The following is a 56215-nucleotide window of genomic DNA, read 5'->3' as shown; positions in this document are numbered from 1 at the left end:
AACCGGCGACTGGCGCGCCGCGGCGGGGGCCTTCCATTCCCGCACTCAGGTCCATGCGCAGAAATATCTGGCGCGCTTCGACACGCTGCGGCAGATGCTGCGCGAGCGCGGCTTCCAGGGCCTGACCGACGGGCCCGAGACCTACAACAGCTTCGCCGCGATCACCTCGGGGCAGCGCAAACAGGTGCGTGAAAGGGTGATGCTGCTGGGCGCCCCCCTGGGCACCGGCGTCACCGGCACGCCCGGCTCGCTGGCCGCCATCGGCCAGGGGCGCGGCGCCACGCTGACCCGGGCGCGGGGGCCGCTGCTTCTGGCCTCGCGCGGGCCGCTGGCCGGGCGCGCGGACGAGCTGGACCCCCAGGCGGCCGCCGGGCCCGATCCGCCCGAGCCGCCGCCCGGCTGGGATTGACAAACGCGCCGCATCGGCCTTTCTGCCGGTTGTTTTCCCATCCCGCGCCGGGGGCGCAGGCCACATGACCCCAGCCGCCCGCATCGCCGCGGCCATCCAGATCCTCGACCGCATCCTGGCGGGCGACCCGGCCGAGCCGGCGCTGCTGCGCTGGTCCCGCGCCAGCCGCTTCGCCGGCTCGGGCGACCGCGCCGCGGTGCGCGACCTGGTCTTCGACAGCCTGCGCCGGCTGCGCTCGCGCGCGGCGCTGGGCGGGGCCATGACCGGGCGCGGGCTGATGCTGGGCCTGTGCCGCGACGAGGGCATCGAGCCCTCCACGATCTTCACCGGCGAGGGCCATGCCCCGCCGCCGCTTGCGCCGGCCGAACAGGCGGTAACGGCGCCCGGCAGGGTGGGCGAGCGGCTGGACCTGCCCGACTGGCTGCTGCCACTGTGGCAGCAATCGCTGGGCGATGAGGCCGAGCCGGTGGCGCTGGCCCTGCGCGACCGCGCCCCGGTCTGGCTGCGCGTCAACCTGCGCCGCACCACCCCCGAGGCTGCCGCGGCCGCCCTGGACCGCGACGGCATCGCCGTGGCGCCGCATGCCGCGCTTGCCTCGGCCCTGCGCGTGACCCAGGGCGCCCGCCGGCTTGCCAGTTCGGCCGCCTATCGCGACGGGCTGGTCGAGTTGCAGGATCTGTCGCCGCAGCTTGCCTGCGCGCTGCTGCCGGCGCAGGGCAGCCTGCTCGACCTTTGCGCGGGCGGCGGCGGCAAGGCGCTGGCGCTGGCCGCGCGCGGGGCGGGGCTGGTCGTGGCGCATGACATCGACCCCGGCCGGATGGCCGACCTGCCCAACCGGGCCGAGCGCGCGGGCGTGCGTATCCGGCTGGCCGCGCCGGGCGGCGTCTCGGGCCGGTTCGATCTGGTCGTGGCCGACGTGCCCTGTTCCGGCAGCGGCACCTGGCGGCGCACGCCCGATGCGAAATGGCGCCTGACCGCTGCCGACCTTGCCCGCCTGCAGCAGACCCAGGCGCAGATCCTGGATCAGGCCGCAGGATTCGTCGCGCCGGGCGGGCACCTGGCCTATATGACCTGTTCGCTGCTTAATGCCGAAAATGCGGATCAGGCCGGGGCTTTCCTGTCCCGCAACGCCCATTTCAGCCTGCTCGAGCAACGGCGGTATTCACCGCTGACGGCCTCGGACGGATTTTTCCTGGCGCTGATGCGCCGGTGTTAACCGCCTGTTAACCCGCATGCGCTACTCCGAGCGGAAACGACTGGTGGCGAGGCGGCTGATGATTTCCGAACGGGCAGAGATCCTGCGCTCGGCGCAGATCCTGGTGCCTTTCCTGGTGCTGCCGGTCCTGGCCGGCGCGCTGTGGCTGGCGCTGTCGAACGGCCCGGCGCCGGGCGGCACGACGCTGCTGGCGGCGGGGGCGGCGGCGCTGGCCTGGTATCTGCTGGGCGGTGCGATCTCGGCCCGGCACCTGCATCGCGGGCTGGCGGTGCGGCGCGAGCTGGCGCGGGCCATGCCGGCCGTGCTGGCCCATGACCTGCCCGCGCTTGCCGTCGATCCGCAGGGGCTGATTCTGGCGCAGAACGCGCCGGCGCTGGACCGCCTGGGCGATCTGGTCGGCCGCCCCGTCACCGATCTGCTGCGCCGCCGGCACGCCGATCCGCAGGCGCAATGGCACGCCTTGGGCATCCGCCTGGCCCGCAGCGGCCGCGGGTGCAGCGACCTGGGCGAGCTCGGCCATTTCGCCATCGCGCGCGAGGCGGGCGGGCTGGTGCAGCTGTGGCTGGCAACAGAGCCCGAACCGGCGGCGCTGATCCCGGCCGAGCCGCCCCGCGCGACCGGCGACGATTTCGACCTGCTGCCGGTGGCGCTGCTGATGCTGGACCCCTCGGCCCGGATCCTGCGCGCCAATGCCGCCGCCTGCCAGCTGCTGGGCAGCGACATCGCCGGGCAGGGGCTGGCCGCGCTGCTGGACGGCCTGGGCCGCGAACTGGGCGACTGGGTCGGCGACATCTGCGCCGGCCGCACGCTCGGCGGTTCCGAGGTGCTGCATGTCAGGGCCGAGGGGCCCGAGCGTTTCGTCCAGGTCACGGTGGCGCGCGGGCAGGGCGATCACGCCACGGCGGTGCTGTCGGACGCCAGCGCGCTGAAGACGCTCGAGGCGCAGTTCGTGCAAAGCCAGAAGATGCAGGCCATCGGCCAGCTTGCCGGCGGAATCGCGCATGATTTCAATAACCTGCTGACGGCGATCACCGGTCATTGCGACCTGCTGATGCTGCGCCACGACAAGGCCGACCCGGATTACGCCGACCTGGACCAGATCAGCCAGAACGCCAATCGCGCAGCCGCGCTGGTGCGCCAGCTCTTGGCCTTTTCGCGCAAGCAGACGCTCAAGCCGCAGATCATGGACCTGCGCGACACGCTCTCGGACCTGACGCATCTGTTGAACCGGCTGGTGGGCGAGCGGATCGTGCTGACCTTCGACCACGACCCCTCGCTGCGCATGATCCGCGCCGACCGCCGCCAGCTGGAACAGGTCATCATGAACCTTGTGGTGAATGCCCGCGACGCCATGCCCGAGGGCGGCGACATCACCGTCAGCACCGACAATGTCCGACTGGACAGCCCCTCGGGCGTCGGGCGCGCCACGCTGCCGGCGGGGGATTACGTGCGGGTGCAGGTGCGCGACCAGGGCTGCGGCATCGCGCCGGACGACCTGGCCAAGATCTTCGAGCCCTTCTTCACCACCAAGCGCCTGGGCGAGGGCACCGGGCTTGGCCTCTCGACCGCCTATGGCATCGTCAAGCAGACCGGCGGCTATATCTTCTGCGACAGCGCGCCGGGCGAAGGCAGCTGCTTCTCGCTGTTCTTCCCGGCGCATGACCGCGCCGCCGTCGAGGAGCCGGCGCCCGAGCCCGCGGCGCCGATGCGCGCCCGACGCGAGGTCGAGGCCACGGTGCTGCTGGTCGAGGACGAGGCCCCGGTCCGCGCCTTTGCCAGCCGCGCCCTGAAGTTGCAGGGTTTCAACGTGCTGGAAGCGGCCTGCGCCGAGGATGCGCTGTCGCTGCTTTCCGACCAGCGGCTGCTGGTCGATGTCTTCGTGACCGACGTGGTGATGCCGGGAATGGACGGGCCGTCCTGGGTCAGGACCGCGCTGCGCGACCGGCCCGATACCAGGGTGATCTTCATGTCGGGCTATGCCGAGGATATCTTCTCGGAGGGCAGCCCGGTGCCGGACGCCGCCTTCCTGGCCAAGCCGTTCTCGCTGTCGGACCTGACCGCGCTGGTCACGCGCCAGCTGGAAGCGGCGCATTGAGCATCCGGCCTACAGCGACTGGTAAAGCTGGAAGTCGCGCTGCATCAGCCGGCGCAACTCGGACTCGTGCCCGGGGCTCAGGCTGACGTCCACGGCCGGCGGCACGTTGACGCGCGGCAGGCTGATGGCGCAGTCGAGGCTGTCCTCGAGAAAATGGGTGAAGCTTTCGATGTCCTCGTAGCGAAAGATCCGGTCGACCCGATCCTGGCCCGCGGTCAGGAAATCCGCCTGGTTGCCGACGCGGGCCACGGCGGCGCCCTGCGGGTCGACATAGGCGCGGGCGAAATCGGCGAAATCCAGGCCGGTCATCGCGTGTTCGGCGTCCTCGCTGTCGTCGCGCAGGCGAAAGCGATACCAGCTGCGCAGCCAGTCCAGCGGCTCGCGCATCAGCGCGATGGTGGTGAAATGGTCGCCGGTGACCGAATGCAGCCAGGGCGCGATATGGCTGCGGTAATGGCCAAGGTCGGTGTGCTTCAGCTCGGCCGGGCGGCGGACGGCGAGGCTGGCCAGCGGCTCGAGCGCGGTTTCGATCGCGGTCGAGCCGGCCTTCGGCGTCGCGAGAAACACCAGGCGGCGTTCCCAGAAGATCAGCATGTCCACATCTTTCAGCCAGGGGCGGAACAGCGGCGGGATAGTGCTTCGCCCGGCGCGTGTAAACCGTTTCTTAATCTTTCCGGCGCAGGCTGGCGGTCGGCAGGGCTGATTCGTCAAGCAGGACTTGCTTTTTCGCCCGGATGGGCACAAATAGGAACAACTCGTGAACAAATCACGGGCGGGCATCGATTGCCCCGGCGGTCGGGGTGTGAAATAAGCATGAGGACGGCATGGCAGGGGCAACACTTTTCGACATGAACGACAAGCGATCGGCAGACAAGCAGAAGGCTCTGGACAGCGCGCTGGCCCAGATCGAACGGCAGTTCGGCAAGGGCTCGATCATGAAGCTGGGCGCCGACAATCCGGTGGCCGAGATCGAGGCGACCTCGACCGGCTCGCTGGGGCTCGACATCGCGCTGGGCATCGGCGGTTTGCCCAAGGGCCGCATCATCGAGATCTTCGGCCCCGAAAGCTCGGGCAAGACCACGCTGACGCTGCATGTGGTCGCCGAAGAGCAGAAGAAGGGCGGCGTCTGCGCCTTTGTCGATGCAGAACACGCGCTGGATCCGCAATATGCCAAGAAGCTGGGCGTGAACCTGGACGAGCTGCTGATCAGCCAGCCCGATACCGGCGAACAGGCGCTGGAGATCGTCGATACGCTGGTGCGCTCGGGTGCGGTGAACCTGGTGGTTGTCGACTCGGTCGCGGCGCTGACGCCCAAGTCCGAGATCGAGGGCGACATGGGCGACATGCAGATGGGCAGCCAGGCCCGGCTGATGAGCCAGGCCATGCGCAAGCTGACCGCCAGCATCGGACGCAGCAACTGCATGGTGATCTTCATCAACCAGATCCGCATGAAGATCGGCGTGATGTTCGGCAATCCCGAGACCACGACCGGCGGCAATGCGCTGAAATTCTATGCCTCGGTGCGGCTCGACATCCGCCGCACCGGCTCGATCAAGGATCGCGACGAGGTGGTGGGCAACGCCACCCGCGTCAAGGTGGTCAAGAACAAGGTCGCGCCGCCCTTCCGCCAGGTCGAATTCGACATCATGTATGGTGAGGGCATCTCGAAGGTCGGCGAGTTGATCGACCTGGGCATCAAGGCCGGCGTGGTCGAGAAATCGGGCAGCTGGTATTCCTATGGCGACGAGCGCATCGGCCAGGGTCGCGAGAATGCCAAGCAATACCTGCGCGACAATCCCGAGGCGGCCTATGCCATCGAGGACAAGATCCGCGCCAGCCACGGCCTGGATTTCGGTGCGACCGACGAAGCGGACGACTCGCTGACCGAGGAGTGAACCCGGGTCGACAGGCCCGACGGGATGCGCGGCATGGCCGCTATCCCCGGGGGCTTTGCCCCCACGCCTCCCGTGCCCCTCGATGGGGCGCGGGAGGCGTCCCCCCAGGATATTTCTCCAAGAAAGAAGCCGCGTCTGCCCATGCGGGATTGCTGGACAGCCGCCATGGCTGGGGCTAGACCGGGCGGCAAACCGGCCCTGGCCGGGGGAACCGCATTGCGATGAAGGCCTGCCATGCCCAGCTTGAATGACATCCGTTCGACTTTCCTGAACTTCTTCGAACGCAACGGCCATCGGATCGTCGAGTCGAGTCCGCTGGTGCCCAGGAACGATCCCACCCTGATGTTCACCAACTCGGGCATGGTGCAGTTCAAGAACCTGTTCACCGGGGTCGAGACCCGCGACTACAACCGGGCCACCACGGCGCAGAAATGCGTCCGCGCCGGCGGCAAGCACAACGACCTCGACAATGTCGGCTATACCGCGCGGCACCATACCTTCTTCGAGATGCTGGGGAATTTCAGCTTCGGCGACTATTTCAAGTCGGACGCCATCCCCTTTGCCTGGGAACTGCTGACCAAGGATTTCGGCATCCCGAAGGACAAGCTGCTGGTCACCGTCTATCACACCGACGACGAGGCCGCGACCATCTGGAAGAAGGTCGCGGGCCTGACCGACGACCGCATCATCCGCATCCCGACCGACGACAATTTCTGGCGCATGGGCCCGACCGGCCCCTGCGGCCCCTGCACCGAGATCTTCTACGACCACGGCGACCAGATCTGGGGCGGCCCGCCCGGCTCGGCCGACGAGGATGGCGACCGCTTCATCGAGATCTGGAATCTGGTCTTCATGCAGAACGAGCAGTTCGAGGACGGCTCGATGCGCGCGCTCGACATGCAATCGATCGACACCGGCATGGGGCTGGAGCGGATCGGCGCGCTTCTGCAAGGCAAGCACGACAATTATGACACCGACCTGATGCGCAGCCTGATCGAGGCCAGCGCGCATGCGACCAGCGCCGACCCGGACGGCCCCGGCAAGGTGCATCACCGCGTCATCGCCGATCACCTGCGCTCGACCAGCTTCCTGATCGCCGACGGGGTGATGCCCTCGAACGAGGGGCGCGGCTATGTGCTGCGCCGGATCATGCGCCGCGCCATGCGCCACGCGCATATGCTGGGCGCCAAGGATCCGGTCATGCACCGCCTGGTGCCGGCGCTGGTGCGCCAGATGGGCACCGCCTATCCCGAACTCGGCCGCGCCCAGGCGCTGATCGAGGAGACGTTGCGGCTCGAGGAGACGCGCTTCAAGCAGACCCTCGACCGCGGCTTGCGGCTGCTCGACGACGAGCTGTCGCGCCTGCCCGAGGGCGCGAACCTGCCGGGCGAGGCGGCCTTCAAGCTTTACGACACCTATGGCTTCCCGCTGGACCTGACCCAGGACGCGCTGCGCGAAAAGGGCCGCAGCGTCGATACCGCCGGCTTCGACGCCGCCATGGCCGAGCAGAAGGCCAAGGCGCGCGCCGCCTGGGCCGGCTCGGGCGAGACCAAGGACGCCGCGATCTGGTTCGACATCGCCGAAGAGCATGGCGCCACCGAATTCCTCGGCTATGACACCGAGATCAGCGAGGGCCAGATTCTGGCGCTGGTGCAGGACGGCGCCGCGGTCGAGCAGGCGGGCGAGGGCCAGCAGGTGCAGATCGTCGTCAACCAGACGCCCTTTTATGGGGAATCCGGCGGCCAGGTCGGCGATACCGGGCTCATCAAGACCGAGACCGGCGCCGCCCGCGTCACCGATACGAAAAAGGCCAATGGCGTCTTCATCCATGTCGCCGAGGTGACGCTGGGCACCATCGGCCGCGGCCAGGGCGCGCAGCTTTCGGTCGACCACGACCGGCGCTCGGCCATCCGCGCCAACCACTCGGCCACCCACCTGTTGCACGAGGCGCTGCGTCGCGCCTTGGGCGAGCATGTCGCGCAGCGCGGCAGCCTGAACGCGCCCGACCGGCTGCGCTTCGACTTCAGCCACGGCAAGGCGCTGACCGCCGAGGAGATCGCCCAGGTCGAACGCGAGGTGAACGACTTCATCCGCCAGAACACTCCGGTCGAGACCCGGATCATGACCCCCGACGACGCCCGCGCCCTGGGCGCCCAGGCGCTGTTCGGCGAGAAATACGGCGACGAGGTGCGCGTCGTGTCCATGGGCGAGCTCGAGGGCTCGGGCAAGGGCAGCGGCGGCCAGACCTATTCGCTGGAGCTGTGCGGCGGCACCCATGTCGGGCGCACCGGCGACATCGGCATGTTCGCCCTGACCACCGAGACCGCCTCGGCCGCCGGCATCCGCCGCATCGAGGCGCTGACCGGGCAGGCGGCGATGGACGAATTGCGCCGCGTGGACGCCGAGCTTTCGGAAATCGCCGGCATTCTCAAGGCGCAATCGGGCGATGTGGTGAACAAGGTCCGCGCGCTGGCCGAGGAACGCAAGGCCCTGGCCAATGAGATCGCGCAGCTGAAGCGCCAGCTGGCCATGGGCGGCGGCGCCGAGGATAAACCCAAGGACATCAATGGCATCAGGCTGATCGCCCGCCGCGTCGATGGCGTTTCCGGCAAGGAACTCGGCCCGCTGGTCGATGAGATGAAGGCGCGTCTCGGCTCGGGCGCCGTGGTGGTGCTGGCCGAGGCGGATGGCAAGGCGACGGTGGCCGCGGGCGTCACCCCGGACCTGGCCGGCCGGCTCAGCGCGGTCGAGCTGGTGCAGGCCGCGACCGTCGCCCTGGGCGGCAAGGGCGGCGGCGGCCGCCCCGACCGCGCGCAGGGCGGCGCCCCCAGCCTCGCGGCCGCGGACCAGGCCATCGCCGCCGTGGAAGCCCTGATCGGAGAGAAGGCATGACCGCGCTCTGGATTGCCCATGTGACCGTGACCGACCCCGAAGCCTATGGCGAATATGCCCGGCTGGCCGGCCCGGCCATCGCCGCGCATGGCGGGGTCTTCCTAGCCCGCGGCTCGCGCTTCGTGCAACTGGAGGGGACCGAGCGGCCGCGCAATGTCGTCGCCCGCTTTCCCAGCGTCGAGGCCGCGGTGGCCTGCTACCAGTCGGCGGAATACCAGGCGGCGCTGGAGCATGCCCGGAATGCGGCAGAGCGCGAGCTTGTGATCGTCGAGGAAAATCCCGCCTGACGGTTTTTGGTGATTCGTTAGGATTTCCGTGCTAGGCCTTGGAAAAGCACGGAAACGGGGGCAGGGAATGTGTCGCTGGGCAGCCTATGTCGGCAGTCCGATCTATCTCGAGGATGTCATCTGCCGTCCCGGTCATTCGCTGGTGCGGCAAAGCCACGGCGCCATGCGCTGCCATACGCCGGTCAATGCCGATGGTTTCGGCCTGGCCTGGTATGGCGACCGGCCCGAGCCCGGCCTTTATCGCGACATCATGCCGGCCTGGTCGGACAGCAACCTGAAAAGCCTGACCGCGACGCTGAAATCGCATCTGTTCCTGGCGCATGTCCGCGCCTCGACCGGCACCGCGACCAGCCGCAACAATTGCCATCCCTTCGTCGTCGGCCGCTGGAGCTTCATGCACAACGGCCAGTTCGGCGGCTATGACGGCTATCGCCGCCATGCCGAGGCGCTGATTCCCGACGAATTCTATCCGCATCGCAAGGGCGCCACCGACAGCGAGGTGCTGTTCCTGATGGCCCTGGGCGAGGGGCTCGACAGCGATCCCGCCGGCGCCATGGCCCGCGCCACCGCGAAATTCGAGGCCTTGGCCCGCCAGCGCGGCGATGCGCCGCATGTGCGGCTGACGGCGGCCTTCTCGGACGGCGAGCGGCTCTATGCGCTGCGCTATGCCAGCGACGATCAGGCGCCGACGCTCTATCACCGCTGGTCGGACAGCCGCAACGGCCGCGCCGTGGTTTCCGAACCCTTGGAAAGCGACGAGGCCGAATGGCAGGAAATCCCGCAGAAGAGCTTCTGCGTCTTCCAGGGCGAGCAGGTGGCGATCACCCCTTTCCTGCCCAGCCCCGTCAGCGCCGCCGCCTGACGACGCCGGTATTTTCACCGTTTTTCAAATACCCGACCCGGCGGCGCAAGCGGCCGGACGGCGTCCCGGCACCTGACCGGCGCAAGAGCCGGCGCGCGTCGTTCCAGCACCGCGGCGCCGGACGCGGCGGGATACGGCCCATCGCCCCGGTCCGCAAAGCCAGGGCGCGATCGGGGGCCGGCCCCGTAACCGGCGCCGACCGCTGCGGCTCGCAGGCAGGGGCGCGATCGGACCCGCCATCGGGGGCGCCCACCGCTCTGGCCCGCAAGGCAGGGGTGCGGCCCGGCCGACCCCCGCGGATCGGATCAGAACCAGATCCGGTCGGCAAAGACGTGATGCACGATCCGGTCGCGGCTCAGGCCCAACTCGGCCAGTTGCGCATCGGATTTCGCTTGCAGCGCCGCGATCTCGGCACGGCGCGACAGCCGGGCGAAATCGGCCTCGCCGCCCCTGCGGAACGCCGCCAGCAGGCGGTCGAACAGCGCCGGCAGGCGAGGCGAGCAGAAATCGGTCGTGATAGCCATGGGAAACCCCTTCGGTCTTGGCGAATGGTTTCCTCCCCTGCGGCGACGGATAGCGGTGCCGCGAACCCGTGACCATGTCCAGTTTTGCAAGGCAGCGTTGCGGCCGAGCACGTGCTGCGCCGGGCAATTCGCCATCGGTGCGCCCCTTCGCAGCTCTCGGGGATCGGCGTCGATCCGTGTCGGTCAGCGCCAGGCTGGCCCACGCGCAGCGGAACGGCACGCTCGCACAGCCGGAATCCGGCCTGGCCCGAAACGAGGGCCACGCGTTTGCCTGCCTTGTTCTGCGTCGGGATCGCGCCGTTCGGAGCGCCCATCTGCGCCTCGATCATGCCGCCGAACAAGGCGGGACGCAGGGCAGACACGCATGCTTGCCGAGCCGATCTCATGCGCGGCGCCATGGGTGATGTATTTCGCGACATGGCGCCGGGGCGGAGCGCATCGTTCGCCCCGGTTTCCTCGGCCAGCGGCCCGCGCCGCATCGTTATCTTATGCGCGGTGCCGCGGGCATGACCGTCGCCCGCTCTCCGGATGACAGGCGTGGCCGTCCCGCCCTCGATCGCGGCCAGCGCCGATCTCGCCAAGCCCGATTCGCTCAAGCGCGCGGGCCATGCATCCGGGCATGGCCGGCGCGGCCGATGGTCGGGGCCGTTCAATCCTCCAGGAAAAGCGGATCGGTCGGCACCTGCAGGGCGGTCGCAAGCGCGTTGGTCTGGCTTGCCATGGCGATCACGGCCAGCAGTTCGGAATGCATCTCGGGCGTCATGCCTTTGGCGCGGGCGGCGGCGCTGTGCGAATGCACGCAATAGCCGCAGCCATTCGCCGCCGAGACGGCGACATAGATCAGCTCCTTGACCAGCGGGTCCAGCGCGCCTGGCGCCATGACGGCCTGGAGCCGCTCCCAAGTGGCGCGCAGCGCGGCCGGGTCATGCGCCAGGACCCGCCAGAAGTTGTTGACGTGATCGGTGCCGCGCGCGGCGCGGATGGCGTCGAAGACCGCCCGCGATTCCGCGGGCGCCTCCTCGTCGGTCAGCAGGGGAACCGTCGCCATCACAGCACCGCCATGACGCGGGCCGGGCCGCCGGTGCCGCGCGCGTGCTTGGGCGCGCCGACGAAGATGGTGGCGCCGGTCGCCGGCAGCTGCTCGACCTGGGCCAGGTTCTCGATGCCATAGCGGCCGCCCGGCAGCCAGGAATTATGCACCGCGAAATCCGCCGAGCTGCCGGGGTCGAGCGACAGCGTGTCGCTGGCGATGGCGGCCACGTCCAGGCTGGCCAGAAGGTCGGTCGCCGATTTGCCGAAGCCCGGAAAGGCGAACTTGCCGTCCGGCGTGTTGCGGAACTCCGGCGTCGCCACCTTGGCGCCCCAGCCCGAATTCATCGCCACGCAGGCGCCCTTTGGGATCTCGCCGTTCCGGCTGATCCAGGCCTCGACATCCTCGGCCTCGAGCGCGGCATTGGCGTCCTCCCTGGCCTTGGCGGCGATGTCGATGACGCAAAGCGGGCAGATCAGGCTTTCCGGCGCCAGCTCCGCCACCGAGATGCCGTCTTTCGAGAAATGCAGCGGCGCGTCGATATGGGTGCCGGAATGTTCGAAGAAGGTGATCTTCCACAGCTGATAGCCCGACTTGTCGAAATTCACCGCCTCTTCATAGGCGATGCCCGGCACGCCGTCGAAGGTCGGGAACCGCTCGTCGAAGACATAGGTCAGGTCCAGCACCTTGCCGCTGGCCTGGGCCAGTGCCGGCCGGGCACTCAGCGGCCCGGCGGCGATGGCGGCCGCGCCGCTGGCCGCCAGGCCGGCGAACAGGCTGCGCCGGCTCATCATGGCGTGTTTGACGCTTTCGATCACGCAGGCATTGCACATGGTCCGTCTCTCCGAATGGCGCCGGGACCGTCCCGGTCGATGCGATGCTCCCATGACTCGCGCGCCGAGGCCAAAGATTTTCCGCGCCCGCCGCCGCGCCAGGCCGGGCGCATGGCGCAAACGGGCCGCAGGACGGAATGCGCTTTCCCCGCGCGGCTGGGGCCATTATACATCCCGCGGCATTCATGACCGCGGAAGGGAACCAATATGGCCAATGTGGTGGTCGTCGGCGCGCAATGGGGCGACGAAGGCAAGGGCAAGATCGTCGACTGGCTGTCGGAACGCGCCGATGTGATCGCGCGCTTCCAGGGCGGCCATAACGCCGGCCACACGCTGGTCATCGGGAACACGGTCTACAAGCTGTCGCTCCTGCCCTCGGGCATCGTGCGCAAGGGCAAGATGGCGGTGATCGGCAATGGCGTGGTGCTGGACCCCTGGGCGCTGTTCGCCGAGATCGACAAGCTGACCGCCCAAGGCGTCGAGATCGGCCCGGAAAACCTGATGATCGCGGAAAACACCCCGCTGATCCTGCCGCTGCACCAGGACCTCGACCAGCTGCGCGAGGAAGCGGCGGGCGCCTCCAAGATCGGCACCACCGGCCGCGGCATCGGCCCGGCCTATGAGGACAAGGTCGGCCGCCGCACCATCCGCGTCGCCGACCTCGGCGACGAGGAAACGCTGGATTCGCGCCTCGACCGCCTGCTGGCGCATCACGACGCGCTGCGCCAGGGCCTGGGCGCCACGCCCATCGACCGCGCCGAGCTGCGCGCGAAGCTCTTGGAGATCGCGCCGAAGCTGCTGCAATTCGCGCAGCCGGCCTGGAAGGTGATGAACGACTATCGCCGCGCCGGCAAACGCATCCTGTTCGAGGGCGCGCAGGGCTCGCTGCTCGACATCGACTTCGGCACCTATCCCTATGTGACCTCCTCGACCACCATGTCGGGCATGGCCGCGACCGGCACCGGCATGGGCCCCTCGGCCATCGGTTTCGTCTTGGGCATCGTCAAGGCCTATACGACCCGCGTCGGCTCGGGCCCGTTCCCGACCGAGCTCGACGACGCCGACGGCCAGCGCCTGGGCGAGCGCGGCCACGAATTCGGCACCGTCACCGGCCGCAAGCGCCGCTGCGGCTGGTTCGACGCCGTGCTGGTGCGCCAGACCTGCGCGATTTCCGGCGTGAACGGCATCGCACTGACCAAGCTCGACGTGCTCGACGGGTTCGAGACGCTGAAGATCTGCACGGGCTACGAGATCGACGGCGAGCATTTCGACCACCTGCCGACCGCTGCCGCGCTGCAGGACAAGGTGCGCCCGGTCTACGAAGAGATGCCCGGCTGGCAGCAATCGACGCAAGGCGCGCGGTCCTGGGCCGATCTGCCGGCCGAGGCGATCAAATATGTCCGCCGCATCGAGGAGCTGATCCAGTGCCCGGTGGCGCTGCTCTCGACCAGCCCCGAACGCGACGACACCATCCTCGTCACCGATCCCTTCGCGGATTGAGATGGACGTGAAAGCCCGCAAACGCTGGTCCCTGCTGATCCTGCTGATCGGCCTGCCGCTTTACATCGTGGTGGCCGTGACGCTGGTGAACTGGATGGACCGGGCCTGGGGCCGGCAGCCGATCCTCGTCGAGGTGCTGGTCTATGTCGCCCTGGGCATCCTCTGGGCGCTGCCTTTCCGCCGGGTGTTCCGCGGCATCGGCAAGGAAGAATGATCCTCGACAGCCCCCGGGCGGTCACGCTGATCGGCGGCGCGCCGGTCAGCCGCGCCGACCTCGACGCGGCGCTGGCGCTCGCCCCGACCGTCGCCGCCGCCGACCGCGGCGCCGATACCGCGCTGGGCTTCGGCCTGGTGCCGCGGGCGGTCTGGGGCGATTTCGACTCGATCTCGGACCGCGCCCGGCAGGTGATCCCGGCCGGGAACCTGCACCGCATCGCCGAACAGGACAGCACCGATTTCGAGAAATGCCTGACCCGCATCCGCGCGCCCCTGGTGATCGGCATCGGCTTTTCCGGCGCGCGGCACGACCATTTCCTGGCCACGCTCTCGGTGCTGGCCCGCCGCATCGGCCCGCCCACGATCCTGATCGCCGGCGATGACGCGATCACCCTGGCGCCGCCGAAAATCAGCCTCGACCTGGCGCCCGGCACCCGGCTGTCGCTCTTTCCCATGGGCCCGGCGACCGGCCGCTCGACCGGGCTGCACTGGCCGATCGACGGCCTGGGTTTCGCTCCGCAGGGCCGCATCGGCACCTCGAACCGCGCCACCGGCCCGGTCACGCTCCAACTCGACGGCCCGATGCTGCTGATCCTGCCGCGCGCGGAACTGCCGCGCCTGGCCGCGGCGCTCTAGGCTTCTTTGCTCCCCAAATACCCATGCAGCCGCGCCGTCAGCGCCCGCGGATCCGCGGGTCCATCGCGTCGCGCAAGCCGTCGCCGATATAGTTCACCGACAGCACCGTCAGCGAGATGAAGGCTCCGGGCAGGATCACCCGCCAGGGATACATCTGCATCTGGTCCACCGCGTCGAACAGAAGCCGGCCCCAGGTCGGGAAATCCGGCGGGAAACCCAGTCCCAGGAAGCTCAGCGCGCTTTCGGTGATGATGGCGGTGGCGATGCCCAGCGTCGCCGCCACCATGATCGGCGAGACCACGTTCGGCAGCACATGGCGCAGGATCATGCGCGGCGCCGGCGTGCCGATGGATTTCGCCGCCAGGATGAACTCGCGCTCCTTCAGCCCCAGCACGTCGCCGCGCACGATGCGCGCGGTCTGCATCCAGGAGGTGGCGCCGATGGCGCCGACGATCAGCAGGAACGTCCCGCCCGCCGGCCCCAGCGCCTTGCCCAAGGGCTCGCGGAACAGGGTCACCATCAGCAGAAGCAGCGGCAGCAGCGGCAGCGCCAGGAACAGCTCGGTCAGCCGCATCAAGGGTGCGTCCAGCCGGCGGAAATAGCCCGACAGCACCCCGACCAGGCTGCCAAGGCTCAGCGCGATCGCCATGGCCACCAGCCCGACCGCGATCGAGACCTGCCCGCCCGCCATCATCCGCGCCAGCAGGTCGCGGCCCAGCTGGTCGGTGCCGAAGGGATGGGCCAGCGTGAAGCCCTGGTTGCGGGCGCGGTAATCGACGAAGGTCGGGTCGATCCGCCACAGAACCGGCCCCAGGCTCACGAACAGCACGATGGCCGCGAAGATCACCAGCGCCAGCATGGCGCCGCGGTGGCTGCGGAACTGGCGCCAGACGTCGCGTCCCTGGCTGCGCATCGGCGCGCCCTCGACCGGGGCATCGGGCGGCAGCGCCTCGGCGCCCGGAACGGCGGCGGGGGCGGCCGCTTCCGGGGCCAGCTTCGGGTCAGTCATAGCGGATCCTCGGGTCCAAGACGCCATAGAGCAGGTCGGCGATCAGGGTGAAAGTGACGATCAGCGCCGCGAAGATGAAGGTCAGCGTCATCACCATCGGGATGTCATTGGCGTTGATCGCCAGGATCAGCAGCTGCCCCAGCCCGTTCACCTTGAACACCTGCTCGGTGATGATGGCGCCGCCGAAGACCGCCGGCAGCCCCAGCGCGATCACCGTGACCACCGGGATCAGCGAGTTCCTCAGCACATGCTTCAGCACCACGACCCGCTCGCTCAAGCCCTTGGCGCGGGCGGTGCGCACGTAATCCTGCCGCAGGTTGTCCAGCATGGATGCGCGCATGAAGCGGCTGATCTGCGCCGCGTTATACAGCGCCAGCACCGTGACCGGCATCACCATCTGCCGCACCTGGGCCAGGAAACTGTCCCAATCCGTCACCCGCAAGGTGGTGTCATAGATCGAGGGAAACCATTGCAGCTTGATGCCGAAGACGATGATCAGCACCACCCCGGTGAAGAAGGTCGGCAGCGAGAAGCCGACCATCGAGACGAAGGTGCCGATCTGGTCGAACCAGGAATATTGCCTGTAGGCCGAGACGATGCCGATCGGGACAGCGATCATCACCCCCAGCAGATAGGACAGCCCGACCACCGTCAGCGTCTGCGGCAGCCGCTGCGCGATGACGTCGAAGACCGGGCTGCGGCTCTGGAAGCTGATGATGCGCTGCATGCCGGCGCTGAACTCCGTGCCGAAGGCGCGGTCGAACCAGTAAAGCGGCTCGACCCAGAAGAACTGCTTCAGCCACAAGGCATAGCGGATATACCAGGCCTGCCCCAGGCCCAGCGCCTCGCGCATGCGCTCCTTGACCTCGGGCGGCACGGTCAGCGGCACGTCGCCCAGGGGATCGCCGGGCGAGGCTTCCAAGAGCAGGAAGATCACCAGCGAGATGAACAGCAGCGTCGGGATCGCCAGCAGCAGCCGGCGCAGGGCGAAACTCAGCATGGCGATCCCCCGGTTCTCACTCGGCGCGGCTCCAGTCGGCGACGTTCCACAGCTGGCCCTCCCAGCCGTTCGGCGCGACGCCCGCCAGGCTGTTCGCATGGGCCGAAACCATGCCGCGATGGATCAGCGGCAGCAGGAAGTTGCCCTCGGCGGTCAGCGTGTCGGTCAGGCGCTTCGCGATCTCCTGGCGCTTTTCCGGCTCGGCGCTGCGATGCAGATCGGCGATGCCGGCGTCATAGGCCGCGTCGCAGAAGCGCACGGAATTGTTGCCCTGCCACTGGTTTTCCGCCGAGGGGATGCGCGAACAGACGAACTTGTTCAGAAAGGACGCCGGGTCGGGGATATAGAAGGCATCGGTGAACATCTGCGCATCGGCGTTGAAACGCTGCTGCGAATCCGGGTTGCCGGGATCGCCGCCGAAGAACGAGCCGCCGTCCACCGCCTTCAGCTCGGTTTCGACGCCGATCTCGGACCACCATTGCTTGACCAGCGCCTGCACGTCCTGCCTGACCGGGTTCACCGTGGTCTGGAACAGCAGCGCCAGCCGGCGGCCGTCCTTTTCCCGCACCCCGTCCGCGCCGGGCACCCAGCCGGCCTCGTCCAGCAGCTTCTTCGCGCCCTCGATGTCCTGCGCCAGGCAGTCGTCGCGGCCCGAGGCATAGGCGGCCGGCACCGGCACGATGGTGCAGACAGGCTTGCCGGCCGGGCCATAGGTCAGCTCGGCCAGCACCGGGCGGTCGATGGCCATGGAGAGCGCCTTGCGCACCGCCGGATCGCCCAGGACCGGATGCGGATGCGCGGCGGTGGACCGCTCGCCCTCCGGCAGCTCGGGGCTGGGATCGGTCTGGTTCAGCTCGATCCGCTCGACCATCGCGCCAAAGCTGGCGACCAGCTTGCCCTTGCCCTGTGCCTCCATCGCCGCCACCGCCTCGGGCGGCAGTTGCAGGTTCCAGGCGAAATCGTATTCGCCCGATTCCAGCACCGCCCGCGCCGCCGCCATGGCATCGCCGCCGCCCTTGACCGTCACCCGGTCGAAGGCCGGTTTCGCGGCATCGCGATATTCCGGGTTGATCTCGAACACCGCCACGTCGCCGGGCCGGAACTCGGTCACGCGATAGGGGCCGGTGCCGATGGGGCCGAAATTCTGCGCCGTGCAGCTGGCGCCCGCCGCGCCGCGGCAAGCCTGAAACTGCGCCTTTTGCAGCACCGGCGTGCGCCCGCCGACGAAAGCCTGCAAGGGCGCATAGCGCGGCGCGTCGAAATTCAGCCGCACCCTCTGCGCATCCAGCACCTCGGCCGAACGGATGCCCTCGAACTCGGCCAGCACCGCGCAGCCAAAGGCGGGGTCCATGCAATATTCGGCGGTAAAGGCCACGTCCTCGGCGGTGACGGGCGAGCCGTCGGACCAGACCAGCCCCGGCTTCAGCCTCCAGGTGACCGAGGTGAAATCCGGCGCGATGCCGCCGTTCTCGACGCTGGGGATCTCGGCCGCCAGCACCGGCAGCAGGCTGCCGTCATCGGCGACCAGCGCCAAGGGCTCGACCACCATCGAGGCCGGGTCTACGTCCTTGGCCCCGGTCGAGAGATAGGGGTTCAGCACCGTGGCGGCCTGCCAGTAGAGCACCTTCAATTCGCCGTCGCCGCCGCGTTCGGCCAGCGCGGGGGTGGCAAGGCTCAGCGCCAGGGGCAAGGCGATCATGCGGGAAATCATCGTTTTCTTCCAGACTGTTGACGGGGCGGCCCACGCGGGGCCGGGCCGCCAGCATGGCCTATTGCTTGACGCGATACCAGTCCGCGACATTCCACAGCTCGCTGTCCCAGGCGTTCAGCTTGACGCCGCCCAGGCTGTTCGACACGGCCGAGGCGGTGCCGCGATAGACCAGCGGGATCACCGCGTTGCTGTCGCGGGTCAGCATCTCGTTCAGCTTGCGGCCCATGGCGCCGCGCTCGGCCGGATCGACGATCTGCGTCATCTCGCCGATCATCCTGTCGAACTCCGGGTCGCAGAAGCGGCTGGTATTCTCGCCCTGCCACTGGTTTTCCGGGCCGGGGATCTTGTCGCAGGTCTGCCGCGCCAGATAGGGCTCGGGGTTGTTGCCCTCGAAGTTGTTGGCATACATCTCGACGTCGGCATAGAACTTCTGGAAGGTGTCGGGCGAGCCCGCGTCGCCGCCGAAGAACACCGAAGGATCGACCGTCTTCAGCTCGGTCTCGACGCCGATCTCGGACCACCATTGCTTGATCAGCGCCTGGAAATCCTGCCGCACCGCATTGACCGAGGACTGGAACACCAGCGTCAGCCGCTTGCCGTCCTTTTCGCGGATGCCGCCTGCGCCGGGCACCCAGCCGGCCTGATCCAGCAGCGCCTTGGCGCCCTCGATGTCCTGGGTCAGGCATTCGGTATTCTCCGAGGCCCAGGCCGCCGGCGCCGGCACCAGGTTGCAGGTGGGCCTGCCGGCCGGGCCATAGCCGATCTCGGTCAGCAGCTGGCGGTCGATGGCCATGGACAGCGCCTTGCGCACATTGGCATCGGTCAGGATCGGATGCGGATGCTTGGCGGTCGAGCGTTCGCCCTCGGGCAGGTCGGAACTCGGGTCGGTCAGGTTTACATGGATGCGCTCGACCAGGGAACCGAAGGCCGCCAGGTTCTTGCCCTTGCCGGCCGCCTCCATGCCGGCGATGACCTCGGGCGCCAGCTGGGTGTTCCAGGCATAGTCGAACTCGCCCGTCTCCAGCACGGAACGCGCCGCCGCCGCCGAATCGCCGCCGCCCTTGGCCACCAGCCGGGCGAAGGCGGGCTTCGTCGCATCGCGATATTCCGGGTTCGCGTCGAAGGTGATGGTGTCGTTGGTGCGGAACTCGGCCACCTTGAACGGGCCGGTGCCCTGCGGGTTGAAGTTCTGCTCGGTGCAGGTCGGGGCCTTCTCGCCGGTGCAATTCTCGAACTGCGCCTTTTGCAGCACCGGCGACTGCGCCCCCACGAAGGCCGAGAACGGATCGGGCCGCGGCGAGACGAAGCTGATCTTCACCGTCAGCTCGTCCACCGCCTCGACCGTCTCGACGCCCTCGAACTTGGCCAGCTGCGCGCAGCCGCCGTTCGGGTCCATGCAATAGGCGGCGGTGAAGGCCACGTCCGCGGCGGTGAAGGGGCTGCCGTCGGCCCATTTCACCCCCGGCTTCAACGTCCAGGTGACGCTTTTCAGGTCCTGGGCGATGCCGCCGTTTTCCAGGCTGGGGATCTCGGCCGCCAGCCGCGGCTCGATGGTGCCCTCGGTGGTGAAGCTCGCCAGCGGTTCCAGCGCGATGGAGCTGGCGATGATGTCCTTGGTCCCGGCCGACATATAGGGGTTCATCGTCGAGGGCGCCTGCCACATGATGACGTTCACCTGCCCGTCGGCGCCGCGTTCGGCCAGGGCGGCGGGGGCGGTCAGGGCCATGGCCGCGGCCCCCAGCATCAGGCATTTCAGTCGCATCGCACACTCCTTGCTCGCATGGATTGCCGGGCGGGCAGGGGGCGTCGCGCCATGCCTGCCAAGGGTTCGCCGATTTTCAGACGGGTTTTCCTTCAAAAGCAAGGCGCATCTTTTGCGGTTGCAATGCGGGGGCGCGGCATTAGCCTGAACGCCTCGGGGCATCGACAGGGGAAACCATGCTGGACGCAAAGCCGCTCGTCTCGATCGAAGGCCTGCGCGTGGATTTCCAGACCCACGACGGCCCGGTCACCGGCGTCGACGACCTGTCCTTCGACATCCGCCCCGGCGAATGCGTCTGCGTGGTGGGCGAATCCGGCTCGGGCAAGTCGGTCAGCGCGCTGTCGCTGATGCGCCTGGTGGAATTCGGCGGCGGCGAGATCGCCCGGGGCCGGCTGCTGTTCCAGCGCGAAAGCGGCGCTCTCGACCTTGCCCGCGCCGCGCCCGCCGCCATGCGCGACATCCGCGGCAACCAGATCGCGATGATCTTCCAAGAGCCGATGACCGCGCTGAACCCGGTCTTCACCATCGGCGACCAGCTCTCCGAGGGCCTGATCGCCCACCGCGGCCTGTCGCGCCGCGACGCCATGGCCCGCGCGCTGGACCTGCTGGCCGAGGTCCGCATCCCCGAGCCCGAGCGCCGCCTGCGGCAATACCCGCACGAGCTCTCCGGCGGCATGCGCCAGCGCGTGGTCATCGCCATGGCCATGGCCTGCCGTCCGAAACTGCTGATCTGCGACGAGCCGACCACCGCGCTCGACGTCACCATCCAGGCCGAGATCCTGGCCCTGATCGACCGGCTGAAGCGCGAGACCGGCATGGCGGTGCTGTTCATCACCCATGACATGGCCGTGGTCGCGCAGATGGCCGACCGCGTCGTCGTCATGTTCCGCGGCAACAAGGTCGAGGAAGGCCCCGTCGCGCAGATCTTCGAGCAGCCGCGCGCGCCCTATACCCGGGCGCTGCTCGCCGCCGTGCCGCGCCTGGGCGAGATGGCCGGCCGCGACGCGCCCGAGCCGATGCGCCTGATGCGCGGCGCGGACGCCCCCGCCCCGGTCGTCCCCCGCGCGCCCGAGCCGCTGCTTAGCGTCGAACACCTCTCGACCCGCTTCCCGGTCAAGGGCGGCATCCTGCGCCGCACCGTCGCCCGGGTCCATGCCGTCGAGGACGTCAGCTTCACCCTCAACGCCGGCGAAACCCTGTCCCTGGTCGGCGAATCCGGCTGCGGCAAGTCCACCACCGGCCGCTCGATCCTGCGCCTGATCGAGCCGACCTCGGGCCGCATCACCCTGGGCGGCCGCGACATCCTGGCGCTTGGCGCCTCGGACCTGCGCCAGGCGCGGCGCGACATGCAGATGATCTTCCAGGACCCCTTCGCCAGCCTCGACCCGCAGATGCGGCTGCTGGACCAGATCGAGGAGCCCATGCTGAACTACGGCATCGGCACCCGCGCCGAGCGCCGCGACCGCATCGCCCGGCTCTTCGACCGGGTCGAGCTGCCGCGCAGCTTCATGCGCCGCTATCCGCATGAGATGTCGGGCGGCCAGCGCCAGCGCATCGCCATCGCCCGCGCCCTGGCGCTGAACCCGAAACTGCTGGTCGCCGACGAGGCGGTTTCGGCCCTCGACGTCTCGGTCCAGGCGCAGGTGCTGAACCTGTTGATGGAGCTGCAACGCGAGCTCGGCATCGCCATGCTGTTCATCAGCCACGACATGGCGGTGGTCGAGCGCGTCAGCCACCGCGTCGCCGTCATGTATCTGGGCCGCATCGTCGAGATCGGCAGCCGCCGCCAGGTCTTCGAGAACCCGCAGCACAGCTATACCCGCCAACTGATGGCGGCGGTGCCCATCGCCGACCCGCGCCGCAAGACCATCGGCGACGAGCTGCGCTTCCGCCCGATCCCCTCGCCGATCCACCCGATGGGCCATGTCCCGCCGCCCTCGACCTATGCCGAGGTGGCGCCGGGGCATCGGGTGCTGGTGGACCCTGCAACGCATGGTTGAGCCGCGCTGTTGCGGAATTGACACAAGCCGCCCGGATGGAACGCCGCGGCGCGGCGGCGCTTGATTACGGCCCCCTGGAACTGGAAAAGCGGGCCATCAGCCAGCCTTGGGCCAGCGAGCATCCGAAATTCGATGGGATGGTCCGCCATGAGCTTTCGCCCCACTCTTTCCCTGGCCGCGCGGGCGCGGCTGTCCACGGCGCTGGGCGCCAGCCTGCTGATCCTGGCCGCCCCGGCCATGGCGCAGGACGATGCCGCCGGCACCGACCAGACCGTTACCCTGGACGAGGTGACGATCACCGCCGCCCCCGGCACGCAGACCGAGGGCACCGACAGCTGGACCACCGAATGGATGCGTTCCGCCACCGGGCTGGTGCTGAGCCAGAAGGAAACCCCGCAGTCCACCAGCGTCATCACCGACGCGCAGATGAAGGACCGCAACATCACCACCATCGCCGAGACGATGGACGCGGCGACCGGCATCACCGTGCAGGCCTATGAAAGCGACCGCATCAACTATTATTCGCGCGGTTTCCCGATTGATGCCTATCAATATGACAGCGCCCCGGTGCCGCGCGACGTGGTCTATCAGTTCGGCGACAACAACCCCGACATGGCACTGTATGACCATGTCGAGATCGTGCGCGGCGCCACTGGCCTGATGTCGGGCGCGGGCGAGCCGGGCGCCTCGATCAACTTCATCCGCAAGCGCCCCACCGAGGACTTCCAGAGCGAGGCCGCCGTCTCGCTGGCCGATCCCAAGGGCGCGCGGGTGGAGGCGGACGTGTCCGGGCCACTGAACGCCTCGGGCACGGTCCGGGGCCGGCTCGTCGGCGTGGTCGACAAGCGGGACGGTTTCCTCGACAACTACACCAAGGACAAATATGTTCTGTTCGGCGCGGTCGAGGTCGACATCGACGAAAACACCGTGTTGTCGACCGGCATCAGCTATCAAAAGACCAATGCCGATGGCGTGACCTGGGCCGGGCTGCCGTCCTTCTATGCCGACGGCGGGCTGATCGACTGGCCCGATGGCTCGACCATGGGCACCGACTGGACCTATGTCGATACCGCGCGGACCGATGCCTTCGCCTCGCTGGAGCACGTGTTCCACAACGGCTGGACCGGCCGGCTGGTGCTCAGCCATATCCGCACCGATTCCGACATGCAGCTGTCCTGGGCCAATGGCGCGCCGGAACGCGACGGCAGCGGCCTGTCGTTGCTATCGGCGGCGAAATACGACGGGCGTTCGGATGTCTCGACGCTGAACGCCATGGTCAACGGCGATTTCCAGGCGATGGGCCGCGACCATCAGTTCGTGCTGGGCGCGATGATGTCCTACGCCTCGGCGACGAATGATTCCTACAGCGCGCTGACCGGCACCGGCACGCCGATCGGGAACGTCTTCGACTGGGACGGCGGTCCGGCCGAGCCGGTGTGGTCTGACGGTCCGACCAGCGTGGGCAAGACCACCGCGCGCCAATACGGCCTCTATGGCACCCTGCAGTTCCATGCCACCGACGAACTGGCGCTGATCGGCGGCGCCCGCGCCAGCTGGTGGAGCGGCAGCGACGCCACCGATGGCGTGACGACGGTGGACTACAGCTATGACGCGGTGATCACCCCCTATGTCGGGGCGACCTATGACTTGACCCCGGTCTGGACTGCCTATGGCAGCATCACCAGCATCTTCAAGCCGCAGCTGGCGCAGGACGTCGACGGCAATTATCTGGACCCGGCCTATGGCTGGAACTACGAGCTGGGGATCAAGGGCGACCCGCTGGACGGCAGGCTCTATGTCTCGGCCGCGATCTTCCAGACCGACCAGAAGGATGTTGCCGAATACCTGTATTACGACCTTGAGGAGGACCGCTCGGTCTATCGCAGCATCGACGGCACCAAGACGCGCGGCTTCGAAGTCGAGGCGGCGGGGGCGATCAACGACCGCTGGAACGTCTCGGCCGGCTATACCTATCGCACCTCCAAGGATCAGGACGGCAACAAGCTCTATGCCGACCAGCCCCAGCACACGCTGAAGCTGGCGACCGACTACCGGTTGGCGGCGTTGCAGGACAGGCTGACCCTGGGCGGGGCGATGCGCTGGCAAAGCGGCACCGACAGCATGGACTTCACCTCCGAGCTGGAACAGCCGAATGTGCACCAGGGCAGCTATGCGGTGTTCGACCTGAACGCCAGATACGACCTCGACGACAGGACCGAGCTGTCGCTCAGCGTGAACAATATCTTCGACAAGAAATATTACGCCACGACCGGCTTCTACGACACCGTGGTCTATGGCGACGGGCGTTCGGCCGAGCTGACGCTGCGCGCCAGGTTCTGATCCGGCGGTGCACGCCCGGTGTACGCGCGGTGTACGCCTGCGGCACGCGAATCACGGCGAAAACCCCGGCAATTGCCGGGGTTTCTGCATTCCGGGCCCGGCGCGGTGCACCGCGCAACGCGCGCAGCCGTTGCGCGGCCTTGCGGCGCGGGGCGAAAGGCGTAACCTTCGGCGCGAAGGAGAGTGTCCCATGCCCGTCAAGAACCGCTTTGCCGAACTGCTGCCCGAGATCACCGCCTGGCGCCGCGACTTTCACGAAAACCCCGAGCTGGACTATGACGTCCACCGCACCGCCGGCCGCGTCGCCGAGCTCTTGCGCGCCTTCGGCGTGGACGAGGTGACCGAGGGCATCGGCCGCACCGGCGTCGTGGGCGTCATCAAGGGCCGTTCGGACAGCCAGGGCAGGGTGATCGGCTTGCGCGCCGACATGGACGCGCTGCCGATCGCCGAAAAGACCGGCGTGGAATATGCCTCGAAAAATCCGGGGGTTATGCATGCTTGCGGCCATGACGGCCATACCGCCATGCTGCTGGGCGCGGCAAAATACCTGGCCGAGACGCGCAATTTCGACGGTCGTGCCGTGGTCATCTTCCAGCCCGCCGAAGAGGGCGGCGGCGGCGGGCGCGCCATGGTCGAGGACGGGCTGGTCGAGCGCTGGGGCATCCAGGAGTTCTATGGCATGCACAACATGCCCGGCTATCCGGTCGGCAGCTTCGCCATCCGCGAAGGCGCCATGATGGCCGCCACCGACCAGTTCGACATCGTGGTGACCGGCAAGGGCGGCCATGCCGCCAAGCCGCATGAGGCCATCGACACCACGCTGGTCGCGGCGCAGATCATCGTGGCGTTGCAATCGGTGGTCTCGCGCAACGTCGACCCGCTGAAAAGCGGCGTGATCTCGGTCTGCGTGGTGCAGACCGACTCGACCGCCCATAACGTCATCCCCCAGGTCGTGACGCTGAAAGGCACCGCCCGCAGCCTGGCCCCCGAGGTGCGCGACCAGCTCGAGGAAGGCATCGCCCGCATCGCCACCAACACCGCCGCCGCCTTTGGCGCCCGGGCGGAGGTGCAATATGAGCGCGGCTATCCGGTGACGATGAACGACCCGCAAGCCACGGTTTACGCGGCAGAAGTCGCGCGCGCGGTCGCGGGTGACGTGAATACCGAGATGGCGCCGCTGATGGCGGGCGAGGATTTCAGCTACATGCTGAACGCGCGGCCCGGCGCCTATATCTTCGTCGGCAACGGCGATACGGCGATGGTGCATCACCCGGCCTATAATTTCGACGACAATGCGATTCCGGCCGGGTCGAGCTGGTATGCCGGCATGGTCGAGGCGCGGATGCCGCTGCCGGCGTGAGCCTTGGCGCCGGGGGCTGTCTGCCCCCGGACCCCCGAGGATATTTCGGCAAGAAAGAAGCAAGGGGCCGTGCGACCCCCCGTCCGTCAGAAATGGATGGCGCGGCCGTAGGCCGAGAGCACGGATTCGTGCATCATCTCGGACAGGGTCGGGTGCGGGAACACCGTCTCCATCAGCTCGGCCTCGGTGGTTTCCAGCGTGCGGCCGACGACATAGCCCTGGACCAGTTCGGTGACTTCGGCGCCGACCATATGGGCGCCCAGCAACTCGCCGGTCCTGGCGTCGAAGACGGTCTTGATCAGGCCTTCGGGTTCGCCGAGCGCGATGGCCTTGCCGTTGCCGATGAAGGGGAAGCGGCCGACCTTGATCTCGTAGCCGGCGGCCTTGGCCTTTTCCTCGGTCAGGCCGACCGAGGCGACCTGCGGGTTGCAATAGGTGCAGCCGGGAATCGCGTTCGGCTTGATCGGGTGCGGGTGCTGGCCGGCGATCAGTTCCGCGACCATGACGCCTTCGTGGCTGGCCTTGTGGGCGAGCCAGGGGGCGCCGGCCACGTCGCCGATGGCATAGAGCCCCTCGACGCCGGTGCGGCAGTATTCGTCGGTCACGACATGGGTGCGGTCGATCCTGGCGCCCAGCTTTTCAAGGCCGAGGTTTTCCACGTTGCCGACGATGCCGACGGCCGAGATCACCGTGTCGAAGTCCTGGGTCTCGGTCTTGCCGTCCCGCTCGATATGGGCGGTGACCTTGCCGGGGGCGCGGTCGAGCTTCTTGACCGTGGCCTTTTCCAGGATCTTCATGCCCTGCTTGACGAATTGCTTCTTGGCCAGGACCGAGATTTCCGCATCCTCGACCGGCAGCACGCGGTCCATGACCTCGACCACCGTGGTGTCGGCGCCCAGGGTGTTGAAGAAGCTGGCGAATTCTATGCCGATGGCGCCCGAGCCGATCACCAGCAGCTTTTTCGGCATCCGCGGCGGTTGCAGCGCGTGCTTGTAGTTCCAGACCAGGTCGCCGTCCGCTTCCAGCCCCGGCAGGTTGCGGGCGCGGGCGCCGGTGGCCAGCACGATGGCCTTGCCGGTGACCTCCTCGGCCCCCTTGTCGGTCTTGACCGCCAGCTTGCCGGGGGCGGTCAGCGTGGCCTCGCCCATGATGACGGTGACCTTGTTCTTTTTCAGCAGGTGGCCGACGCCGCTGGCGAGCTGTTTCGCCACGCCGCGCGAACGCTGCACCACGGCGCCAAGGTCATAGCCGATCTTGTCCGCGGAGAGGCCGAATTCCTTGGCGCGGTGCATCAGGTGGAACACCTCGGCCGAGCGCAACAGCGCCTTGGTCGGGATGCAGCCCCAGTTCAGGCAGATGCCGCCCAGATGCTCGCGTTCGATCACCGCGACCTTCAGGCCCAGCTGCGCGCCGCGGATGGCGCAGACATAGCCGCCCGGGCCGGAACCGATCACCACCATGTCGAAGCTTTGCGCCATGGAATTCCCCCTCTGGAAAAAGATAGTTCAGCGTTAAACCATTTTTCAGGCATCCACAAGCGACAGCTTGCCGGAGACCAGCGCACCATAGCCCCCGGCCTGCATCACGCGGGTTTCCGCCGCAGTCGGGCTGCGGCCCAAGGCGGCGTTGCGCCAGGGGAAGCGGCCGAATTTCGCGATCGTGTCGCGGTGGATCTGCGCGTGGCGCAGGCTTTCGCCCGGCATGAACTCCTGGAACAGCGCCACGGCGCGGTCCTGGTCGGCCAGATCCTCGGAATGCTCGAAGGGCATGAAGAAGAACTGCCGCGCCGGCAGGTCGATGCGCTGGGGGAAGCCGCGGTCGAGCGCGGCGCGGGCCAGCTCGCGCGCCAGCGGGTCGGTCGCGAAGGCGCGGGCGTCCTCGCGGAACAGGTTGCGCGGGAACTGGTCGGTCAGGATAAGCGCGGCCAGCGCGGCCTCGGGCGTTGCGGCCCAGGTGGGGGCCAGTTCGGCGGCGCGTTCCCATGTCGGCAGGAAGCGCTGGCGGATGGTCGCGTCCAGCGGGTCCGAGCGGACATACCAGCCGGTTTCGCCGACCTCATCGAGCCAGAAGCGGTTGATCGCCTGCGGGGTGACGGTTTCGGTCATGCTCGGCCCTCCGTTTCCGAAGGATGGTTGCAGAGCCGGCCGGCCGCCGCAACCCCGTCAGTCCGAGCGCGGGCCGTCGTCGGGTCCGGCGGTCTCCAGCGCCGCCTCGACCGCGATGGGGGTGGCCGAGGGGGCGATGACCGCAAAGCTCTGGTCCAGCATGGGCGCTGGGCGGCGGGTGCGGCGATAGAAGGTGTAAAGCGCCAGCAGCGCCAGCAGGGCGCCGATATAGATCCAGAACCCGTCCGGGCCCAGCCAGGACATCAGCCAGCCGGTGATCAGCGGCCCGGCCATGGCGCCCAGCCCGTTGATGAACAGCAGCCCGGCCGAGGCCGCCGCCATGTCGCTGTTGTCGAGAAAGTCGTTGGTATAGGCCAGCAGCAGCGAATAGACCGGGTTGGCGACGCCGCCGACCACGGCCGCCGCCAGCAGCAGGCCCCAGATGCCGGGTTGCACCAGCACCGTCGCGCCCGCCACCGCCGCACCCAGCAGCGCCAGGCCCAGGACGATCAGCCGCCGGTCGCCGTGGTCCGAAAACCAGCCCACCGGATATTGCAGCAAGAGGCCGCCCGCATAGATCGCCGCGACGAAGGCCGAGATCTCGCGCACCGACAGGCCCTTCATCGAGCCCCAGACCGAGGCCATGCCGAACAGCGCCGAGAACACCCCGCCCATCAGGAACATGCCGATGCAGCCCAGCGGCGAGGCGGCGAAGAGGTCGCGGAAGCTCATCCGCTTCAGCGTGGCGAATTGCGGCGCCGGCTGGCGCGACAGCAGGATCGGCAGGAAGGACAGGCTGACCAGCACCGAGGGGATGACGAACAGCAGGTAGCCCGCCGGGTCGGCCGTGTTCATCAGCAGCTGCGCCGTGATGATGCCCAGCATCTGCATGATCATATAGGCCGAAAGCGCCTGGCCGCGCGTCTCGTTGCTGGTCGAGGCATTGAGCCAGCTTTCCGCGGTGATGTAGACGCCCGAGAAGCAGAAGCCGATCAGAAGCCGCATCGCCGCCCAGGCCAGCCATTCGGGCGCGGCGGCGTAAAGGATCAGCACCGAGGAGATCAGCGAGCCGAGCGCCGCGAAGACCCGGACGTGGCCGACGCTGCGGATCATCTGCGGCACCACGCGCGAACCCAGCAGGAAGCCGCCGAAATAGGCCGCCATCACCACCGACATCTGCGTGGTCGAGATGCCCTCGATCTTGCCGCGCACGCCCAGCAGGGTGCCCTGCATGCCATTGCCGACCATCAGCAGAAGGATGCCCAGCAAGAGCGGCCAGGTGGTGCGCAGAACGGTCAGCATCATTCCCTCGACGGTATCAGAAGCGAGGCATCGCCATAGCTGAAGAAGCGATAGCCCGATTCGACGGCATGGCGATAGATGGCGCGGATGCGGTCCTGGCCCATCAGGGCCGAGACCAGCATCAGCAGCGTCGATTTCGGCAGGTGGAAATTCGTCATCAGCGCATCCGTCACCCGGAAGCGATAGCCCGGATAGATGAAGATTTCGGTCACGTCCCGGAACGGCTCGACCCGGCCCTCGGGCGTGGCCGCCGATTCGATCAGGCGCAGCGCCGTGGTGCCGACCGGGATCACCCTGCCGCCGGCGGCGCGGGTGGCATTGATCGCGGCGGCGGCCTCGGGGGTGACCTCGCCCCATTCGCCGTGCATCTTGTGGGTGGTCACGTCCTCGACCTTGACCGGCAGGAAGGTGCCGGCGCCGACATGCAGCGTGACATGCGCGAAACGCACGCCGCGCGCGCGCAGCGCCGCCAGCAGCGGCTCGTCGAAATGCAGGCTGGCGGTGGGGGCGGCGACGGCGCCGGAATGGCGCGCCCAGACGGTCTGGTAATCGGTCCGGTCGGCCTCGTCCGGGGCGCGCAGCGCGGCGATATAGGGCGGCAGCGGCATGGCGCCGACCTGGGCCAGCGCCGCGTCGAAGGCCTCGCCCGTGGCGTCGAAGCGCAGCCGCAGCCCGGCGTCGCCGATCTCGGCCACCTCGGCCGACAGCGCGTCCGAGAAGCGGATCACCTCGCCCTGCTTCAGCTTGCGCAGGGGCTTCGCCAGGGCATTCCAGCCATCGGCGGCGGGTTCCAGCAGCGTGATCTCGATCTTGGCCACCGCATCGCCCTGCGGCGTGGCGCGCCGGCGGGTGCCGGTCAGCCGCGCCGGGATGACCTTGGTGTCGTTCAGCACCAGAAGGTCGCCCGGCCCCAGCAGCGCGGCCAGGTCGGCCACATGCAGGTCGCGGATCGTCCCGCCTTCGGCCAGCAGCAGCCGCGCCGAGGACCGCGGCCGCGCGGGGCGCGTCGCGATCAGCCCCTCGGGCAGGTGGAAGTCGAAATCCTCAAGTCTCATGCCCGGGTTCTGTCCCTGCCGCGCCGGGGCGTCAAGCCGCCCGCGCCGCGATGAAGCCAAAGTGAAAAACTCGGACTTTACTTCGCCGAGCGAATCTGTCAGATATGGCGCAATCAAGGTGAGCTCATGATCGTCTGCCATTGCACCCAGATTTCCGACCACGACATCAAGGCGGCTGTCGACTGGATGCGGGCCTCGGACCCCGAGACGATCATCACCCCCGGCAAGATCTATCACGCGCTTGGCAAGCGCGCGGATTGTGGCGGCTGTATGCCCTTGTTTCTGGACACCATGCGCGGATGCGATAATCTGGCCGTGCCCCCCATCCTGCGGGGGCTGAAAGCCACGCGCAAAGGGGAAAGCCATGAAGGGCGACGCCAAGGTCATCGAGTATCTCAACGCAGCGCTTCGGTCTGAGCTTACCGCGGTCAGCCAGTATTGGCTGCATTATCGGCTGCAACAGGATTGGGGTTTCGGCAAGATTGCCGACAAGTCGCGCGCCGAATCCATCGAGGAAATGAACCACGCCGATCGGTTGATCGAGCGAATCATCTTCCTGGAAGGCCATCCCAACCTGCAGAAGCTGGACCCGCTGCGGATCGGCCAGAACCTCAAGGAGACCCTCGAGTCGGATCTGGCGGCCGAGCATGACGCCCGCACGCTCTATATCGAGGCGCGTGAATACTGCTCCAACGTCGGCGATTATGTCAGCAAGAACCTGTTCGATGATTTGCTGACCGACGAGGAAGGCCATATCGACTTCCTCGAGACCCAGCTGGATCTCTACGCCTCCATCGGCGAACAGAACTATGGCCTGCTGAACGCCAAGTCGGCCGACCAGGCCGAGTGACGGCACGAGACTCTCGCGCTTCAGGGGGCCCTCGCGGCCCCCTTTAATGTTTCAGCCCAGCCAATCCGTCGCCAGCGCCGGCAGCTCGTCGAAATGGCGCAGCATCGCCTCGGGCGCCAGCCGCGACAGGCCCTCGCCCTCGGGACCGAAGGCGACCAGCGCCACCCGCACCCCGGCAGCCGAAGCGGTCTTGCGGTCGGTCTCGGTATCGCCGACCAGGAAAGAGCGTGCGACAACGCCGCCCGCGCCCTCGACGGCGGCGCGATAGGGCCGGGGGTCGGGCTTGCGCACCGGCAGCGTGTCGGCGCCGATCATGGCGGCGAAACGCTCGCGGATGCCCAGCTCGCGCAGCAGCACCTCGGCCAGGGCAGAGGGCTTGTTGGTGCAGACCGCCAGCCGGTGGCCGGCGTCGGCCAGCCGGTCCAGCGCCGCCTCGGTGCCGGGGTAAAGCCGGGTATGGGTGGCGATGGCCGCGCCGTAATGGCCCAGCAGGCGCGGATAGTCCTCCTCCTCGGCGCCCGGGGGCAGCAGCGTATCGGCGGGAAGCCGCCCATAGCCGGCGCGGAGCATGGCCCGGCCGCCGTGAAACGCGATCAGCGCATCCGCAACCGGATCCAGCAGGTCGCCCAGCCCGCGGGTTTGAAAACAGGCGTTTGCCGCCGCGATCAGGTCGGCCGAGGTGTCGGCCAGCGTGCCGTCCAGGTCGAAGACCACCGTTCCCGCCATGTTGTAACCTTCCGTCAAGATGTTTGATCCGCCGGGGCCTTTCCCGATCCCCGTCCTCTAGGTAGAACGCCCGGCAAGGACAAGAAACAGGCAAGAGGGCAGTATGACCGAGAAACCCGTCGCGCTGATCGTGCTGGCCGCCGGACAGGGCAGCCGCATGCAGTCGGACCTGCCCAAGGTGCTGCACCGCCTGGGCGGCGTGCCGCTGGTCGGTCATGCCCTGGCCGCAGGCCGCAGCCTGGCGCCCGAAACCGTGGTGGTCGTCGCCGGCCACGGCGCCGCGCTGGTGCAGAAGGCGGTCGCGAAGCTGGACCCCGAGGCGCAGATCGCCCTGCAAGAGGAACAGCTGGGCACCGCCCATGCCGTCCGCCAGGCCCTGCCGCTGCTCGAAGGCTTCGAGGGTCGGGTGCTGGTGCTTTACGGCGACACGCCCTTCATCGCCGAGGAAACGCTCGGCATGTTGGCGACCCACCCCTCGGACGTGATCGTGCTGGGCTTCGAGGCCGCCGATCCCGGCCGCTATGGCCGGCTGGTCACCGGCCCGGACGGTTTGGAGCGCATTGTCGAATACAAGGACGCCGACGAGGCCACGCGGGCGATCCGGCTGGTGAACTCGGGCGTGCTGGCCGCCGATGCGGCGACGCTGCGCGAGATCCTGCCGCAGATCGGCAACCGCAACGCGGCGGGCGAATATTACCTGACCGACTTGGCCGGCCTGGCGCGCGCCGCCGGGCTGCGCGTCGATGTCGTCACCTGCGACGAAGCCGAAACGCTGGGCATCAACACCCGCGCCGAACTGGCCGCCGCCGAGGCGGCCTTCCAGGCCCGCGCCCGCGCGCAGGCGCTGGAGGACGGGGTGACGCTGTCGGATCCGGCGACGGTCTGGTTCGCGCTTGACACCTGCATCGGCCGCGACGCGGTGATCGGGCAGAACGTGGTCTTCGGCCCCGGCGTGACCGTCGAAAGCGGCGCCGAGATCCTGCCCTTCTGCCATCTTGAAGGCTGCCATGTCAGCGCCGGCGCCACCGTCGGCCCCTTTGCCCGGCTGCGGCCCGGGGCGGAACTGGGCGGCGACGTGCATGTCGGCAATTTCGTCGAGATCAAGAATTCGGTGCTGGACGAAGGCGTCAAGGTCGGCCACCTGACCTATCTCGGCGACGCCCATATCGGCGAGGCGACCAATATCGGCGCCGGCACCATCACCTGCAATTACGACGGCGTCGGCAAGCACCGGACCGAGATCGGCGCCCATGCCTTCATCGGCTCGGACACCATGCTGGTGGCGCCGGTCCGGGTGGGGGCGCGGGCGATGACCGGCTCGGGCTCGGTCATCACCGAGGACGTGCCGGACGATGCACTGGCGCTGGGCCGCGCGAAACAGGTGACCAAGCCTGGCCTCGCCACCCGGCTGATGCAGGCCCTGCGCCAGAAAAAGGGGAGCTGAGCCATGTGCGGCATCATCGGAATCCTGGGCCAGCACGAGGTCTCGCCGCAGCTGGTCGAGGCGCTGAAGCGGCTGGAATATCGCGGCTATGACAGCGCCGGGGTGGCGACGGTGGACGACGCCGGCCGGCTGGATCGGCGCCGGGCGGTGGGCAAGCTGGTGAACCTCTCGGACCGGCTGGTGCATGAGCCGCTGACCGGCCATGCCGGCATCGGACACACCCGCTGGGCCACGCATGGCGCCGCGACCGAGGTCAACGCCCATCCCCATCGCCGCGGTCCGGTCGCCGTGGTCCATAACGGCATCATCGAGAACTTCCGCGAGCTGCGCGACGAGGTGATCGCGCTGGGCCTGCAACCGGAATCGCAGACCGACACCGAAACCGTGGCGCTGCTGACCGCCTGGCACATGGCGCAGGGCATGGATGCGGCCGAGGCGGCGCGCGCGACGCTGGCCCGCCTGCACGGCGCCTTTGCCCTGGCCTTCCTGTTCGAGGGCGAGCCCGACCTGATGATCGCCGCCCGCAAGGGCAGCCCGCTGGCCGTGGGCCATGGCGAGGGCGAGATGTTCCTGGGCTCGGACGCCATCGCGCTGGCGCCTTTTACCGACCGCATCACCTATCTCGAGGACGGCGACCACGCCATCATCCGCCGCTCGGGCGCCGAGATCTTCGACGCCGCGGGCCGCCCGGCCAATCGCGAGATCCAGCAGATCGACGTCGGCGCCACCCAGATCGACAAGGGCGGCTATCGGCATTTCATGGCAAAGGAGATCGCGGAACAACCGGTTGTTTTGGGCGATGCGCTGAACCACTATATCAAGGGCGACCGCATCGTCCTGCCCGATGCGCTGGATTTCAGCGCCGTGGACCGGCTGACGCTGGTCGGTTGCGGCACCGCCTATTACGCGGCCCATGTCGCGCGCTACTGGTTCGAGTCCCTGGCGGGCCTGCCCTGCGATCTGGACGTGGCCTCGGAGTTCCGTTATCGCGAGCCGCCGCTGTCGCCGAAAAGCTGGGCGCTCTTCGTCAGCCAGTCGGGCGAGACGGCGGACACCTTGGCGGCGCTGCATTACGCCCGGGACAAGGTGGCGCGCACGGTCGGCGTGGTGAATGTCGGCACCTCGGCCATCGCCCGCGATGCCGACATCGCCCTGCCGACGCTGGCCGGGATCGAGGTCGGCGTGGCTTCCTCCAAGGCCTTCACCTGCCAGCTGGCGGTGCTGGCGGTGCTGGCGCTGAAGGCGGCGCGGGACCGGGGGCGGCTGACGGAGGCGGAGCTTGCCGCGCATCTTTCCGACCTGCGCAGCCTGCCGGGGCTGCTGAACCAGGCGCTGGCGCTCAGCGACATCTGCCGCCGGCTGGCCGGCTGGCTGTCCGAGGCGCAGGACGTGCTGTATCTGGGCCGCGGCCCGCTTTACCCGGTGGCGCTGGAGGGGGCGCTGAAGCTGAAGGAACTCAGCTATATCCACGCCGAGGGCTATGCCTCGGGCGAGCTGAAGCATGGGCCGATCGCGCTGATCGACCGCAATGTGCCGGTGGTGGTGCTGGCGCCGCGCGACGGGCTGTTCGACAAGACCGTCTCGAACATGCAGGAGGTCATGGCGCGGCACGGGCAGGTGCTGCTGATCTCGGACCCGGAGGGCATCGAGGCGGCGGGTCAGGGCTTCAAGGCGGCCTTGGCGATGCCCACGGGCGGCGGGATGTTCCAGCCGATCCTTTATGCGCTGCCGATGCAATATCTGGCCTATCACACGGCGGTCGCCAAGGGCACCGACGTGGACCAGCCGCGCAACCTGGCGAAATCGGTGACGGTGGAATAGGGCGGAAACGGCAGTCGGGCGACCGGCTGCCGTGCGGCCGTTCAGGCGGCCTTGACCAGCACGATGTCGCTGCTGCGGCGCTGCGCGACCGGCAGGGCCTGGTAAAGCGCATGGTCGCGCACCACCAGCAGCCGGGCCGAGTTGCCCTCGCGCGCGGCCTTGAGGTTCTGGGCGCTGGTCTTTTCCAGATCCCCCAGCGCGATCGGCAGGGTCGAGGCGATGAACAGCGATTTCGCCTCGAAGACCCGGGCGACATAGCGGTCGAAGCCTTCGATGGTCCAGGTCGTGGCGGCGCCGTCGCCCTCGGCATTGACGATCAGCGCCAGCGACCAGACGCCTTGCGCGTCGGTGGTCGCCTCGACCTTCTGGGTCACGACGCGCACGCCGTCGTCGAACACGTCCGATCCGTTCAGCGTCGCGACGATCTTGCCCCCGGCGATGGGGGCCAGGGTGGCGTCGGTCAGCACGCCCCCGACAATGGCCTTGTTCGGCATCTCTTGCTCCTATGCTTTCACGGCCCCGGCATTATCCCGGCGATTCGCGCGGGTTGCGGGCCGGGGCGAAGCAACGCGCCGTCAGGCCGGCACGTCCTCGGCCAGCATGCCCCGGCTTTGCCGCCACAGGTCGGGCGTGGTGCCCTCGGTCTCGCGGAAGACGCGGATCAGGTGCGAGGCGTCGCAGAAGCCGGTCTCCTCGGCGATGCGGGTGACGGTGCGGTCGGTGCGCGCGAGCAGCATCCGCGCCTGCGCCAGCCGGATGCGGATCGAGGCATCGGCGGGCGGGATGCCCAGGTCGGCGTTGAAATGCCGCTCCAGCTTGCGCCGGCCGACGCCCAGGTCGCGGGCGATGCGGGCGATGGGCAGGGGCGCGTGCAGGTTCTGCTGCATGGCGAGCAGCGCGCGGCGCACCAGCGGGTCGCGGGCGTGCAGTTCCAGCGGCAGGCCGGGCTGCGGGCGGTCGCCCTCCATCGGCTCGTCGATCATCAGGATCGACAGCGCCTTGCGCGCCGCCGCCCGGCCCAGGTGGCGGTCGATCAGGAAGGCGGCCAGATGCGCCGCGCTGACCCCGCCCGAGCAGGACAGCCGGTCGCGGTCCACCACGAAGATCTGGTCCGAGACCGGGCGCATCTTTTCGAATTCGGCCAGGAAATCCTGGTGGTGGAACCAACTGACGCAGCAGCGATAGCCGTCCATCAGCCCGAAGCGCGCCATCGAGAACACCGCGGTGCAAAGCCCGGCCAGCGGCACGCGCGCCTGCGCCGCGCGTTTCAGGAAGGCGCCCTGTTCCGGCGACAGGCCAGGGCCGCCGTCGATCAGCCCGCCCACCGCGACGATATAGTCGAAGCGCGCGGGGTCGCCCAGCCGCTCGTCCGGCTCGATGCGGATGCCGCAGGAGCTTTGCACCGGCGCCATGTCGGCCGAGAGCACGCGCCAGCGGCAGCGGATCGGCCGCGAGCCGTCGCCGTCGTCGGCCGCCAGCCGCAGCACGTCGACGAAGGTGGCAAAGGCCGACAGCGTGAAGCGCGGCGCCAGCAGGAAGCCGATGCGCAGGCGGGTCGGGTTCTGGTCGGGGGCAGGGTCTGGCTCGGGCATCTGTCGCTATTCATCCATGGCTCGCGTCGCGATCATGCCATGTTTTTCGCGCCGGTCCAGCGATTCCCTTCAGCCGCGCGTCGGCAGCACCGCGGTGGCCTGCGCGGCCTGATCCGCGTCCCCGGCACCGTCGCCGGCATCGACGATCTCGCGCGCTTCCTCCTCGTCCTCGTCCTCCAGCGCGGGCGGGTCTTCGCCGGCCAGGAAATTGCCGAATTTCTCGAGCCCCGGAATGTGGTCCGCCAGCACCCGCATGACGACCAGGATCGGCACCGCGACGATCATGCCGATCACCGACCAGAGCCAGGCCCAGAGCGCCACGGTCAGGAAGACGACGACCGTGTTCAGCTGCAGCTTGCGCGACACGAAATAGGGCGTGATCAGCTGGCCCTCGATGGCCGAGATGCCGAAATAGGTCAGGCCGACCATGAAGGGCGTGAACAGGTCCTCATAGACGAAAAGCCCGACCAGCATGGTGATGATGACGCCGGTGATCGGCCCTAGATAGGGGATGTAGTTCAGCAGGAACACTGCCAGGCCAAAGAGCATCGGGCTGGGCATGCCCCAGGCCCACATCGCCAGCCCGACCGCGATGCCCAGGCAGGCGTTGATCAGCGTGATCGCGCCCAGATAGGCGCCCAGCGAGTCCTCGATCTCGCGCAGCGCCAGATAGGCCGCGCGCTTTTCGCGCATCGAATCGAAGCTCTGCACGATCTTGAGATACAGCAGGTCGCCCGATGACAGCAGGAAGAACAGCAGGAACAGCGTCAGGATGATCTGGCCGACGAAGGCCGGGCCCAGGTTCAGCACGCTGACCAGGGTCGAGGTCTGCGGTGCGGCGTTCACCTCGACCTGGATCTTCTGGTCCGGGGTCTGCGGCGTGCCGGGCTGCGGGATCGGCGTCAGCGTCCCGGTCAGCGTCGCATCCGGCGCGGGGGCGCCGGGGGCGGGCTTGGTCTCGGGCTTGGCGCCGCCGCCGCCGGTCAGCTCGTCGATCTTTTCCGCCGCGCGCTCCAGGCCGCGGAAGTTGCTGCGCAATTCGGTGAAGCGCTGCTCCAGCCGGTCGCCGATCTGCGACGAGTTCTCGATCAGCCGGTTCACCGGGCCCGAGATCATGAAGCCGATCACCACCACCGACACCACCAGGCCCAGCGAGACGATGGTGGCGGTGACGACGGCGCCGATGCCCAGCCGCTCCATCAGCCGGCGGAAGGGCACGAAGACGAAGAACAGCAGAAAGGCCAGCGTCACCGGCATCAGGAAGTCCCGCGCCTGGGCAAAGAAGGTGAAGAGCAGGAACAGGAAGATGCCGATCACCGCCCAGTTGGCGACGCGGGGCAGGGGGTGCTTTTCGGTCCGGGGGAAGGACGGGAACTTGTGATTGTCTGGCGGAACCATGAAGCTGCCCGATCCTTTCGCGACGGCTGGAAGCAAGCTGAAACGCCGACCCCGCCCGGAGGTTCCTGCGGGCGGGGTGCGCGTGTCGGAAATTCTGCCGGGCCGGCGTTACAGCGGATGGTCGCCCGAGGCGTCGATGACCCGGGTCGGCAGGCCCAGATCGCCCAGCAGTTCCAGGAAGGGCCGGGCGGGCAGATCCTCGACATTGACCATCTTCCTGACGTCCCAGGTGCCGCGCGCGACCAGGATCGCCGCCGCGACCGGCGGCACGCCGGCGGTGTAGCTGATGCCCTGGCTGCCGACCTCGGTAAAGGCTTCCTTGTGATCGGCGACGTTGTAGATGAAGACCTCGCCCGGCTTGCCGTTCAGCGTGCCCTTCACCAGATCGCCGATGCAGGTCTTGCCTTCGTAATCGGGGGCGAGGCTGGACGGATCGGGCAGCACTGCCTTGACCAGTTTCAGCGGCACGACCTCCAGCCCCTCGGCGGTCTTCACCGGCTGCTCGCTGAGCAGGCCCAGGTTCTGCAAGACCGTGAAGACGTTGATGTAATGCGCGCCGAAGCCCATCCAGAACCGCACGTCCGCGTCCTTGTAGCGGGCCGAGAGGCTGTGCACCTCGTCATGGCCGGACAGATAGGCGGTGCGCTTGCCGACCACGGGCAGGTCCCATTCGCGGCCGACCTCGAACATCTTGTTCTGGCGCCATTCGCCGCCCTGCCAGGAATAGACCGTGCCGGTGAATTCGCGGAAGTTGATCTCGGGGTCGAAATTCGTCGCGAACCAGCGGCCGTGCGAGCCGGCGTTGATGTCGACGATGTCGATCGAATCGATCTTGTCGAAATATTCGTCCTCGGCCAGCCTGGCATAGGCGTTGACCACGCCCGGGTCGAAGCCCACACCCAGGATCGCGGTGATGCCGGCCTTCTCGACATCCTCGCGGCGCTTCCATTCGTAATTGGCATACCACGGCGGGGTCTCGCAGACCTTGGCCGGGTCTTCGTGGATGGCGGTGTCCAGATAGGCGGCGCCGGTCTCGATGCAGCCTTGCAGCACGGTCATGTTGACGAAGGCGGAACCGACGTTGATGACGATGCCCGCGTCGATCTGGCGGATCAGCGCCGCCACCGCCGCGCTGTCCATCGCGTCGAGCGGATGGGCGGTGAATGCGACCGAATGGCCCTTGTCCCGAACGCTCGCGATGATCTTCTCGGCCTTCGAGACGGTCCTGCTGGCGATATGCAGGCTGCCGAACTCGTTAGCGTTCTGCGCCACCTTATGCGCGACCACCTGCGCGACGCCGCCGGCGCCGATGATGAGCACGTTCTTGGCCAATTCGATCTCCTTTTCGGGGCTGGGAAGGGGAATGGCGGGCCGGTTCAGGACAGGCTGGCTTTGTAATCGTCGTAAGAGAACCGGCGGACGCTGCGGATCGTTCCGTCCTCGGCCCGGATGGCGATGGCGGGCATGGCGACGCCGTTGAACCAGTTCTTCTTCACCATGGTATAGCCGCCGGCATCGGCGATGCTGATGCGGTCGCCGACCTGCAAGGGCGCCGGGAAGCGCCCTTCGCCGAAGATGTCGCCGGCCAGGCAGGTCTTGCCGGCGACCTGGTAGGGGTGCTCGCCCTCTTGCGGCAGCTTCGCCGTCTCGCGATAGATCAGCAGGTCCAGCATATGCGCCTCGATGCTCGAGTCCACGATGGCCACGTCCTTGCCGTGATGGATCACGTCCAGCACCGTCACCTCCAGCGAGGTCGAGCGGGTGATGCTGGCCTCGCCCGGTTCCAGGAAGACCTGCACCCCGAAGCGTTCCGAGAACGCCTTCAGCCGGTCGGCCAGCCGGTCCAGCGGATAGCCGTCGCCGGTGAAATGGATGCCGCCGCCCAAGCTGACCCAGTCCAGCTTTTCAAGGAAGCCGCCGAATTCCGCCTCGATCCGGCCGAGCTGCGCATCGAACAGGTCGAAATCGGCATTCTCGCAGTTGTAATGGATCATCACCCCGCTGATGCGGTCCAGCGCCTGCTCCAGGCGCGGCAGATCCCATTCGCCCAGCCGCGAGAACGGCCGCGCCGGATCGGCCAGGTCGAAGCCCGAGGTCGAAAAGCGCGGGTTCAGCCGCAGCCCCATGGCGATGCCGCGTTCCCTGGCGCGCGCGCCGAAACGGTCCAGCTGGCCCAGCGAGTTGAAGATGATCTTGTCGGCGTAACCCAGCGCCTCGTCGATCTCGTGATCGGCCCAGGCCACGGAATAGGCATGGGTTTCCTTGCCGAATTCCTCATGCCCCAGCCGCAGCTCGAACAGGCTGGACGAGGTGGTGCCGTCCATGAACGGGCGCATGAAGTCGAAGGCGCCCCAGGTCGCGAAGCATTTCAGCGCCAGCAGGCATTTCGCCCCCGAGCGTTCCCGCAAAGTGGCGATCCGCTCCATGTTCACCCGCAGTTTCGCGAGGTCGATCAGGTAGAAGGGCGTCTGAAGGTCGGACATGGCGCGGGCTCCCGGTCGCGAAACCGTGCTAGGTCAAAAGGAAAGGCTCATTTAGGGCCACCCGGCCCATTTCGCAAGGAAGCGTGACGGCCGCGTGACGGATCAGCGCAAACGCACCGGCTGGCCAGTCCTGACGGATTCATCGGCGGCAAGGCAGACCGCCAGCGAGGACACCGCATCCTGCATGTGCCGCGTCAGGTCGGCATTCTCGGCGATGGCGCGGGCCATGAAGGCGGCCTCGGCATCGCAAAGCGCCTGGTGGCCCGGCTCTCCGGTCATCGACAGGTCCTGGTCCGGCTCGCCCACCTTGTGCAGGCGCAGCGTCGCGGTGCGGGTATGGGTGTCGATGTCGTCCGAGCGCGCGTCCTCGGCCATGCGGATGCTGACGGCGCCGTTCGGGCTGACCACGTCCTTCACGAAAAACGCGCTGTCCGACATCATCGGACCCCAGCCCGCCTCGTACCAGCCCAGCGAGCCGTCCTGGAACAGCACCTGGAAATGGCCGTAGTTATAGGCGTCGGCGGCGATTTCCCTGGACAGGCGCAGGCCCATGCCGCGCACCTCGACCGGGGCGGCATCGGTGATCTGGCACATGACGTCGACGTAATGCACGCCGCAATCGACGATGGGCGGCGTGGTGCGCATCAGCGCCTTGTGCACCTCCCAGGTCGGGCCGCTGCTTTGCTGGTTCAGGTTCAGGCGAAAGACATAGGGGCCGCCAAGCGCGCGGGCCTCGGCGATCAGGCGCTGCCAGCTGGGGTGGTGGCGCAGGATGTAACCCACGACCAGCTTGCGGCCGGTTTCCTGCGCGGTCTCGATCACGCGGCGGGCGTCCTCGACCTTCGTCGCCAAGGGCTTCTCGACGAAGACATGGGCGCCGGCCCGCATCGCGGCGATGGCATATTCGGCATGGCTGTCGGAATAGGTCGCGACCACGACCAGGTCCGGGCGCAGCCGGGCCAGCGCCTCGTGGAAATCCTGGCTCTGCGGAATCGCGGCCAGCTCCGGCGGCAGCGCGACCGGGCTGCGGTTGACCAGCCCGACCAGTTCCGCGCCGGGCTGCCTTGCCCAGGCCAGCGCATGGCTGCGGCCCATGTTGCCCAGACCGGCGACCAGAACCCGCATGGCCTAGTCGTCCACGATGGACAGCAGCTTCGGCAGCGCCGGGCAGGGCAGCAGCTGGTTGCGGGCCACATCGGCCAGCGTGTGATTGTGCAGGAAGACATAGACATGCGCCGACAGGCTTTCCCACAGCCGGTTCGACAGCGTCTGCGCGCGCGAGCCCGAGACCCCGCCCGAGGCGCCGGCGCCGACATGCAGCGCGCTGACCGTTTCGTCCACCGCCTCCAGCACATCGGCCAGGCGGATCGTCTCGGGCGCTTTGGCCAGCCGATAGCCGCCGCCCGGTCCGCGCACCGATTCGACCAGCCCGGCCCGGCGCAGCCGCACGAAGAGCTGCTCGAGATAGGGCAGCGAGATGTCCTGCCGGGCCGAAATCTCGGCCAGCGAGGTCAGGTCGTCGCCCTTGGCGATGGCCAGGTCCACCAGCGCCACCATGGCATAGCGTCCCTTGGTTGACAGTTTCATCGTGCCTCTCCCCTCTGGCGGCAAAGCATTGACGAAACGTGCGGCGAGGGCTAATTCCCCCGCGCCGTCCTTGATGCGTCTTGCCTATTTCGGGCGCGCTTCCCAGATTGACGATCTAGAGCCGCGCCGTCACAGGGTCAAGAAACCCGAGTCCCGAAGGAAGCCCATGCCCGAACTGATTTTCCCCGGTCCCGAAGGTCGTCTGGAAGGGCGCTATCACGCGCAATCCAATCCCGACGCCCCCATCGCCATCGTGCTGCACCCGCATCCGCAATATGGCGGCACGATGAACAACCGGGTCGTCTACAATTTGCATTACGCCTTCCACCGCATGGGCTTCACCGTCATGCGGTTCAACTTCCGCGGCGTCGGCCGGTCGCAGGGCGAGTTCGACCAGGGCATCGGCGAGCTTTCGGATGCCGCCTCGGCGCTGGACTACCTGCAGGCGATGAACCCCAACAGCAAGCATTGCTGGGTGGCGGGCTTTTCCTTCGGCGCCTGGATCGGCATGCAGCTTCTGATGCGCCGGCCCGAGATCACCGGCTTCATCTCGGTCGCGCCGCCGGCGAATATGTATGATTTCTCGTTCCTGGCGCCCTGCCCGTCCTCGGGGCTGATCATCAACGGCACCGCCGACCGCGTGGCGCCGCCCAAGGACACCCATGCCCTGGTCGGCAAGCTGCGCGAGCAGAAGGGCATCACCATCACCCATGAGGAAATCGAGGGCGCGGACCATTTCTTCCGCGACGACGAGGTCCACATGAAGCCGATGATCGACACGGTGCAGGCCTATGTGCGCCGGCGGCTGACGGAAAGCACCCGGTAATGATCGGCCGGCGCCGGTTGATCTGGGCCGGCGCCGGTCTGCTTCTGGCCTGTGTGGCCATTTTGCTGACATTGCTTGCCGAGTTGCGTGCGGTCAATTTTCGCGCGGTCCAAGGGCGGGTTCCGATTCCCTTCGGGTATTGGCTTGAACGCGGACTTGATACCCTTGTCATCGTCGGCGGATTGGCTGCCTTTCTCTGGCATTTCGGGTTGGCGGCCATTTGGCCCCAAGGACTTCGTCCGGGCTTTGTCGTTCTGACGGCACTGTGGTGCCTTGCGGTGCTCCTGCCGCTGTGCGCCTGCATCATTTGGCCGGCTGACGATGGCAATTACAGCCATGCGATGGATTGGCTGCTCCTTTGCGGAGTTCTTGCTTTGCCGGCGTTCATTCTGTCCCTCCTGTTCAGCCGGCTTGTTTTCGACTGGAGGCCCCGATGACCGACCTGACCCGGCGTTTCGCCTTCCTGACCGAGGCCGACCGGCTGAAGTCGGTCGAGCGCGCGAATGTGCTGATGGACCTGTCGCGGCCGGAGAACAGCGCCGAGCACAGCTGGCATGTCGCGCTCTATGCGCTGGTGTTCGGTGCCTCGGACCGGGCCATCGCCATGATCCTGCTGCACGACCTGGTCGAGATCGACACCGGCGATCACCCGATCCACCTGGCCCATGACACGGCCGCCGTCGAGGCCGCCGAGCTGGCGGCGGCGCTGCGACTGTTCGCCATGCTGCCCGATGGCGCGCGGCTGCTGGCGCTGTGGCAGGAATTCGAATCCGGCCAGACCGCCGACGCCCGCATCGCCAAGCGGATGGACCATATCCAGCCGCTGTTCCAGGTGCTGGGCGCGTCCGAGCCGCTGGCGGAGCATGTGCAGATCGTCCGCGACAACATGACATCGGGTCGCGCCCGGCGGTTGTGGACGGAATGGCCCGAGGCCATGGCGGCCGCGCAGGCCCTGCTGGATGGGCGCGCGCCGCAGGGCGATCTGGCCCGCTGCCTGGCCTTCCTGGCCGAAGCCGACCGGCTGAAATCGGTCTCGCGCGCCAGCCTGCTTTGCGACGCCTCGCGCCGGGAAAACAGCGCCGAGCACAGCTGGCACCTGGCGCTTTATGCGCTGGTCATGGCGCCGCAAGCCGGGCCGGAGGTCGATATCGGCCGGGTGATCCGCATGCTGATCCTGCACGACCTGGTCGAGATCGACGCAGGCGACGTGCCGATCCACGCTCAGAACGGCGACGCGCATCACGGCGCGGCGCAGCTGGCGGCCGAGGAAGCCGCCGCCGACCGGCTGTTCGGCCTGCTGCCCGCACCCCTCGGGGCGGAACTGCGCGCCCTCTGGGCCGAGTTCGAGGCCAACGAGACGCCCGACGCGGTTTTCGCCAAATCGCTGGACCGCGCCCAGCCGGTGATGCAGAACATCGCCTGCGGCGGCGGGTCATGGGTGGAATACAGCGTCACCTACGAGCAGCTGGTCGAGCGCGTCGGTGTCCGCATCCAGCGCGGCGCACCGATGCTGTGGACCTGGCTCAGCGAAAGCGCACGGGTGTATTTTCGGAGTTGACGGAAACGGACGGCCGGTTGCCCTTGCGGCAGCGTGATGGATCACGGGTTTGCGGCCAGCCCGTCCCGATCTTTGCAGGGTGCGACACGCGGGTTTCGGCCTTTCCGCGGCAATTGGTATGCGATTGCATACCACCCTTTCCCTCGCGGCGATTTGCGGCTATAGGGCGGGCAGCCGAATCCTAACCACAAGGGACCACCCATGTCGAAGATCAAGGTAGCGAACCCGGTCGTCGAGCTCGACGGCGACGAGATGACCCGGATCATCTGGGACTTCATCAAGCAAAAGCTGATCCTGCCCTATCTGGACGTGGACCTGAAATATTACGATCTGGGCATCGAGGAGCGTGACCGCACCAACGACCAGATCACCGTGGATGCCGCCAATGCGATCAAGCAATACGGCGTCGGCGTGAAATGCGCCACCATCACCCCCGACGAGGCCCGCGTCGAGGAATTCGGCCTGAAGAAGATGTGGAAGTCGCCCAACGGCACCATCCGCAACATCCTGGGCGGCGTGATCTTCCGCGAGCCGATCATCTGCAAGAACGTGCCGCGGCTGGTGCCGCACTGGACCCAGCCCATCGTGGTCGGCCGTCATGCCTTCGGCGACCAGTACAAGGCCACCGATTTCCGCTTCCCCGGCAAGGGCACGCTGACGATCAAGTTCGTCGGCGAGGATGGCGAGACCATCGAGCACGAGGTCTATCAGTCGCCGGGCGCCGGCGTGGCGATGGCCATGTACAACCTGGACGATTCGATCCGCGACTTTGCCCGCGCCTCGATGAACTACGGCTTGCAGCGTGGCTATCCGGTTTACCTGTCGACCAAGAACACCATCCTGAAAGCCTATGACGGCCGCTTCAAGGACATCTTCGCCGAGGTCTATGCCGCCGAGTTCGAGGACAAGTTCAAGAAGGCCGGCATCACCTATGAGCACCGGCTGATCGACGACATGGTCGCCTCGGCGCTGAAATGGTCGGGCGGCTATGTCTGGGCCTGCAAGAACTATGACGGCGACGTGGAATCCGACATCGTGGCGCAGGGCTTCGGCTCGCTGGGGCTGATGACCTCGGTGCTGATGACGCCGGACGGGAAGATCGTCGAATCCGAGGCCGCGCATGGCACGGTGACGCGGCATTACCGCGAGCACCAGAAGGGCAACCAGACCTCGACCAACTCGATCGCCTCGATCTTTGCCTGGACCGGGGGTCTCAAGCACCGCGCCAAGCTGGACAGCAACGAGGCGCTGCTGAACTTCGCCAATACGCTGGAGCGCGTGACCGTGCAGGCGGTCGAGGACGGCTACATGACCAAGGACCTGGCGCTGCTGGTCGGGCCGGACCAGAAATGGCTGACCACCATCGGCTACCTGGAAAAGGTCGACGAATATCTGAACAAGGCGCTGGCCTGATCGGATCGCCCGAAGGGCTTGCCGGGCCGGGGGGAAACTCCCGGCCCTTTTCGTTGGTGGCGCGGCAGCCTTGGAAACGGAAAGCGGCCTTGGGCGCGGTTTCTTCGGGTATTTGTGAAACAGAGAAGGATCAAGGCGGCTTAACATGCGGCCGGGCTTGGAGTATGGGAGGCGCAAGCCCAGAGGGAGTCCCTGCCATGAAAGCCGCCGTCATCACCTTTCCCGGATCGAACTGCGACCGCGATCTGGCCGTCGCGCTGGAGCGGGCCGGGGCCGAGGTCGCCCGGGTCTGGCACAAGGATGCGACGCTGCCCGAGGGGGTCGACCTGGTCGCCGTGCCGGGCGGGTTTTCCTTTGGCGACTATCTGCGCTGCGGCGCGATTGCCGCGCATTCGCCGATTGCCGCCGCGGTCAGGACGCATGCGGCGCGCGGCGGCTATGTTCTGGGCATCTGCAATGGCTTCCAGGTGCTGACCGAACTGGGGCTGCTGCCGGGTGCGCTGATGCGCAATGCCGGGCTGAAATTCATCTGCCGCGAGGTGCTGCTGCGGGTTGAGACCAGCGACAGCGCCTTTACCCGTGCCTATGCGGCGGGGCAGGAGATCCGCATTCCCGTCGCGCATCACGACGGCAATTACCAGATCGATGCCGAAGGCCTGGCCGCGCTGCGGGACCAGGACCGCATTGCCTTCAGCTATGCGCCGGGCATCAACGGCTCGGTCCGCGACATCGCCGGGGTCTTGTCCGAGAACCGCCGCGTGCTCGGCATGATGCCGCATCCCGAGCGGGCGGCCGATGCCGGGCATGGCGGCACGGCCGGCGCCGGGCTTTTTGCCTCGTTGATGCAAGAGCTTGTCTCGGCCTGACTTGAGCGGCGCCCGTTCGGGGATTAGACTTTCCCGATCCCCGGGGGCGTGGGGTGATGCCGGAGGCGCATGCGAGACGACGGGAACTCCATCGGGCTGTCGGAGGGCAGGGCTGGCTTGACCGGCCGATGGGGCATGCGCGGCGCCATCGCCGCGCTGCTGGTCCTGGCGGCGGGCACGATCTGGTTCACCAACACCTGGCTGACCGCGCGGTTTTCCGAGACGACACGGGTGCGGACCGAGCTGCGCTCGGCGCTGTATACCGGCAACCTGCTGTCGGAGCTGCAGCGCACCTCGGTGGTGCCCCTGCTTTTGGCGCGCGATCCGGCGCTGATATCGGCGCTGATCGACACCCAGTTCTCGGGCACCTCGGCGCGGCTGATCTCGGCCCAGAAAGAGATCGCGGCGGCCTCGATCAAGCTGCTGGATGCCTCGGGCCGGGTGGTGGGATCGACCGACCGCAACCTGATCGGCACGAATTACGTGCAGGAGCCGTTCTTCGTCGAGGCGCTGCGGTCGAAGGATACGGTTTTCACCGTCTCGCCCTCGCCGCAGGGGGCCTATGAATTCACCTATTCCCGCACGGTGGTCGCGGATGGGCGCACGCTGGGCGTGGTCGTGGTCGGCGCCGACCTGAGCCGGCTGGTGCGATCCTGGGCCGGGATCTCGGACGCCATTGCCGTGACCGACAGCGCCGGGCAGATCATCCTGGCGACCGAGCCGCGCTGGCGGGGCCTGACCCTGCCCGAGGCGCTGGCGGTGCGTTCGGCGCCGTCCTCGATCGCGCGGGCCTTCCAGGTCACCGCCGACTGGGCCGCGCCCCCGGCCGATGCCTATGTCGAGGGCCGCGCGGTGATGCAATCCGAGACCCGGATCCCGTTCCGCGGCTGGAAGATGATCGCCTTCACCACCTACGAGTCGGTGCGCGAGCGGGTGAACGCCGTGCTGGCCATGGTCATCATGGGTTTCGCCATCCTGCTGGCGGCGGTGTTCTATCTGCTGTCGCGGCGGGCGCGGGTGGAATCGGCGGCCTGGATGCGCGAATCGGCCGACCTGCGCGCGCTGAACATGCGCCTGACCCGCGAGATCGCCGAGCGCGAGCGCGTGCAGAAGGAATTGCGCGTGGCCGAGCAGACCGTGCAGCAATCCTCGAAACTTGCGGCGCTGGGCGAGATGTCGGCCGGCGTCAGCCATGAGCTGAACCAGCCGCTGGCGGCGATGAAGACCTATCTGGCCGGGGCGCGGCTCTTGCTGCAGCGCGGCCGGTCCGAGGAGGCGCTGTCGAGCTTCCAGCGCATCGACGACCTGATCGAGCGCATGGGCGCCATCACCCGGCAGCTGAAATCCTATGCCCGCAAGGGCGGCGAGGCCTTCGAGCCGGTCGACCTGCGCGCCGCGCTGTCGAGCGCGCTGGTGATGATGGAGCCGCAGCTGCGCCAGCGGACCATCCGGTTGCAGCGCAATATCCCGCGCTATCCGGTCATGGTCTATTGCGACCGCATCCGGCTGGAGCAGATCATCATCAACCTGCTGCGCAATGCCGTCGACGCCATCAAGGGCCTGCGCGATCCGGCCATCGAGATCACCGTCGGCTCGGGCTCTCACGCATTCTTGTCCGTTCGCGACAACGGGCCGGGTGTATCGGACCTGGAAAACCTGTTTGAACCCTTCTTCACCACCAAGAAGCCCGGGGAGGGGACCGGACTGGGCCTGGCGATCTCATCGGGGATCGCCGCCGATTTCGGGGGCCGCCTGACCGCGCATAATGCGTCGGACGAGGGCGGCCGGGGCGCCGTATTCGAACTTGAGCTGCCGCTCCATGATCCCGGGCGCAAGTCGGGGACCGGGCTGGCGGCGGAATGACAGGAAAGGGTAAAGACCCATGAGCCGCACTTTGAAGATTGCAGTGGTGGATGACGAACCGGACATGCGGGAATCCATCAGCCAGTGGCTGGTGCTCTCGGGGTTCGAGACCGAGACCTTTCCGGGCGCCGAAGAAGCGCTGAAGGTGATCGGCGCCGATTGGCCGGGGGTGGTGATTTCCGACATCCGCATGCCGGGCATGGACGGGATGGCCTTCCTCAAGCGGCTGATGGGGCTCGATTCGGGCCTGCCGGTCATCATGATCACCGGCCATGGCGACGTGCCGATGGCGGTCGAGGCCATGCGGATCGGCGCCATGGACTTCATGGAAAAGCCCTTCAACCCGGAACGGCTGACCGAGCTGGTCAAGAAGGCGACCCAGGCCCGGCGCATGACCCTGGACAACCGCGCCCTGCGCCGCGACCTGTCGGAAGGCCAGCAGGTCATGTCCAAGCTGATCGGCGCCAGCCCGGTCATGGACCGGCTGCGCGAGGATATCCTGGACCTGGGCCAGGCCGACGGCCATGTGCTGATCGACGGCGAGACCGGCACCGGCAAGACGCTGGTCGCCCATGCGCTGCACGCGGTCGGGCCGCGCGCCAGCAAGAAGTTCGTGCCGATTTCCTGCGCCGCCTATAACGACGAGGTGCTGGCGGCGAAGCTGTTCGGCCCGGTCGAGAACGGCCTGCCCGCCGTCGAGGAGGCGCGGGGCGGCACGCTCTGCCTCGAGGACATCGAGGCGCTTTCGGACGGCTTGCAGGCGCGGCTTCTGGCCTTCATCGCCGAGCAGGGCAGCCCGGCCGAGACCCGGATCATCGCCATTTCCAACGCGCGGGGCGAAGGCCGCCGGGCCGAGGATTCGCTGCGTCCCGACCTGTTCTATCGCCTGACGGCGCTGAAGATCACCCTGCCGCCGCTGCGCTCGCGCGGCGAGGACATCCTGTCGCTGTTCACCCGCATGACCGAGCAATTTGCCGAGGAATACGGCTGCGAGCCGCCGCAGGTCACCGCGCAAGAGGCCGCGCAGCTGTTGCAGGCGCCCTGGCCGGGCAATGTGCGCCAGCTCATCAACGTGGCCGAGCGCGCGGTCTTGCAGAACCGCCGCGGCTCGGGCTCGATCGCCTCGCTGCTGATGGCCGACGGCGAGGAGACGCAGGAGGCGACGACCACCGAGGGCAAGCCGCTCAAGGAATATGTCGAGAGCTTCGAGAAGATGCTGATCGACAACACCATGCGCCGCCACAAGGGCAGCATCGCCGCCGTCATGGACGAACTGTGCCTGCCGCGCCGGACCCTGAACGAGAAGATGGCGAAATACGGGCTGAGCCGCGGCGACTATCTGTAACCGGAGGCGGCGTGCGTCTGCGCAGCGAGGCGACGGGCGGCTATGACTTCGGCGGGCTCATCGTGGCGGGGCTGGCCTTGCTGGCCTCGTCGGTCGCGGGCCTGATGCTGCTGGCCGTTGCCGCCTGGCGGCATTTCTCGGGCCGTCCGTCGCCGCGTCTGCTGATCGGCGGGCTGGTGCTGGCCCTGCCGCTGCTGGCGGTTCTGCTGGCCCTGATGGGCTGAGATGCGGGCCCGAAACGCGGCCTGGAATGGGGCCAGCGAAAAACTGATTGTAACGGCGCGCGTTTCCCCGCTATCTTGCCGGTGCAAGGCTGGGCGATCTCAATTCTGGATTGTCCGCCTCGAAAGTTTCGCAGCGCGTGGCCAGCCGCGACACCCGAAAAGTGTCGGTGGTGCGACGCGCGGAAAATCCAGCCCATGCCCGGTCCGGGCCTCTGGGCGAACATATCGCCGCCCGGACCCCTCGCGGGACGGGCCAAGAAAGGTAAACAGACGCGATGGATCGCGCAAGGCAGCTTGATCGGCAACGGCGGCAGGGGATGACCCCGGTCGCCGCGATTGCTGCCTTCCGCGCGGGCGTCGTCGTCCTCTCACATGACAGCCGAACCCTTCCCCCGCCCTTGGGCGGGCCGGTGCGGCTGCCCGAAAGACGGAAAAATGTCCAAGAAAATGCTGATCGACGCCACGCATGCCGAGGAGACTCGGGTGGTCGTGGTCGATGGAACCAAAGTCGAGGAATTTGATTTCGAGACGGTCAACAAGCGACAGCTTGCTGGCAATATCTACCTGGCCAAGGTGACGCGGGTCGAACCCTCGCTGCAGGCCGCCTTCGTGGATTACGGCGGCAACCGCCACGGCTTCCTGGCCTTTGCCGAGATCCATCCCGATTACTACCAGATCCCCGCCGCCGACCGGCAGGCGCTGATCGAGGAAGAGCGTCAGGCCGCCGCCGCCGAGGCCGACGAGGGCGAAAAGACCAAGCGCAACCCGCGCCGCCGCAAGGGGCCGAAGCCCGCCGCCGCCGAGAATGGCGATGCCGTGGTCAGTTCGGACGAGATCGCCGGCATGACCATCGTCGACCTGTCCGAGGAGGATGGCGCCGCCCCCGAGGCCGTCGCCGCCGAGCCGCAGGAGCCCGCCCCGGCCGAGGATGCGGCCGAAACCCCTGCCGAGGACGCGCATGAGGACGACGGAATCGAATCGGTCGCCGAAGAGGACGTGACCGAGGAGATCCGGCCGCCGAAGAAGCCCCGCGCCCGCCGCTACAAGATCCAGGAAGTCATCAAGGTCCGGCAGATCATGCTGGTCCAGGTCGTCAAGGAGGAACGCGGCAACAAGGGCGCCGCGCTGACCACCTATCTGAGCCTTGCCGGCCGCTATTGCGTGCTGATGCCCAACACCGCGCGCGGCGGCGGGATTTCCCGCAAGATCACCAATGCCGCCGACCGCAAGAAACTGAAGGAAATCGCCAGCGAGCTGGAGGTGCCGGAGGGCGCCGGGCTGATCATCCGCACCGCCGGCAGCCAGCGCACCCGGACCGAGATCCGCCGCGACTATGAATACCTGATGCGGCTGTGGGAGCAGATCCGCGAGCTGACCTTCAAGTCCATCGCCCCGGCGCCGGTCTATGAGGAAGGCGACCTGATCAAGCGCACCATCCGCGACATCTACAGCAAGGAAATCGACGAGGTTCTGGTCGAGGGCGACCGGGGCTACCGGACGGCCAAGGACTTCATGAAGATGATCATGCCGTCCCATGCCAAGAACGTGAAGCATTACCAGGACCAGATGCCGCTCTTTGCGCGCTTCCAGGTCGAAAGCTATCTGGGCGGCATGTTCAACCCGGTCGTGCAGCTGAAATCCGGCGGCTATATCGTCATCGGCGTGACCGAGGCGCTGGTCGCCATCGACGTGAACTCGGGCCGGGCCACGAAAGAGGGCTCGATCGAGGATACCGCGCTGAAGACCAACCTGGAAGCCGCCGACGAGGTGGCGCGCCAGCTGCGCCTGCGCGACCTGGCCGGGCTGATCGTCATCGACTTCATCGACATGGAAGAGCGCAAGAACAACGCTGCCGTCGAGAAGCGCTTCAAGGACAAGCTCAAGACCGACCGGGCGCGCATCCAGGTCGGCCGCATCTCGGGCTTCGGCCTGATGGAGATGTCGCGCCAGCGCCTGCGTCCGGGCATGCTGGAATCGACCACGCAGCCCTGTGCGCATTGCCACGGCACCGGGCTGATCCGTTCGGATGACAGCCTGGCGCTGACCATCCTGCGCGCCATCGAGGAAGAGGGCACCCGCAAGCGTTCGCGCGAGGTGCTGGTCAAGGCGCCGGTCGCCGTCGCCAACTTCCTGATGAACGCCAAGCGCGAGCATATCGCCAATATCGAGGCGCGCTACGGCATGTCGGTGCGGGTCGAGGCCGACCCGGTGCTGATCTCGCCCGATTACGCCATCGAGAAGTTCAAGACCGCGACCCGCAACGTGCCGGAGGTGGTCTCGCCCGTGGTGTCGGTCGATGCCAGCCTGATGGCACAGATCGACGGCGAAGAGCCCGATGAGGCGGAAGACCTGGTCGAGGACAGCCTTGCCGAGGCTGCCGACGAGCCGCGCGGCGAGTCGCATGGCGAGGACGAGGGCGACAATGGCGGCAAGCGCCGCCGCCGTCGCCGCCGTCGTCGCGGTGGCCGCAATGGCGAGGGCGAGGATCACGCCGAAGAGGGCACGGCCGAGGCCGACCAGCCCGAGGAGGGTGTCCCCGCCGCCGAGCCCGAGGCTGTCGCTGAGCCTGCCGAAGCGGTGGCCGAGCCGGGCGGGGAGGCTGCGAAGCCGCGTCGCCGCACCCGCAGCCGCCGCCGCAAGGGCGAGGATGAGCCCGCCGCCGAAGCGGTCGCCGCAGAGGAGACGGCCGAGGTGATTCCGGTCGAGCCGGCCGTCGAAGCGCCTGCCGAGCCGGTTGCCGAAGCGGAACCGGCGGTGGAAGCCCCTGCCGAGCCGCAGCTCAACGCCGAAGAAGCCCAGCCGGACGCCGAGCCGCAGCCCGAGCCCGAGGCGCGCCAGCCCGAAGCGGAAAACCTGCCCGAAGCCCCGGCGGAGCCGGAAAACCTGCCCGAGCCCGAACCCGAGCCCGCCATGGCGGCCGAGGATGAGGTGGCGCGGCCCAAGCGGCGCGGCTGGTGGTCGGCCTGATCTCGGCCTGTTTCTGGGGCCGATGGTCGCAGCCACGGAATATTGACAGGCGCGGGTCTTTCCCGCGCCTTTCGCTTGGCGCAAGGTGCCGCTCATGTTGGGAATCGAGCTTGCAGACGCCGCCTTCCTGCCCGCCGCGACGGTCGCGCTGCTGGCCGGAATCCTGTCCTTTCTGTCGCCCTGCGTGCTGCCGGTGGTGCCGCCCTATCTGGCCTATATGACCGGCGTGGGCGTCGGCGGCCTGAAAGCGGGCGAGCGCAGCGCGGTGGTGCCGGCGCTGTTCTTCATCCTCGGCCTTTCGACGGTGTTCCTGCTGATGGGCATGGCGGCCTCGGCCTTCGGGCGGCTGTTCCTGCAATGGCAGGACTGGCTGGCGCGGGGCGCGGGGCTGGTGGTGATCGTGATGGGGCTGCATTTCCTGCGCGTCATCCGCATCCCTTTCCTGGACAGCGAGGCGCGGCTGGATGCCGGCGAGCAGGGCGGCACCTCGTTCGGGGCCTATATCCTGGGCCTCGCCTTCGCCTTCGGCTGGACGCCCTGCATCGGGCCGCAGCTGGGCATGATCCTGTCCCTGGCCGCGACCGGGGCCGAGACCTCGCGCGGGGCGGCGCTGCTGGCGGTCTATGCCCTGGGCCTGGGCATCCCCTTCCTGCTGTCGGCCATCTTCATCAACCGCGCCATCGGGCTGATGAACCGGATCAAGCCGCATCTGAAGCTGATCGAGCGCATCATGGGCGCGCTTCTGGTCGTGGTCGGGCTGGCCCTGCTGACCGGCGCCTTTCCGGTCTTCGCCTATTGGCTGCTCGAGACCTTTCCCTGGCTCGCGCGGCTGGGCTAGTCCCAGTCGTCAATCCCAGTCAGGCGACCGCTTTTCCAGGAAGGCCTGGATGCCCTCGGCGGTGTCGGGGCGCAGCAGGTTCTCGCAGATCACCGCGCCGGTGGCCTGATAAGCCTCGGCCAGACCCATGCCGGCCTGGGCATGAAAGGCGCGCTTGCCCAGGCGCACGGCGGCCGGCAGCTTGCCGGCGACCTGCCGGGCCAGCGCCATGGTTTCATCAGTCAGCGCCTCGGGCGCGGCGACGCGGTTGACCAGCCCCAATTCGCGCGCCCGGGCGGCGTCGATGAAATCGCCGGTGACCAGCAGCTCGAAAGCGGCGCGCGGCGGGATCGCCCGGGTCAGCGCCACCATCGGAGTCGAACAGAACAGCCCGATGTTCACCCCGTTCACCCCGAAGCGCACGCCCTCGGCCGCGATGGCCATGTCGCAGCTGGCGACCAGCTGGCAGCCGGCGGCGGTGGCGATGCCCTGCACCTCGGCAATCACCGGCTGGGGCAGGGCGGGCAGCTTCTGCATCAGCGCCGAGCAATGCGAGAACAGCCGCTCATAGGCGGCGCGGCCGTCATCCGCGTCGTCGCGCGCGCCCTGGATCTCGCGCAGGTCGTGGCCGGCGCAAAAGGCCTTGCCCCGGGCCGCCAGGACCAGCACCCGGATGGACGGGTCCGTCGCCACCTCGTCCAGCGCATCCGACAGCGCGTCGATCATCGCCGTCGACAGCGCGTTGTAGTTCGAGGCGCTGTTCAGCGTCAGGCGCGCGACCCTGTCCTGGTCCTCGCGCAGCACCAGCGGTTCGGGGTTGCCGTCCTTCATCCTCGCCTCCCTGACGTCACGGCGCGGCTTGCCTTTGCCGGGCCTTGCCGTCCAGTCTAGCCGCCGGCAGGGCAGGGGGAAAGCATGGCATTGCAGATGGATCGCGCACGGTTGAACGAGTTTCTCGGCCGGGCGTTCCCGCAGATCGCGGGCCAGGTCCGGGTCGAGACGGTCGGCGAGGGCAGGATGACCGCGCGGTTGCTGGTCGACGACCGCCATCTGCGCCCCGGCGGCACGGTCAGCGGCCCGTCGATGTTCGCGCTGGCCGATGTGGCGATCTATCTGGCGATCCTGTCGAGGATCGGCGAGGTGGCGCTGGCGGTGACCACCAATGCCTCGATCGACTTCATGCGCAAGCCCGAGGCCGGGCGCGACCTGCTGGTCGAATGCCGGATCCTGAAGCTGGGCCGCGTCCTGGCGGTGGGCGAGTGCCTGATCTATTCAGAAGGCACGGCCGAACCCGTCGCCCGCTGCTCGATGACCTATTCGATTCCGCCGAAAACCGCGTGACATCGGGGGTTGCGATGCGGTATCAAGATACCTATTTTGCAAGCAGCTGGTTTTCATGGAGAATTTCGGCTTCGGCGCGCTTGATTTGTGCGCCGCTTTCGCCGATATACCGCCATCTCGAATTACAGCCCCCAAAGGGACCGACAGATGAAAACCTATACCGCGAAACCGGCGGAGATCGAGAAGAAGTGGATCCTGATCGACGCCGAGGGCGTCGTTCTGGGCCGTCTTGCCTCGATCGTGGCGATGCGCCTGCGTGGCAAGCACAAGCCGACCTTCACCCCGCACATGGACATGGGCGACAATGTCATCATCATCAACGCCGACAAGGTGCAGATGACCGGCGACAAGCGCGACCAGAAGAAATACTACTGGCACACCGGCCACCCGGGCGGCATCAAGCACCGCACCGCCCGCCAGGTGCTGGAAGGCGCCCACCCCGAGCGTGTGGTGACCAAGGCCGTCGAGCGCATGATCTCGCGCAACAAGCTGGGCAAGCAGCAGATGACCAACCTGCGCGTCTATGCCGGTGCCGAGCATCCGCATGAGGCTCAGCAGCCCGAAGTCCTGGACGTCAAGTCCATGAACGCCAAGAATACCCGGAGCGCGTAAGCCATGGCCGAAGACATCAAAACCCTCGACGATCTGAAATCGGTCGCGACGGCTGCTCCGGCGGCTGCCCCGATCCGCGAAGCGCAGCGCGACTCGCTGAACCGCGCCTATGCCACCGGCAAGCGCAAGGATGCGGTCGCCCGCGTCTGGGTCAAGCCGGGTTCGGGCAAGGTCGTGGTCAACGGCAAGGACATCGCGGAATATTTCGCCCGTCCGGTGCTGCAGATGATCCTGCGCCAGCCCTTCGAAGTGGCCGGCGTCGTCGGTCAATACGACGTCTATGCCACCGTCGCCGGTGGCGGCCTTTCGGGCCAGGCCGGTGCGGTCAAGCACGGCATCTCGAAGGCGCTGCAGCTGCACGAGCCCGCGCTGCGGGCCGCGCTGAAGGCGGCCGGCTTCCTGACCCGCGACTCGCGCGTGGTCGAGCGCAAGAAATACGGCAA

The 56215-nt window shown here is 67.8% G+C and carries 51 protein-coding genes (2 of these 51 only partly in view); 30 read left to right on the top strand and 21 right to left on the bottom strand.

From position 1 onward, the window contains the following. The 3 genes from PARN5_RS22830 to PARN5_RS0104300 form a co-directional block, all read left to right on the top strand. On the top strand, nucleotides 1-409 hold the 3' end of the coding sequence (locus PARN5_RS22830) for a hypothetical protein (protein WP_017998545.1). Its footprint begins 431 nt before the window's first position; 409 of the gene's 840 nt are visible here — the last part of the coding sequence; the start codon falls outside the window, past its left edge; its stop codon occupies nucleotides 407-409. Nucleotides 410-473: 64 nt separating this feature from the next. Further along, the gene (locus tag PARN5_RS0104305) at nucleotides 474-1625 is read left to right on the top strand and encodes an RsmB/NOP family class I SAM-dependent RNA methyltransferase (RefSeq protein ID WP_017998544.1); all 1152 of its coding nucleotides are present in this window, start codon (nucleotides 474-476) and stop codon (nucleotides 1623-1625) included. A 58-nt stretch (nucleotides 1626-1683) separates the two neighbouring features. After that, the gene (locus tag PARN5_RS0104300) at nucleotides 1684-3720 is read left to right on the top strand and encodes an ATP-binding protein (RefSeq protein WP_017998543.1); all 2037 of its coding nucleotides are present in this window, start codon (nucleotides 1684-1686) and stop codon (nucleotides 3718-3720) included. A 9-nt stretch (nucleotides 3721-3729) separates the two neighbouring features. Here the strand turns inward: PARN5_RS0104300 and PARN5_RS0104295 are convergent, their stop codons facing one another. Then, nucleotides 3730-4314, bottom strand: coding sequence for a sulfotransferase family 2 domain-containing protein (locus tag PARN5_RS0104295; RefSeq protein ID WP_017998542.1), 585 nt, complete (start codon nucleotides 4312-4314; stop codon nucleotides 3730-3732). Nucleotides 4315-4544: 230 nt separating this feature from the next. On the opposite strand from PARN5_RS0104295, the gene recA reads away from it, so the two are divergent. From recA to PARN5_RS0104275, 4 genes are all read left to right on the top strand, one after another. Further along, nucleotides 4545-5615, top strand: coding sequence for a recombinase RecA (gene recA / locus PARN5_RS0104290; RefSeq protein ID WP_026155163.1), 1071 nt, complete (start codon nucleotides 4545-4547; stop codon nucleotides 5613-5615). Between the two features lie 234 nt (nucleotides 5616-5849). Beyond that, nucleotides 5850-8507: an alanine--tRNA ligase gene (gene alaS, locus PARN5_RS0104285; protein ID WP_017998540.1), complete on the top strand. Its 2658-nt coding sequence runs from the start codon at nucleotides 5850-5852 to the stop codon at nucleotides 8505-8507. Beyond that, nucleotides 8504-8794, top strand: a complete 291-nt coding sequence (locus PARN5_RS0104280) for a DUF1330 domain-containing protein (protein ID WP_017998539.1) — start codon at nucleotides 8504-8506, stop codon at nucleotides 8792-8794. The genes alaS and PARN5_RS0104280 overlap by 4 nt, the downstream gene beginning before the upstream one ends. A 67-nt stretch (nucleotides 8795-8861) precedes the next feature. Then, the gene (locus PARN5_RS0104275) at nucleotides 8862-9656 is read left to right on the top strand and encodes a class II glutamine amidotransferase (protein WP_017998538.1); all 795 of its coding nucleotides are present in this window, start codon (nucleotides 8862-8864) and stop codon (nucleotides 9654-9656) included. Nucleotides 9657-9961: 305 nt separating this feature from the next. Here PARN5_RS0104275 and PARN5_RS0104270 read toward each other — a convergent pair whose 3' ends face one another. The 3 genes from PARN5_RS0104270 to PARN5_RS0104260 form a co-directional block, all read right to left on the bottom strand. Next, nucleotides 9962-10180, bottom strand: a complete 219-nt coding sequence (locus tag PARN5_RS0104270; RefSeq protein WP_017998537.1) for a hypothetical protein — start codon at nucleotides 10178-10180, stop codon at nucleotides 9962-9964. Nucleotides 10181-10829: 649 nt separating this feature from the next. After that, entirely contained in the window at nucleotides 10830-11228 is a 399-nt protein-coding gene (locus tag PARN5_RS0104265) for a carboxymuconolactone decarboxylase family protein (RefSeq protein WP_017998536.1), read from the bottom strand. After that, a complete protein-coding gene (locus tag PARN5_RS0104260; protein WP_017998535.1) occupies nucleotides 11228-12043 on the bottom strand; it encodes a cyclase family protein in 816 nt (271 codons plus the stop codon). The genes PARN5_RS0104265 and PARN5_RS0104260 overlap by 1 nt, the downstream gene beginning before the upstream one ends. Nucleotides 12044-12250: 207 nt before the next feature. On the opposite strand from PARN5_RS0104260, the gene PARN5_RS0104255 reads away from it, so the two are divergent. The 3 genes from PARN5_RS0104255 to PARN5_RS0104245 are packed head-to-tail and all read left to right on the top strand — an operon-like array spanning nucleotide 12251 to nucleotide 14395. Continuing rightward, nucleotides 12251-13543: an adenylosuccinate synthase gene (locus PARN5_RS0104255; protein WP_017998534.1), complete on the top strand. Its 1293-nt coding sequence runs from the start codon at nucleotides 12251-12253 to the stop codon at nucleotides 13541-13543. Between the two features lies 1 nt (nucleotide 13544). Beyond that, nucleotides 13545-13757, top strand: a complete 213-nt coding sequence (locus tag PARN5_RS0104250) for a DUF2842 domain-containing protein (protein WP_017998533.1) — start codon at nucleotides 13545-13547, stop codon at nucleotides 13755-13757. Continuing rightward, a complete protein-coding gene (locus PARN5_RS0104245; RefSeq protein ID WP_017998532.1) occupies nucleotides 13754-14395 on the top strand; it encodes a thiamine diphosphokinase in 642 nt (213 codons plus the stop codon). Before PARN5_RS0104250 ends, PARN5_RS0104245 begins: the two co-directional genes overlap by 4 nt. A 37-nt stretch (nucleotides 14396-14432) precedes the next feature. On the opposite strand, the gene PARN5_RS0104240 is transcribed toward PARN5_RS0104245, so the two are convergent. The 4 genes from PARN5_RS0104240 to PARN5_RS0104225 form a co-directional block, all read right to left on the bottom strand. Then, entirely contained in the window at nucleotides 14433-15404 is a 972-nt protein-coding gene (locus PARN5_RS0104240; RefSeq protein ID WP_017998531.1) for an ABC transporter permease, read from the bottom strand. Beyond that, nucleotides 15397-16404 carry an ABC transporter permease gene (locus PARN5_RS0104235; RefSeq protein ID WP_017998530.1) on the bottom strand — a complete coding sequence of 336 codons (1008 nt, stop codon included), beginning with the start codon at nucleotides 16402-16404 and terminating at the stop codon, nucleotides 15397-15399. Before PARN5_RS0104235 ends, PARN5_RS0104240 begins: the two co-directional genes overlap by 8 nt. Before the next feature lie 16 nt (nucleotides 16405-16420). Next, on the bottom strand, nucleotides 16421-18103 hold the full coding sequence (locus PARN5_RS0104230; RefSeq protein WP_036744713.1) for a peptide ABC transporter substrate-binding protein: 1683 nt from the start codon (nucleotides 18101-18103) through the stop codon (nucleotides 16421-16423). A 70-nt stretch (nucleotides 18104-18173) separates the two neighbouring features. Continuing rightward, a complete protein-coding gene (locus tag PARN5_RS0104225) occupies nucleotides 18174-19877 on the bottom strand; it encodes a peptide ABC transporter substrate-binding protein (RefSeq protein ID WP_017998528.1) in 1704 nt (567 codons plus the stop codon). A gap of 176 nt (nucleotides 19878-20053) precedes the next feature. Between PARN5_RS0104225 and PARN5_RS0104220 the strand changes: the two genes are divergently transcribed. The 3 genes from PARN5_RS0104220 to PARN5_RS0104210 all read left to right on the top strand — a co-directional run bounded on the left by PARN5_RS0104220 (nucleotide 20054) and on the right by PARN5_RS0104210 (nucleotide 25577). Beyond that, nucleotides 20054-21877 carry an ABC transporter ATP-binding protein gene (locus PARN5_RS0104220; RefSeq protein ID WP_017998527.1) on the top strand — a complete coding sequence of 608 codons (1824 nt, stop codon included), beginning with the start codon at nucleotides 20054-20056 and terminating at the stop codon, nucleotides 21875-21877. Between the two features lie 147 nt (nucleotides 21878-22024). After that, nucleotides 22025-24217, top strand: a complete 2193-nt coding sequence (locus tag PARN5_RS0104215; protein WP_017998526.1) for a TonB-dependent siderophore receptor — start codon at nucleotides 22025-22027, stop codon at nucleotides 24215-24217. A 190-nt stretch (nucleotides 24218-24407) separates the two neighbouring features. Continuing rightward, on the top strand, nucleotides 24408-25577 hold the full coding sequence (locus tag PARN5_RS0104210) for a M20 aminoacylase family protein (protein ID WP_017998525.1): 1170 nt from the start codon (nucleotides 24408-24410) through the stop codon (nucleotides 25575-25577). Nucleotides 25578-25663: 86 nt separating this feature from the next. On the opposite strand, the gene lpdA is transcribed toward PARN5_RS0104210, so the two are convergent. Genes lpdA through queA form a run of 4 tightly spaced genes read right to left on the bottom strand, consistent with a single transcriptional unit; the run spans nucleotide 25664 to nucleotide 30039 of the window. Beyond that, the gene (lpdA, locus tag PARN5_RS0104205; RefSeq protein ID WP_017998524.1) at nucleotides 25664-27055 is read right to left on the bottom strand and encodes a dihydrolipoyl dehydrogenase; all 1392 of its coding nucleotides are present in this window, start codon (nucleotides 27053-27055) and stop codon (nucleotides 25664-25666) included. Between the two features lie 45 nt (nucleotides 27056-27100). Continuing rightward, complete coding sequence (locus tag PARN5_RS0104200; protein ID WP_017998523.1) at nucleotides 27101-27682, bottom strand: DUF924 family protein; 582 nt, start codon at nucleotides 27680-27682, stop codon at nucleotides 27101-27103. A 57-nt stretch (nucleotides 27683-27739) separates the two neighbouring features. Further along, a complete protein-coding gene (locus PARN5_RS0104195; protein WP_017998522.1) occupies nucleotides 27740-28984 on the bottom strand; it encodes an MFS transporter in 1245 nt (414 codons plus the stop codon). Next, nucleotides 28984-30039 (bottom strand): tRNA preQ1(34) S-adenosylmethionine ribosyltransferase-isomerase QueA, encoded by a 1056-nt coding sequence (gene queA / locus PARN5_RS0104190; RefSeq protein WP_017998521.1) that lies wholly within the window; start codon nucleotides 30037-30039, stop codon nucleotides 28984-28986. The genes PARN5_RS0104195 and queA overlap by 1 nt, the downstream gene beginning before the upstream one ends. A 126-nt stretch (nucleotides 30040-30165) precedes the next feature. Here queA and PARN5_RS23290 point away from each other — a divergent pair, with 126 nt between their 5' ends. Both PARN5_RS23290 and bfr read left to right on the top strand, forming a co-directional pair. Next, nucleotides 30166-30456 (top strand): (2Fe-2S)-binding protein, encoded by a 291-nt coding sequence (locus PARN5_RS23290; protein WP_081614927.1) that lies wholly within the window; start codon nucleotides 30166-30168, stop codon nucleotides 30454-30456. Then, nucleotides 30404-30889, top strand: coding sequence for a bacterioferritin (bfr, locus tag PARN5_RS0104180; protein WP_017998519.1), 486 nt, complete (start codon nucleotides 30404-30406; stop codon nucleotides 30887-30889). The genes PARN5_RS23290 and bfr overlap by 53 nt, the downstream gene beginning before the upstream one ends. A 51-nt stretch (nucleotides 30890-30940) precedes the next feature. On the opposite strand, the gene PARN5_RS0104175 is transcribed toward bfr, so the two are convergent. Next, the gene (locus PARN5_RS0104175; RefSeq protein ID WP_017998518.1) at nucleotides 30941-31615 is read right to left on the bottom strand and encodes an HAD-IA family hydrolase; all 675 of its coding nucleotides are present in this window, start codon (nucleotides 31613-31615) and stop codon (nucleotides 30941-30943) included. Nucleotides 31616-31718: 103 nt separating this feature from the next. On the opposite strand from PARN5_RS0104175, the gene glmU reads away from it, so the two are divergent. Together glmU and glmS are read left to right on the top strand one after the other, a co-directional pair. Then, a complete protein-coding gene (gene glmU, locus PARN5_RS0104170; RefSeq protein ID WP_017998517.1) occupies nucleotides 31719-33059 on the top strand; it encodes a bifunctional UDP-N-acetylglucosamine diphosphorylase/glucosamine-1-phosphate N-acetyltransferase GlmU in 1341 nt (446 codons plus the stop codon). Nucleotides 33060-33062: 3 nt separating this feature from the next. Then, nucleotides 33063-34880: a glutamine--fructose-6-phosphate transaminase (isomerizing) gene (gene glmS / locus PARN5_RS0104165; RefSeq protein WP_017998516.1), complete on the top strand. Its 1818-nt coding sequence runs from the start codon at nucleotides 33063-33065 to the stop codon at nucleotides 34878-34880. 41 nt (nucleotides 34881-34921) lie between these two features. Here glmS and PARN5_RS0104160 read toward each other — a convergent pair whose 3' ends face one another. The 7 genes from PARN5_RS0104160 to PARN5_RS0104130 form a co-directional block, all read right to left on the bottom strand. Further along, nucleotides 34922-35374, bottom strand: coding sequence for a hypothetical protein (locus PARN5_RS0104160; protein WP_017998515.1), 453 nt, complete (start codon nucleotides 35372-35374; stop codon nucleotides 34922-34924). A gap of 81 nt (nucleotides 35375-35455) precedes the next feature. Beyond that, entirely contained in the window at nucleotides 35456-36472 is a 1017-nt protein-coding gene (locus PARN5_RS0104155) for a GlxA family transcriptional regulator (RefSeq protein WP_017998514.1), read from the bottom strand. Nucleotides 36473-36541: 69 nt separating this feature from the next. Next, a complete protein-coding gene (locus PARN5_RS0104150) occupies nucleotides 36542-37870 on the bottom strand; it encodes an AI-2E family transporter (RefSeq protein ID WP_017998513.1) in 1329 nt (442 codons plus the stop codon). Nucleotides 37871-37978: 108 nt separating this feature from the next. Further along, complete coding sequence (locus PARN5_RS0104145) at nucleotides 37979-39202, bottom strand: saccharopine dehydrogenase family protein (protein ID WP_017998512.1); 1224 nt, start codon at nucleotides 39200-39202, stop codon at nucleotides 37979-37981. A gap of 44 nt (nucleotides 39203-39246) precedes the next feature. Then, on the bottom strand, nucleotides 39247-40353 hold the full coding sequence (locus PARN5_RS0104140; protein WP_017998511.1) for a carboxynorspermidine decarboxylase: 1107 nt from the start codon (nucleotides 40351-40353) through the stop codon (nucleotides 39247-39249). Nucleotides 40354-40455: 102 nt separating this feature from the next. Further along, complete coding sequence (locus PARN5_RS0104135; RefSeq protein WP_017998510.1) at nucleotides 40456-41478, bottom strand: Gfo/Idh/MocA family oxidoreductase; 1023 nt, start codon at nucleotides 41476-41478, stop codon at nucleotides 40456-40458. Nucleotides 41479-41481: 3 nt separating this feature from the next. Continuing rightward, a complete protein-coding gene (locus tag PARN5_RS0104130; protein WP_017998509.1) occupies nucleotides 41482-41940 on the bottom strand; it encodes an Rrf2 family transcriptional regulator in 459 nt (152 codons plus the stop codon). 73 nt (nucleotides 41941-42013) lie between these two features. Between PARN5_RS0104130 and PARN5_RS0104125 the strand changes: the two genes are divergently transcribed. The 10 genes from PARN5_RS0104125 to PARN5_RS0104080 all read left to right on the top strand — a co-directional run bounded on the left by PARN5_RS0104125 (nucleotide 42014) and on the right by PARN5_RS0104080 (nucleotide 53840). Continuing rightward, complete coding sequence (locus PARN5_RS0104125) at nucleotides 42014-42766, top strand: alpha/beta hydrolase (protein WP_346420414.1); 753 nt, start codon at nucleotides 42014-42016, stop codon at nucleotides 42764-42766. Then, complete coding sequence (locus PARN5_RS0104120; RefSeq protein ID WP_017998507.1) at nucleotides 42766-43203, top strand: hypothetical protein; 438 nt, start codon at nucleotides 42766-42768, stop codon at nucleotides 43201-43203. The genes PARN5_RS0104125 and PARN5_RS0104120 overlap by 1 nt, the downstream gene beginning before the upstream one ends. Next, a complete protein-coding gene (locus PARN5_RS0104115) occupies nucleotides 43200-44324 on the top strand; it encodes an HD domain-containing protein (protein WP_017998506.1) in 1125 nt (374 codons plus the stop codon). Before PARN5_RS0104120 ends, PARN5_RS0104115 begins: the two co-directional genes overlap by 4 nt. 201 nt (nucleotides 44325-44525) lie before the next feature. Continuing rightward, entirely contained in the window at nucleotides 44526-45737 is a 1212-nt protein-coding gene (locus PARN5_RS0104110) for an NADP-dependent isocitrate dehydrogenase (RefSeq protein ID WP_017998505.1), read from the top strand. 197 nt (nucleotides 45738-45934) lie between these two features. Then, on the top strand, nucleotides 45935-46603 hold the full coding sequence (purQ, locus tag PARN5_RS0104105) for a phosphoribosylformylglycinamidine synthase subunit PurQ (protein ID WP_017998504.1): 669 nt from the start codon (nucleotides 45935-45937) through the stop codon (nucleotides 46601-46603). A 135-nt stretch (nucleotides 46604-46738) separates the two neighbouring features. Continuing rightward, a complete protein-coding gene (locus PARN5_RS0104100) occupies nucleotides 46739-48466 on the top strand; it encodes an ATP-binding protein (RefSeq protein WP_017998503.1) in 1728 nt (575 codons plus the stop codon). Nucleotides 48467-48485: 19 nt separating this feature from the next. After that, on the top strand, nucleotides 48486-49811 hold the full coding sequence (locus PARN5_RS0104095) for a sigma-54 dependent transcriptional regulator (RefSeq protein ID WP_017998502.1): 1326 nt from the start codon (nucleotides 48486-48488) through the stop codon (nucleotides 49809-49811). A gap of 11 nt (nucleotides 49812-49822) precedes the next feature. Further along, a complete protein-coding gene (locus PARN5_RS21640; protein WP_017998501.1) occupies nucleotides 49823-50035 on the top strand; it encodes a hypothetical protein in 213 nt (70 codons plus the stop codon). 435 nt (nucleotides 50036-50470) lie between these two features. Further along, on the top strand, nucleotides 50471-53002 hold the full coding sequence (locus tag PARN5_RS0104085) for a ribonuclease E/G (RefSeq protein WP_017998500.1): 2532 nt from the start codon (nucleotides 50471-50473) through the stop codon (nucleotides 53000-53002). Nucleotides 53003-53096: 94 nt separating this feature from the next. After that, the gene (locus tag PARN5_RS0104080; RefSeq protein WP_017998499.1) at nucleotides 53097-53840 is read left to right on the top strand and encodes a cytochrome c biogenesis protein CcdA; all 744 of its coding nucleotides are present in this window, start codon (nucleotides 53097-53099) and stop codon (nucleotides 53838-53840) included. A 9-nt stretch (nucleotides 53841-53849) separates the two neighbouring features. On the opposite strand, the gene PARN5_RS0104075 is transcribed toward PARN5_RS0104080, so the two are convergent. Beyond that, entirely contained in the window at nucleotides 53850-54650 is an 801-nt protein-coding gene (locus PARN5_RS0104075; protein ID WP_017998498.1) for an enoyl-CoA hydratase, read from the bottom strand. 84 nt (nucleotides 54651-54734) lie between these two features. Here PARN5_RS0104075 and PARN5_RS0104070 point away from each other — a divergent pair, with 84 nt between their 5' ends. The 3 genes from PARN5_RS0104070 to rpsI form a co-directional block, all read left to right on the top strand. Continuing rightward, nucleotides 54735-55160 (top strand): PaaI family thioesterase, encoded by a 426-nt coding sequence (locus PARN5_RS0104070; protein ID WP_026155160.1) that lies wholly within the window; start codon nucleotides 54735-54737, stop codon nucleotides 55158-55160. 147 nt (nucleotides 55161-55307) lie between these two features. Next, on the top strand, nucleotides 55308-55772 hold the full coding sequence (gene rplM / locus PARN5_RS0104065; protein WP_017998496.1) for a 50S ribosomal protein L13: 465 nt from the start codon (nucleotides 55308-55310) through the stop codon (nucleotides 55770-55772). Between the two features lie 3 nt (nucleotides 55773-55775). Then, on the top strand, nucleotides 55776-56215 hold the 5' portion of the coding sequence (gene rpsI / locus PARN5_RS0104060; RefSeq protein ID WP_017998495.1) for a 30S ribosomal protein S9. The gene runs 40 nt beyond the window's last position; 440 of the gene's 480 nt are visible here — the first part of the coding sequence; the start codon lies at nucleotides 55776-55778; its stop codon lies beyond the right edge, outside the window.

Origin of the sequence: Paracoccus sp. N5, assembly GCF_000371965.1 — a bacterium.
Classification (GTDB): domain Bacteria; phylum Pseudomonadota; class Alphaproteobacteria; order Rhodobacterales; family Rhodobacteraceae; genus Paracoccus.
Note: the sequence above shows the minus strand (reverse complement) of the source record. Positions and strands in the feature narration are given on the sequence as shown.

Excerpts from the sequence above, each read along its gene's own strand:
- PARN5_RS0104280 (WP_017998539.1), top strand. The coding sequence starts at position 8,504 with ATGACCGCGCTCTGGATTGCCCATGTGACCGTGACCGACCCCGAAGCC.
- PARN5_RS0104265 (WP_017998536.1), bottom strand. The coding sequence starts at position 11,228 with ATGGCGACGGTTCCCCTGCTGACCGACGAGGAGGCGCCCGCGGAATCG.
- bfr (WP_017998519.1), top strand. The coding sequence starts at position 30,404 with ATGAAGGGCGACGCCAAGGTCATCGAGTATCTCAACGCAGCGCTTCGG.
- PARN5_RS0104240 (WP_017998531.1), bottom strand. The coding sequence starts at position 15,404 with ATGACTGACCCGAAGCTGGCCCCGGAAGCGGCCGCCCCCGCCGCCGTT.
- PARN5_RS0104070 (WP_026155160.1), top strand. The coding sequence starts at position 54,735 with ATGGCATTGCAGATGGATCGCGCACGGTTGAACGAGTTTCTCGGCCGG.
- PARN5_RS0104155 (WP_017998514.1), bottom strand. The coding sequence starts at position 36,472 with ATGCCCGAGCCAGACCCTGCCCCCGACCAGAACCCGACCCGCCTGCGC.
- PARN5_RS0104095 (WP_017998502.1), top strand. The coding sequence starts at position 48,486 with ATGAGCCGCACTTTGAAGATTGCAGTGGTGGATGACGAACCGGACATG.
- recA (WP_026155163.1), top strand. The coding sequence starts at position 4,545 with ATGGCAGGGGCAACACTTTTCGACATGAACGACAAGCGATCGGCAGAC.
- PARN5_RS0104275 (WP_017998538.1), top strand. The coding sequence starts at position 8,862 with ATGTGTCGCTGGGCAGCCTATGTCGGCAGTCCGATCTATCTCGAGGAT.
- PARN5_RS0104080 (WP_017998499.1), top strand. The coding sequence starts at position 53,097 with ATGTTGGGAATCGAGCTTGCAGACGCCGCCTTCCTGCCCGCCGCGACG.
- rplM (WP_017998496.1), top strand. The coding sequence starts at position 55,308 with ATGAAAACCTATACCGCGAAACCGGCGGAGATCGAGAAGAAGTGGATC.
- PARN5_RS0104150 (WP_017998513.1), bottom strand. The coding sequence starts at position 37,870 with ATGGTTCCGCCAGACAATCACAAGTTCCCGTCCTTCCCCCGGACCGAA.
- PARN5_RS0104255 (WP_017998534.1), top strand. The coding sequence starts at position 12,251 with ATGGCCAATGTGGTGGTCGTCGGCGCGCAATGGGGCGACGAAGGCAAG.
- PARN5_RS0104200 (WP_017998523.1), bottom strand. The coding sequence starts at position 27,682 with ATGACCGAAACCGTCACCCCGCAGGCGATCAACCGCTTCTGGCTCGAT.
- PARN5_RS0104225 (WP_017998528.1), bottom strand. The coding sequence starts at position 19,877 with ATGCGACTGAAATGCCTGATGCTGGGGGCCGCGGCCATGGCCCTGACC.
- PARN5_RS0104270 (WP_017998537.1), bottom strand. The coding sequence starts at position 10,180 with ATGGCTATCACGACCGATTTCTGCTCGCCTCGCCTGCCGGCGCTGTTC.
- PARN5_RS23290 (WP_081614927.1), top strand. The coding sequence starts at position 30,166 with ATGATCGTCTGCCATTGCACCCAGATTTCCGACCACGACATCAAGGCG.
- PARN5_RS0104305 (WP_017998544.1), top strand. The coding sequence starts at position 474 with ATGACCCCAGCCGCCCGCATCGCCGCGGCCATCCAGATCCTCGACCGC.
- PARN5_RS0104220 (WP_017998527.1), top strand. The coding sequence starts at position 20,054 with ATGCTGGACGCAAAGCCGCTCGTCTCGATCGAAGGCCTGCGCGTGGAT.
- PARN5_RS0104295 (WP_017998542.1), bottom strand. The coding sequence starts at position 4,314 with ATGCTGATCTTCTGGGAACGCCGCCTGGTGTTTCTCGCGACGCCGAAG.
- PARN5_RS0104120 (WP_017998507.1), top strand. The coding sequence starts at position 42,766 with ATGATCGGCCGGCGCCGGTTGATCTGGGCCGGCGCCGGTCTGCTTCTG.
- PARN5_RS0104140 (WP_017998511.1), bottom strand. The coding sequence starts at position 40,353 with ATGTCCGACCTTCAGACGCCCTTCTACCTGATCGACCTCGCGAAACTG.
- PARN5_RS0104175 (WP_017998518.1), bottom strand. The coding sequence starts at position 31,615 with ATGGCGGGAACGGTGGTCTTCGACCTGGACGGCACGCTGGCCGACACC.
- glmU (WP_017998517.1), top strand. The coding sequence starts at position 31,719 with ATGACCGAGAAACCCGTCGCGCTGATCGTGCTGGCCGCCGGACAGGGC.
- PARN5_RS0104260 (WP_017998535.1), bottom strand. The coding sequence starts at position 12,043 with ATGTGCAATGCCTGCGTGATCGAAAGCGTCAAACACGCCATGATGAGC.
- alaS (WP_017998540.1), top strand. The coding sequence starts at position 5,850 with ATGCCCAGCTTGAATGACATCCGTTCGACTTTCCTGAACTTCTTCGAA.
- PARN5_RS0104160 (WP_017998515.1), bottom strand. The coding sequence starts at position 35,374 with ATGCCGAACAAGGCCATTGTCGGGGGCGTGCTGACCGACGCCACCCTG.
- PARN5_RS0104135 (WP_017998510.1), bottom strand. The coding sequence starts at position 41,478 with ATGCGGGTTCTGGTCGCCGGTCTGGGCAACATGGGCCGCAGCCATGCG.
- PARN5_RS0104100 (WP_017998503.1), top strand. The coding sequence starts at position 46,739 with ATGCGCGGCGCCATCGCCGCGCTGCTGGTCCTGGCGGCGGGCACGATC.
- PARN5_RS0104245 (WP_017998532.1), top strand. The coding sequence starts at position 13,754 with ATGATCCTCGACAGCCCCCGGGCGGTCACGCTGATCGGCGGCGCGCCG.
- PARN5_RS0104110 (WP_017998505.1), top strand. The coding sequence starts at position 44,526 with ATGTCGAAGATCAAGGTAGCGAACCCGGTCGTCGAGCTCGACGGCGAC.
- PARN5_RS0104085 (WP_017998500.1), top strand. The coding sequence starts at position 50,471 with ATGTCCAAGAAAATGCTGATCGACGCCACGCATGCCGAGGAGACTCGG.
- PARN5_RS0104195 (WP_017998522.1), bottom strand. The coding sequence starts at position 28,984 with ATGCTGACCGTTCTGCGCACCACCTGGCCGCTCTTGCTGGGCATCCTT.
- PARN5_RS0104125 (WP_346420414.1), top strand. The coding sequence starts at position 42,014 with ATGCGTCTTGCCTATTTCGGGCGCGCTTCCCAGATTGACGATCTAGAG.
- PARN5_RS0104235 (WP_017998530.1), bottom strand. The coding sequence starts at position 16,404 with ATGCTGAGTTTCGCCCTGCGCCGGCTGCTGCTGGCGATCCCGACGCTG.
- PARN5_RS0104230 (WP_036744713.1), bottom strand. The coding sequence starts at position 18,103 with ATGATCGCCTTGCCCCTGGCGCTGAGCCTTGCCACCCCCGCGCTGGCC.
- PARN5_RS0104250 (WP_017998533.1), top strand. The coding sequence starts at position 13,545 with ATGGACGTGAAAGCCCGCAAACGCTGGTCCCTGCTGATCCTGCTGATC.
- PARN5_RS0104115 (WP_017998506.1), top strand. The coding sequence starts at position 43,200 with ATGACCGACCTGACCCGGCGTTTCGCCTTCCTGACCGAGGCCGACCGG.
- purQ (WP_017998504.1), top strand. The coding sequence starts at position 45,935 with ATGAAAGCCGCCGTCATCACCTTTCCCGGATCGAACTGCGACCGCGAT.
- lpdA (WP_017998524.1), bottom strand. The coding sequence starts at position 27,055 with ATGGCGCAAAGCTTCGACATGGTGGTGATCGGTTCCGGCCCGGGCGGC.
- PARN5_RS0104300 (WP_017998543.1), top strand. The coding sequence starts at position 1,684 with ATGATTTCCGAACGGGCAGAGATCCTGCGCTCGGCGCAGATCCTGGTG.
- glmS (WP_017998516.1), top strand. The coding sequence starts at position 33,063 with ATGTGCGGCATCATCGGAATCCTGGGCCAGCACGAGGTCTCGCCGCAG.
- PARN5_RS0104130 (WP_017998509.1), bottom strand. The coding sequence starts at position 41,940 with ATGAAACTGTCAACCAAGGGACGCTATGCCATGGTGGCGCTGGTGGAC.
- PARN5_RS0104075 (WP_017998498.1), bottom strand. The coding sequence starts at position 54,650 with ATGAAGGACGGCAACCCCGAACCGCTGGTGCTGCGCGAGGACCAGGAC.
- queA (WP_017998521.1), bottom strand. The coding sequence starts at position 30,039 with ATGAGACTTGAGGATTTCGACTTCCACCTGCCCGAGGGGCTGATCGCG.
- PARN5_RS0104210 (WP_017998525.1), top strand. The coding sequence starts at position 24,408 with ATGCCCGTCAAGAACCGCTTTGCCGAACTGCTGCCCGAGATCACCGCC.
- PARN5_RS0104215 (WP_017998526.1), top strand. The coding sequence starts at position 22,025 with ATGAGCTTTCGCCCCACTCTTTCCCTGGCCGCGCGGGCGCGGCTGTCC.